This window comes from Pedobacter gandavensis (assembly GCF_032677645.1).
In the GTDB taxonomy this organism is placed as follows: Bacteria; Bacteroidota; Bacteroidia; order Sphingobacteriales; family Sphingobacteriaceae; genus Pedobacter; species Pedobacter gandavensis_A.
In genome coordinates this window covers 346028-403308 of record NZ_JAVTSB010000001.1, presented here as the reverse complement: position 1 = coordinate 403308, position 57281 = coordinate 346028, and the positions used below count along the sequence as shown (strand labels likewise).

Here is a 57281-nt window from a genome sequence, read left to right as displayed (position 1 = left end):
CAAAATGCTCCTGGAAATCCATATAATTGTTTTGGCCATACACCATATACCAGGCGATAGCCGCACCAATCAAGGCATAAACTCCCGCCATAATTCCAGATAACCCACTCAGGGAGATGAATTTTGCAGAACGTTCCATCAGATTTCTGATAGAATGGAGTTCAGAATAGATTTCTTGCTTTTCCATAAAAGTACTTTGTACTACAAAGTAAAGTATTAATTATGGGATCTGCAATAGGGCTTAAGAATTTTTACAACAGGGCTTAAGAAAATTTACAGCAGGGCTTAAGAATTTTTTACCAGGATGCTTTCCAGTACGTTAGCTACATCATCGCATTTATCGGCCGCCATTTCTAAAATTTGCAGGATTTCTTTTTGTTTGATCAGTTCGATAGGATTCATTTCCGATTGAAATAAAAAGGCCAGGGCCTGGTTACATACGGCATCCGCCTGGCCTTCGCCTTTATAGATCCGCAGACAAACATCACTGATCAGGCCGGTATTTTTGAAAGTACGAAGTTCTTTGAGGGCAATCTCCAGGTCGCGGCACATTTCAATCAGCAGTTGCGCCATCCGGATCATCGGTTTATTGAGTTCGGTAACCTGATATAGGTCTACATTGATGGCTGCAGTGTGCATATAATCCGCAATGGCGTATAATGCGCTGATGAGGGAATGGATGTCTTCCCTGCTGAATGGGGTAATGAGGCTCTTGCTCAGGCTCAGAAATACTTTGGTGCGGATTTGTTCGCCGGTATGTTCCATGCGTTCGATTTCCTTGATATGTGTTTTGCGTTCTTCGATATCTGTGGTGCTTAAGGTAAGCAGCAGGGTTTCGGAGAGGCGTACCAGATTTCCCCCGCATTGTTCAAACAAGGGCTGGAATTTTTTATCCTTAGGGCTAAAGACTTTGAAGAAGTTGTTCATAGAGCAGATGATATAATTCAAAAATATCGATCGCAATATTAACAGGGGATGAAATTTCTGCTATGTTAAACGACAGATACTTCGATACCTAAACTTTCCAGCTGTTGTAAAGTTTGTGGGGAGATCCCGCTATCGGTAATCACATGGTCTATTTCTTCTATGCCACAAATCTTGCCGAATCCTCTTTTTCCGAACTTGGTAGAATCTGCGAGAACCACCACTTTCTGGGAGGCATCTATCATTTGTTTGTTCAGCTGTGCTTCGAAAGCATTGGTGGTGGTGAGGCCAAACTCCAGGTCGATCCCGTCTACACCCAGAAATAGTTTACTACAAAACACATTGCTCAGGATATTGTCTGAATAGGGGCCGGTTACGGAAGCCGAGCTTTTTCTAAGCAATCCACCCAACTGGATCACGTCGATGTTGTCATGACGGATGAGTTCTAAGGCCACGTTTAGTGCGGAAGTGATCACGGTAAGCTTGCCTTCTGGTTTGATGGCTCTGGCCAGCGCCAGTACGGTAGTACCGGAAGCAATAATGATCGAATCATTGTCTTTCACCAATACCGCTGCCGCAGCAGCAATCCGCAGCTTCTCCGAAGATTGCAATTGCTCTTTTTCATTCACGGGCCGGTCTACCGTATAAGGGTTGTTTAAGGTAGCCCCGCCATGGGTTCTGAACAGTAGTTTCTTGTCTTCGAGTAGCTTCAGGTCCTTACGAATGGTTACTGAAGAAACGTCAAGTTCTTTACATAGAATCTGAACATCGACAGATCCCTCTGCCTGGATTCTATGGAGAATATAATGGTGTCTTTCTGCTATGTTGATCATTGTAGGCCTTTTTATACTGTTGTTACCGGGTTTGGAATTAAAGATGCAACAAAATTAAATGAAAAATAAATGCGCTTTCATAAACATCAGGTAATTCGTAGTTTAGCTTAGATATGAAAAAAATATTTACTCAACTTTTCTGCGGTATCTGGCTGATTGTTCTTTTTTCGCCAATGGCGCTAAAAGCACAGTCGAAAGCAATCGACTCGGGCTATAGGTCTGATGGTTATGTGGCACGCCTGGAAAAATTTAAAACAGATCCGATTTCCAAAAATGATGTGGTATTCTTAGGAAACAGCATTACGGCGGGTACGAACTGGGCGAAATTACTGGATATGCCTAGGGCGATAAACAGAGGGATTTCCGGCGACATTACTTTTGGGATATTGAACCGCCTCCAGGAGATTATTGACGCAAACCCACGTAAGATATTTATCCTGATCGGTACCAATGACATTGCCAGAGAAATTCCTGATGCTGTAATTGTGGAGAATTACAAACGGATGCTGGAGCGTATTAAAGCCGGTTCTTCTTCCAAAGTGTACTTCTTTACCATTTTACCAGTGAACAAGAACACCAACTTTCAGAAGCACAAAGGAAAGGCAGAACACATCAACCGGATCAATTCAGAAATGAAAAAGCTGGCTTCTAAACGCGTGAAAGTAATTGATCTGTACAGCTATTTTGTAGATGGAGAAGGGCAGCTGAAAGAAAACCTGAGTTACGACGGCTTACACCTCAATGAGGCCGGTTATCAGGAATGGGCAAAAATACTAAGGGATGGAGATTACCTGAAATAGGAAGCAGGTGGCCTGGAAACAGGACTGATGATATGGGGGAATAAGGATGCTTTGCGCTGGAAAGCGACATCCTTATTCCCTTTTTTTAGGAACAAATGGGTTTAACTGCGAACAGGAACCGTTTCAACAGTTAGAAATGCCGGCTCCGGGAAAGGAAGAATCTCCCTGTTCACGTAGCGGTTTTCTTTATAGGTTTCTTTCCCTAGTTTCTTTAACATCTTGTAATGAGATTTTAAAGCGTCCATGAAAGTAATACATTCATTGTATGGCAGGTTGTATTCTGCTGCGGTTTGTTTGATGATCTTGCTGATCGCAGGGTAGTGAATGTGACAGATCTTAGGAAACAAATGGTGTTCTACCTGTCTGTTTAATCCACCACATAAGAAAGCGGCTACGGAACTGTTTACCGCAAAGTTAGCGGTAGTCTGCAATTGATGTGCAGCCCAGGCTTCTTCGATATTACCGGCTTCATTAGGCATTGGAAATTCGGTAGACTCCACCACGTGTGCCAGCTGAAATACCAGGCCTAAAACCAGTCCCTGTGCAAATTGCATCGCCAGAAAACCAATGATAAACTGCCACCAGGTGATGTTCATCACCAGTAATGGAAGCACAATAAACAGGAAGTAATAGATTGCTTTATAAAAAAACAGGTTGAAGTATTCGATTTTAGGATGACTCAATACATGTTCACCCACTTTTTTCTGGAAGAATTTCTTGTAATCTTTTCTGAACACCCAGGAAAGCATCGCCAGACTATACAAGGCAAAGGCATAAAAATGCTGGTATTGCTGTACGCGGTTAACGGTTTCTGAAGTAGAGAAGCGGATCAATCCCGGCGCCACATCGATGTCTTCATCATGGCCCGCAATATTGGTATAGGTATGGTGTACGATGTTGTGGGTAATGTTCCACACATACGGACTCGCGCCAAGCAGGTTAAAGATAAAGCTGAATATTTTATTGACAGCAGGGTAGGGTGATAAGGCTTTATGAATGGCATCGTGACAAACGTTAAAACCTACAAAGGCGCCAAATACCCCCAAAAGGATCGCCAGGAGCAACATTACAGGCGTACTGAAATTACCCAGTAACAGCAGTAGATAGATGCTGGTAAAACCGCTAAGAAAGAAAAATACTTTAAACCACATGGCCGGATTGGCATAAGTAGTGGTATTATTTTCGATGAAATACGCATCGACTCTTTTTCGGACTGTAGTGTAAAATGTTGATTTGCTTGTGTTTGTGAACTTAACCTTTCTCGCCATAAATTATTTTTCCCGTACTGAATGTATGGCCTTTTCCCCTTGTAATTTTAGCTAATGTAGCACAATTAATACGGACATGTGACATTCCCATATTATTATTTAGTTACGAAAATACCAGCAGATTAGTTTTTCATCTATATTTACCCTTAATTAATGGTTATATATCAATCATTATTGGCACATAGATGGAGCGCATCAATATCAAGCAATTAGCTAAAGCCCTGAATTTATCTACTTCAACGGTTTCCAGAGCTTTCAGAGATAATAGTGACATTAGCAAGGAAACGAAGGAAAAGATCCTGGCAAAGGCACAGGAGTTAAACTATCAGCCCAATCACTATGCGAGTAACCTGAGGGAGCAAAAAAGTAAAACCATCGCCGTGATTGTTCCGGAACTGGCGAATAACTTTTTCTCACAGGCCATCAAGGGAATTGAAAAAATTGCCCGGGGAAAGGGCTACCATATTTTGATTTATTCTACGGATGATGATTATGAGAAAGAAGTTTCTTTCATCAGACACCTGCACAATGGCAGGGCAGATGGGATCATCATGTCCGTGTCCGGAGAAGCAAATGACCATACTTACCTGAATGAACTGAGTCATAAAAGACTGCCTTTGGTGTTTTTTGACAGGGTATATGAAGATATCATTACGCCAAGGGTGATCAGCAATGATTACGACAGTAGTTTTTCTGCGACCGAACACCTGATTAAACAAGGTTGCCGCAAGATTGCTTATCTGGTGATCAACAAAAACCTGTCTATCGGTAAGTTCAGGATGCAGGGATATATTGATGCCTTAGCGAAATATGAGATTCCTTTTCAAGATCACCTGGTGGTAGATTGTACCAATAGCTATGCGAAGAACTCCTCGATTTTAAAGCGTTTACTGCTGGATGTAAAACCAGATGGGATCTTTACTTCCGTAGAAAGGTTGGCTTTTGCCACTTATTATGCCTGTTATGACCTCAATATTTCTATTCCTGAGGAGTTGATGGTGATCGGTTTTTCCAGTCTGGAAATTGCGCCTTTACTGAATCCTTCTTTAACCACCGTTACGCAGCCTGCCACAAAGATTGGGATCGAGGCCGCTAATCTTTTATTCAGAATGCTGGAAGATCCGGAAGAGGTGAATCCAAATCAGCAGATCGTGCTTAATTCTAAGTTGATCAAAAGACGTTCGACAGAGAAAAATTAAGCACGGGCCAGGGGGGAACCTGCCTGGCCTGCCGCAAAATCTTAAAGCGCAAAACAGGAGTGGTAAACTCCGGTAGCCAGGGCATAAAACTGCCGCTGTCTCTCAGTATTATGACCGGTAAAACGGTCTTTTTTATGTCCAGAATTTAGGGGGCTTTTCTGAGGTATTTTACCGCCTGTAAATGGCCCTTTTTCCCCCTCCAAAAACACCCGTTTTTTTCAAAAACTTTTCAAGGTTTTGTGATTTTACGCAGAATTCCGCCTCCGGCTTTCCACAAGTTTTCAGAAAGCTGTGGAAAACGTCGGGAACGTTCCCGAGAACGTTCCCGAAAAACTCGTCAAAAACAGCTAAGTGTAAAAAATACACCTTGTAAGCTTATTTTTGTTTGTAACTGATTGATAATTAATAGTTAATGATTTTTGTTCTGAGATTTTGAAAAACACAAAAACAAATTTAGCTTCCTGTTTTTTAATTTTTAACGTATAAAATATGGTGTTAAAAAAAAATAACATATAATATTTTGATTTATCAGGTACGCTTCGCTTATTTACCATGAGCATTATTAGCACCATACACTAACCAAATATTTACCCTAAAAACGAGCTATAAATATGAAAGTATTTTACCTGCTGAAGCCCTTTTTATTGTTGTTCATTGTTCTTGCAACATTGACTGCACAGGCACAAACCAGTTCATTAACTGGAACAGTTTTAGATGAGACCGGATTACCACTTCCCGGAGCGTCTATCCAGATCAAAAGTATCAATAAGAGTACCACTACAGATGCGAGCGGAAAATACCGTTTGAGCGGATTGTCGAATGGTGCTGTTACGGTGGTTGCAAGTTATATCGGCTACACTGCCGTATCACAAAATGTAACGATCTCCGGTAATACCGTGTTAAACTTATCACTAAAGCCAGATGCGCAAAACCTGAATGAGGTAGTGGTCATTGGTTATGGTACGCAGCAAAAGAAAGACCTGACTGGCTCCATCGCTACGGTGAGCGCTAAAGATTTTCAAAAAGGGGCCATTACTTCTCCGGATCAGTTGATCCAGGGTAAAGTAGCCGGGGTAAATGTAATCTCCAATGGCGGTCAGCCGGGCGGAGGAAGTACCATCCGTATTCGTGGTGGCGCTTCGCTGAATGCCAGCAATGATCCATTAGTGGTAATTGATGGGGTTCCTTTCAGCGGAAACAGCGTAAACAACGCACCAAGTCCGCTTTCCCTGATCAATCCAAATGATATTGAAACTTTCACCATCCTGAAAGATGCGAATGCAACAGCGATTTATGGTTCAAGAGCTTCTAACGGGGTAATCTTAATCACCACCAAAAAAGGAAGCTCTGCAGATCCGGTGATTAATTTCAATACCAACAATTCTTATGAAACCATCGCTAAAAAAGTAGATGTCCTTTCTGCTGATCAGATTCGTGCTTATGTAAATCAGTATGGAAATAAGAGCTATGATGATAATCCAGACCATACTTACAAATCCTTATTGGGAAATGCCAATACAGACTGGCAGGATGAGATCTATAAAAATGCCTTTTCTACTGACAATACCCTGAGTATTGGTGGTATTTTCAAAAATGTACCTTACCGTGTTTCTGCGGGTTATCTGGACAAACAAGGTTTGTTAATCACGGATAAGTTTGAGCGTGCAACCGGTACTTTCAGTATTTCCCCAAGATTGTTTACCGATCATTTGAAAATTGACCTGAGCTTAAAAGGGTCTCTATCAGAAGCTAGATTTGCCAATGAGGCGGCCAGAGCTTCGGCCATTCAGTTTGACCCTACGCAGCCGGTATTTGCCAATAATCAATATGGTAATTATTTCGAATGGATTAAAGGTGGTGTACCTAATCCGAATGCCCCACGTAACCCGGTTGCTTTAGCAGAATTGCGCAACAATACTGGTAAAACGGAAAGAAGTTTCGGTAATGCCAGATTCGACTATTCCTTCCACTTCCTTCCGGAATTACATGCCAACTTAAACCTTGGATATGATGTGTCTAAAGGATACGGTAGAATCTTTGTTCCTGCTTATGCCGCACAAAATGCATCGACCCAGGGTTTTCAAGGTCGTTCACAAGATACTCAGAACAATAAAATCGCAGAGTTTTACCTGAACTATGCCAAAAACATCGCCAGCCTGAAAAGTAGAATCGATGTAACGGCAGGTTATGGTTATTACGACAATAAAAGCACGAGCTACAGTTTTGAAGAGTATAAAGCGGATGGCACCTCGGTGACCAGAACACCGGTCTTTCCTTTTAATGTAGAGCAAGAAAAAATGGAATCTTTTTATGGTCGTTTGATCTATACTTATGCAGATAATTATATTCTTTCTGCCACCATGCGTTCTGATGGTTCTTCGAGATTCGGAGAAGATCACCGTTGGGGATATTTCCCTTCTGTAGGTTTTACCTGGAGAGTAATCGGGGAAGATTTCATGAAAGACAGTAAAGTGTTTTCTGATATGAAACTGAGATTGAGCTATGGCCAGACCGGAAATAAAGATGGTATCGGTAACTATAACTACATGGCCAAGTATTTCAGAAATGGAAATCAAGGGCAATACCAGGTTGGCGGTACGTTCTACGATTACTATACACCGGCAGCTTATGAGCCTGATTTGAAATGGGAAACTACTTCTTCGTATAACGCAGGTATCGACTATGGCTTCTTTAAAAACAGAGTTTATGGTAGCGTAGATGTGTATTACAAAAAAACAAAAGACCTTTTGTCTACGGTAGATATTCCTTCGGGAACAAATTACAACAACCGTTTACTAACCAATGTGGGTAATATGGATGTTCGTGGTTTAGAAGCGAGTATCAATGTAGCGCTGATCCAAACCGAAAATACCACCTGGGATATCGGATTAAATATGGCTTACAATAAAAGGGAAGTAACCAATCTTACGCTGGATTCTGATCCTAATTTCAAGATCGATGCGGGTGGAATTACTGGTGGTACCGGAAACAATATCAAATACAATGCAATTGGCCAGGCGCCGGGATCTTTCTTAGTGAAAAAACAGATTTATGATGCCAGCGGAATGCCTTTACAGGGCGTATATGCCGACCTTGATGGGAATGGTGTAGTGAATGCGGATGATAAATACTTCTACCATTCTCCGGATCCGAAGTTCACTTTTGGCTTTAACTCTTCGTTCAGCTATAAGAAATGGACTTTGAGCACCACGATGAGAGCCAATATCGGTAATTATGTGTATGATAACGTGTCTTCCAACTTTGGAGTGAGAAGCAATATCTTAAGTCCGAGTGGATTGATCAATAACGCCAATGTGGATGTGTATAAGACCAATTTCACCAATAATGAATACCTGAGTGATTACTACATGAAAAATGCTTCTTTCCTGAAAATGGATAATGCAGGCTTGTCTTACGATTTCGGAAAGATCTCCAGAAGTGGAAATACGACCCTTCGTCTGGCGGCAAATGTGCAGAATGTGTTTGTATGGACCAAGTATGACGGACTGGATCCGGAAATCACGTCGGGTATCGATTATAACTTATACCCAAGACCAAGGACTTATACATTGGGCTTAAATGTTGGCTTTTAATATTTATCAGGATGAGAAACTTATTTAGAATATTCACCATATCAAGCGTTTTACTGGTTTTTATCAGCTCATGTAAAAAAGAAGACTTGAACTTACGACCTACTAATGATTTAGTAGCGGATCAGGCTTATGCCACACCAGCGGGTTATAAAAACCAACTGGTAAAATTATACTCCAGTTATGCCTTAACGCATCCTAGTGGTGCTACAGGGGAGAGTGACATTGGCGGATTAAACCCCGGCTTTACAGATTTCCTGAGGTTATTCTGGATGTCGCAGGAATTGCCAACAGACGAAGCCATCTGCGGATGGAATGATGATGGAATCCCTGAAATGAACAAGATGACCTGGACTTCAGAAAACATCTTTATCAGAGGTTTGTACTCCAGAAGTATTTATCAGATCACGGTGTGTAATGATTTCCTTAGAGAGAGTACGCCAGAAAAATTAGCAAGTCGTGGAATTAGCGGTCAGGATGCTACAAATGTACAGCAATACCGTGCAGAAGCCCGCTTCCTGCGTGCCTTCCAGTATTGGGTATTGATGGATGGTTATGCCAATCCTCCTTTCGTGACGGAAAATGACCTGATCGGAAAAGTTGCACCGAAACAAATTCAAAGAGCAGAGTTGTTCAAATATGTGGAGTCTGAGCTGAAAGCAATTGAAAGCGAATTAGCAGAGCCATTAGCCAACGAATATGGACGTGCCGATAAAGGTGCAGACTGGTCGTTATTAGCCAGATTATACCTGAATGCAGAAGTGTATACCGGTACAGCCAGGTATACGGATGCCATTACCTATTCCAGTAAAGTGATCAACGGTGGTTATGACCTTGCGAAGGTTTATAAAAACCTGTTCCTGACAGATAACAATACGACGAGTAAAGAAAACATTCTGACCATCAATTACGATGGTTTACACACCCAGAATGATGGTGGAACAACTTACCTGATCAATGCCGCAATTAACGGTGATATGAACCCTGCGGCATTTGGTGTACCAACCGGTGGTTGGGGTGGTAATCGCAGCCGTATTAACCTGCCTAAATTATTTACAGATTATAGTGGTGCGACCGATAAAAGAGCCTTGTTTTTTGGTGCTAAACTGGAAAATGATGACATGGGTACTTTTACCGATGGTTTAAGGGTAGTAAAGTTTAGAAATGTGGATTCCAAAGGTGTTCCCGGAGCTTCTATCGAAGGAAAATTCAGTTCCTTAGATTTCGCACTATTCCGTCTTGGCGAGCAATACCTGATCTATGGAGAAGCCGTAGCCCGTGGTGGAGCTGGTGGTTCTGTTGGACAGGCAGTTACTTATGTCAACAAATTACGTGAGCGCGCTTATGGCAATATCTCAGGAAATGTAACGACTGTAAATGTTGATTTCTTCCTGGACGAACGTGGCAGAGAATTGTATTGGGAAGGTTTCCGCCGTACAGATTTAGTACGCTATAAAAAGTTTACTGATGCCGGATATCTATGGCCTTATAAAGGTGGTGTGAAATCTGGTGCTGGTGTAGCGGCAACGCGTAACATCTATCCTTTGCCTTTAGCCGATATGATCGCCAACAGGAATCTGACTCAAAATGATGGTTATTAACCCTAAGAAAGAAATTAAGATGAAATCAAATATCATAAAATATATTTCCTTGGTTTTAGTGACCATAGGTTTATGGTCCTGTAAAAAGGATGGAACAGAACTCGTGTCTGATGTGAGCCCCGCAGGTACGCTAACGACAAGTACCAGCACGCTGAACTTATCTTTAGCCAATGCAACGGCTACGGCAGTAACCCTTACTTTTCCTGCTCCGGTAATTACCGGGGTAGTTATTCCGGTGACCACCACCATTCAGATCGATGTGAAAGGTAGAAACTTCTCCAATCCTACAGAAGTAGTGGTGACTAATACCAGCTATGCACCAAAAGTTAGCGATATCAATGCCATTTTACTTGGTTTTGGATTAAAAGCAGAGGTTCCTGCGGAGATTGAAGTCCGCTTAAAATCTGCTCCGGCGCCAAATGCAATTACTTATTCTAATGTACTGAGCTTGAAAGCTACACCTTACTTTGCCGCTTCCTGGGTTTATGCCCCTGGCGCTTATCAGGGATGGGCACCTTTAACTGCCGATAGTCTGGTTTCTCCGGATAGTGACGGTAAATATTCAGGGATTATTAACTTTCCTGCTGGTCAGCTGGATTTTAAAGTAACGCCTAAAAAGAGCTGGGATCTTGCCTATGGAGTACTTAATAATTTGCTAAGTACAGATGGAAGTGCGGCTAATCTTGCCGCTCCAAAAGCTGGTCCTAATTTGGTTAGTGTAGATCTGAATGCAAAAACATTTTCTATCGTAGAAGCAGAATTGTGGTCTGTCACAGGTAGCGCGACGCCACTAGGATGGGGTAGTGACATCGATATGAAATATATCAATGACGGGAAAAAGACCTGGAAAGCAACTGCGACCCTGTCAGCCGGAGACATAAAATTCAGAAAGAATCATGACTACGGTTCTAATTATGGCGGTGCCGCGGGTAGCCTTGTCTTTAATGGTGGCAATATTGCTGTCGCGGAAGGAGGGACTTATACCATTACCTTCGATATTCCCAATTTAAAATACTCACTCGTTAAAAATTAATACCCGAACAGGTTTCTCGTAGGTTTTCCTAACCCGCCAGAAACCTGTTTTTTTTTAAAACCCGTATCCTCAATTTTTGCTTATGAAAAAGATCATCCTCTTACTCCTCCTGAGTATTTCTGCCACTGCTTTTGCCCAAAAGCTTGAGCGCATAGAACCCATGTACTGGTGGGTAGGTATGAAAAACCCTAAGCTTCAATTGTTGGTTCATGGGGAGCATATCGCTGATCTGGGTGTCGAACTGAAATACCCCGGCGTAAAACTGCTGGCCGTTAATAAAGTGGAAAACCCGAATTACCTGTTCCTGGATCTGGAGATTTCTGAATCCGCCGCTGCGGGGAAATTCCCGATCGTATTTACCAAAGACGGGAAGAAGAAGCTGCAATATACGTATGAGTTGAAAAACAAATCCACGCAGGCAAACCGGATACAAGGAGTGAGTAGTAAGGATTTCATTTACCTGTTGATGCCGGATCGCTTTGCTAACGGAGACCCGAAAAATGATGTGGTCAAAGGGATGCAGGAAACAAAATTGAACAGAGATTCTATGTATTTCCGCCACGGTGGTGATCTACAGGGATTGATTAATAAACTGGATTACCTGAAAGATTTAGGCGTAACCGCCATCTGGATGACTCCGGAGATTGAAAATGATATGGCTAACGCTTCTTATCATGGCTATGCCGCAACGGATCATTATAAAATAGATCCACGCTACGGAAACCTCGCCTTGTATAAATCTTTTGTAGATCAGACGCATGCGAAAGGAATGAAAGTAGTGAAAGATATTGTACACAACCACATTGGTACCGGACATTGGTTCTATAAAGATATGCCAATGAAAGACTGGGTTAACCAATGGCCGGTTTATACACAAACAAGTTACCGCGATGAGCCGGTCATGGACCCTCATGCTTCAAAAGCAGATCAAAAGAAAATGTTGGACGGCTGGTTTGTACCAAGTATGCCTGACCTCAACCAAAGAAATCCTTATGTACAGAATTACCTGACGCAAAACCACATCTGGTGGATTGAAGATGCAGGAATCGACGGACTAAGGTTAGACACTTACCCTTATAACGACCCGGACTATATGAGAGACTGGGCGATCAAGATAAAAGCAGAGTTTCCAACATTGTCAGTTTTTGGAGAAACGTTAGTCAACTCAGCAGCCGCACAAGCCTTTTTTACCGGTGGAAATACCGTAAGCAGAGGTTTTGATACGGAATTGCCAGGCGTAACTGATGCCGTGCTTAAAAATGCAATTTATGAAGCTTTGAACGGGAAATCAGGCTGGACAGATGGGATTTTCAGGTTGTACACCACCATCGCACAGGATTTCCTATACCAGAATGCCGACCGCAATGTGATTTTCATGGACAACCATGATATGAGCAGGTTCTATTCTATGGTAAAAGAAGATTTCGACAAGTATAAATCAGGGATGGTGTTATTACTGACCCTAAGAGGGATTCCTCAAATGTATTATGGTACAGAGATTCTGATGAAGAATTATTCTGATCCGGATGGTTTGGTCCGTTCAGACTTTCCTGGCGGATGGCCTGGAGATCAAACAGATAAGTTTATCGCTGCCGGACGTACTAAACAGGAAAATGAAGCCTGGAACTTTGTCCGCACACTAGCCAATTATAGAAAAAACAGTCCGGCTTTGCAAAGCGGGAAAATGATGCAGTATGTGCCGGAAAATGGCATCTATACTTATTTCAGATACCTGCCGGAAGGTGGAAAAACCGTGATGGTCATCGTCAATGGTGATGATCAGGCCAAAAACCTGGAGACTTCAAGGTTTGAAGAACGGATCGGCAAGTCGGCTTCTGCCATAAACGTGATCACTAAAGAAAAAATAAACTCCTTAAAAACCATCGCTGTGCCTGCAAAGACCACTTTGGTGTTAGAATTAAATTAGATATAAATGCAACATACTACAGCACCTATCGCTTGTATTTTCGACCTGGACGGCGTATTGGTAGATACCGCTGTTTACCATTATCAGGCCTGGAAACAGCTGGCAAATTCTTTAGGCTTTGACTTTACAGAAGCACAAAACGAACAACTGAAAGGCGTAAACAGAATGCGCTCCTTAGATATGATCCTGCAATGGGGCGGGATTGAGAAATCTGCCTCAGAAAAGGACAGGCTTGCCGCTGCAAAGAATGAACAATATGTAGCCATGATCCAGAAAATGACGGTAGCCGAGGTGTTACCTGGCGCACTGGAATTGCTAACGGCTTTAAAGGCTCAGGGAATTAAGATTGCCCTCGGCTCTGCCAGTAAAAACTCTTCCCTCATTTTAGAACGCACGGAATTAGCCCATTTCTTCGATGCCATCGTAGATGGAAATTCGGTGAGCAGCTCTAAACCAGATCCGGAAGTGTTTTTAAAAGCCGCGGAATTGCTGGGAGCCGAAAAAGAAAACTGTGTGGTATTTGAAGATGCTTTAGCAGGGGTACAAGCGGCAATAGCGGCTGATATGATGATCGTCGGGATCGGGAAAGCGGAGAATTTACCAGGGGCACAGGTGGTGATTAATGATCTTTCGGAAATTACCATCAGCGAGATTGAAGCCTTGAGAACACGTTAAACAGCAAGCGCATTAATGACGTAATCAACATAAAGAGAATAACAGTATCTCCTGAAAAACGAGGCTGGATGAATAATAAAACATAACGTATTCCGGTTACATCAACCGCCGGAGTAATATCGCAGCATATACCATGAAAGATTATATAAAAGCAGACGAATGGAATATCATTGAGGAAGGTTTTGATCCTCATTTAAATAAAGTATCGGAGAGTTTATTCAGTATCGGTAACGGCAGAATGGGGCAACGCGCCAATTTTGAAGAGGATTATACCGGAGAAACTTTACAAGGAAATTATGTAGCCGGCGTATACTACCCGGATAAAACCCGTGTAGGCTGGTGGAAGAATGGGTATCCTGAATATTTTGCCAAAGTATTGAATGCAACAAACTGGATCGGTATTAATATTCAGATTGATGGAGAAACCTTAGACCTGAATACGGCAGTAGTAACCGATTTTAAACGGGTGCTGAATATGAAAGAGGGGACTTTGAGTCGCCAGTTTACAGCGGAATTGAAAAGTGGTAAAAGGGTTAAAGTGGAGTCTATCCGTTTTTGCAGTATCGTAGATGATGAGGTAGCCGCTTTACATTACCGCCTGGAAGCGCTGAATTTCTCCGGACAGCTCAGCCTGACTTCCTTTATGGACGGAGACGTAAAAAACCAGGATGCCAATTATGACGAGAAATTCTGGGAAGAAGTTGCACAACTACAGGAGGGAAATACCGATTACCTGGTGTTGCGTACCAAGAAAACAGAATTTGAGGTTTGCACGCTGAGTCAGACCAGTATTTTCAAAAATGAACTGCCTCAGGAATTAAATCCGATAGCAAAAGAAAAATACCTTGGGCAACAGGCTACTTTTAGTCTGGCACAAAATGAGGTGATCGATCTATATAAGATCGTTGCCAATTTATCTTCCTTGAATTACGAAAAACAAGACTTACTAAGCGCTGCAAAAGAAACAATTTTGAAGGCTGCGGAAAAGGGTTTTGAGCAATTGAAACAAGAACATTTACTTGGATGGGCTAAGAAATGGGAAGAGGGAGATATTGTGATTGAAGGTGATGTTGCTGCGCAACAGGCCATCCGTTTTAATATTTTCCAGCTTAACCAGACTTATACCGGTAAAGATGCCCGTTTAAATATCGGACCTAAAGGTTTCACCGGGGAAAAATACGGAGGTTCTACCTATTGGGATACCGAAGCGTATTGCATTCCTTTTTACCTGTCGGTAGCCCCACCGGAAGTGGCGAAAAACTTATTGGTTTACCGTTACAAACACCTGGATAAAGCGATTGAAAATGCCGTTAAATTAGGCTTTAATGAGGGGGCAGCCTTATATCCAATGGTCACCATGAATGGCGAAGAATGTCATAATGAATGGGAGATTACTTTCGAGGAAATCCATAGAAACGGCGCCATTGCCTTTGCGATTTTCAACTATATCCGCTATACAGGAGATGAGAATCACCTGGCAGAATATGGGCTGGAAGTGTTAATCGGCATTGCCAGATTCTGGAAACAAAGGGTAAACTGGAGCGCAGAGAAAAACAAGTTTGTAATGCTTGGCGTAACCGGCCCTAACGAATATGAAAACAACATCAATAACAATTGGTACACGAATAAATTAGCGGCCTGGTGTTTAACCTATACCATCGAAGCTGCGGAGCGAGTGAAAGCACTTGATCCGGAACAATATTTGAAAATTGTTGAAAAGACAAATCTTCAGGAATTAACAGAGTTTAAGGACTGGAATTCGGTAGCTGGTCAGATGTATTATCCTTACCATGAAGGCGAAGACGTGTTCCTGCAACAGGATGGGTATATGGATAAAGCGCAGATTCTGGTGAAAGATTTACCTGCGGATCAGCGTCCACTGAACCAAAAATGGAGCTGGGACCGGATTTTACGTTCTTGTTATATCAAACAAGCCGATGTATTACAGGGCATGTATTTCTTTGAAGAGGAATATGACCTGGAGACCTTAAGAAGGAATTTCAACTTCTATGAAAGCAGAACTGTTCATGAAAGTTCGCTATCACCATGTGTCCACAGCATCCTTGCGGCAAAGCTGAATGACGAGGAAAAGGCCTATGAATTTTACCTGCGCACTGCCCGTCTGGATCTGGACGATTATAACAATGATACAGAAGATGGCTTACACATCACTTCGATGGCTGGTACCTGGATGAGTGTGGTTGAAGGTTTCGCCGGAATGCGCGTACGTGAGGGGAAACTATCTTTCCAGCCTTTCTTACCGAAAAACTGGTCTGCTTTCTCTTTTACCATTGGCTTTAGAGGCATGCAGTTGAAGGTTCAGATCAATGAATCTGAACTGATCATCAGGAACAATGCTGCGGAGACTTTAGAACTGAAAGTTTTTGAACAGTTGCATGCTATCCCTCCGGGAGAAAAGACAATCGCTTACAAGACCACGCTGGTATGAAGCAAAAGTCGAGCGGTTCAAGCCGCATTTTCTTCAGCATCCTGTTAACAGGAACAACATTTGTCGGATTTTCAAGTCAGACTATGGCCCAGGATAAACCTGTCATTTATCAATTATTGCCGAGGTTGTTTGGGAATAAACAAAGTCAGCAAATCACTTATGGCACCATTCAAGAGAATGGTGTCGGTAAGTTTGCTGATATCAATAATAAAGCCCTGGATGGCATTAAAGAATTAGGGGTCAGTCATGTTTGGTATACCGGCGTTATTGCCCATGCCAGCCTGACGGATTACAGCGCTTTTGGCATTCCTGCGGATGATGCAGATGTGGTAAAAGGCCGTGCCGGATCTCCGTATGCGATCAGGGATTACTATGATGTAGATCCTGATCTGGCGGTAAACGTAAAAAACCGGATGGCCGAGTTTGAAGCTTTAATTAAAAGAACGCATGAGAAAGGAATGAAAGTCATCATTGATTTTGTACCCAACCATGTGGCGCGTCATTACCAGTCTCTGGCAAAGCCGGAAGGCGTCAGGGATTTCGGTGCAGATGACGTCCGTACTAAAAGCTTTAGTCCGGCCAATGATTACTATTATATTCCTGGTAAGGACTTCGTTGTTCCGCTGGAAAACGTCAACGCTCCGGTGCAGCATAAAGGAGTAAATTCCTTAACGGCTTTAGAAGACCAGAAGTTTAAAGAAAGTCCGGCCAAAGCAACAGGGAACAACGTGTTTTCTGCGAGTCCTTCCAAAGACGATTGGTATGAAACGGTAAAACTGAACTATGGCCTGGATTATGCCAATGGCGAGCAACAACATTTTACGCCAACACCAGGGGTATGGCTCAAGATGAGGGATATCCTGAATTAATGGGCGGCAAAAGGAGTAGATGGATTTCGTTGTGATATGGCAGAAATGGTGCCTGTAGCATTTTGGGAATGGGTAATTCCAGAACTGAAAAAAGCACACCCGGGACTGATTTTTATCGGCGAAGCCTACAATCCAGCGGTCTACCAGACTTACCTGACGAAAGGTCATTTCGATTATTTATATGATAAAGTAGGTTTATATGACGGCTTAAAAAAGCTAATCAGGAATGAACCAGGAGCAAATGTGTCGGATATATCTAAAGTATGGCAGGAGCAAACTGCCGGATTTGGAGACCGGATGCTGAGTTTTCTGGAGAACCATGATGAAGAACGGATTGCATCGGCAGGTTTTGCCGGCGATGCTTTACACGCGCTCCCAGCAATGGTGATTTCTGCTACCTTATCTAGGGGGCCGGTGATGTTATACTTCGGACAGGAAGTAGGGGAGCCGGGCAAAGGAATAGAAGGTTTCGGCAAAGAAGACAACCGGACTACCATTTTTGACTACTGGGGTGTCCCTGAACATCAGAAATGGATGAACAACGGTGCTTTTGACGGTGCTTTATTAGATGCAAAGCAACAAGAACTCAGAACATTTTATAAGCAGCTGATGCAGCTGGCAGCTAATTCTGAGGCGGTAAACAAAGGGGATATCCTCGAAATCCCCCTGGGAGAACAACGGATGTATGCTTTTATCAGGTATACTAAAGGACAGCGTTTGCTGATTGTAGCTAACTTCGACCGGAGTAAATCCCTGGAAAGAAAGCTGGAAATACCGGCAGGTATTTTAAAAGACCAGGAAATAAAAGAAAGCATAGATTTATTATCTAAGCTTAAAGTAGAAAGCAACCCGCAATCACTATATTTAAACGTGCTACCCGGGACTGCTCAAATCATTGAATTTTAACTATTAATACCTGATGGAAAAGAAAATCGCGCTTAGTAAACCAAGATTGTCATCCCTGGAGATCTTTAACATGAGTGCCGGATTTTTCGGTATCCAGTTTGGATTTGCATTACAAAATGGAAATGCTTCTAGAATCCTGCAAACCTATGGTGCAGATGTGGAGCATTTATCGCTTTTTTGGTTAGCAGCCCCTTTAACAGGGATGATTGTACAGCCCATCATCGGTTATTATAGTGATAAGACCTGGAATAGATTTGGCAGAAGAAGGCCTTTCTTCCTGGTTGGTGCCATATTAACGGCTATTGCCCTGGTTTTAATGCCCAACTCTGCCGCTATGGCCAGCCTTTTACCGCCCATCATTATTGGTGCAGGGATGCTGATGATCATGGATGCTTCGATTAATGTAGCGATGGAGCCTTTTCGTGCGCTGGTGGGGGATAAACTCCCTGAAAGCCAAAGGAGTTCTGGCTTTTCCATGCAGACTTTCCTGATTGGCGCAGGAGCGCTTACCGGTTCCTGGATCCCTTATATCCTTTCCGAATACCTGGGCGTATCCAAAGTGGCAGCGCCCGGATTTGTACCACTCAACGTGATTTATTCCTTTTATGTAGGTGCTGCGGTATTGCTGGGTACTATTTTATGGACGGTGATCACCACCAAAGAATATCCGCCGGAAGAAATGGAACGTTACCATGACGGTGCTGCGGAAGAAGAAACCAAGGGCATCATGTCTATTTTTAGCGATTTCTCTAAAATGCCTTTAACGATGAGGCAGCTGGGCCTGGTACAGTTTTTCTCTTGGTTTGCACTGTTTTCGATGTGGGTATTTACCACGCCGGCCATTGCACAACATATATATAAGGTAGCTCCGGGAGATACTTCGTCGGTACAGTTTGCCGATGCCGGTAACTGGGTAGGGATTCTTTTCGGGGTTTATAATGGAGTTTCCGCAATTTATGCGCTGTTGCTACCGGCTATTGCCAGGGCTACCAGCAGGAAGATCGCCCATGCGTTCTCCTTAACAGCGGGCGGACTGGGCTTATTATCCATTTATTTTATCACAGATCCGCAACACCTGATTTATTCGATGATCGGGGTTGGCCTGGCCTGGGGAAGTATCCTTTCTATGCCTTATGCGATTTTATCGAGCTCGATTCCAGCGCGTAAAATGGGGGTGTATATGGGGATTTTCAACTTCTTCATTACCATGCCTCAAATCATAAACGGCTTCTTTGGCGGTATGATTGTCGACAAGTTTTACGATGGGAAAGCGATTTATGCGATTGTACTGGCAGGGATTTTCATGATCCTGGGGGCGATTTCCGTGCTTTACATTCAGAGCAATCAAGAAAAAGAGGTCTGATTATCTGGGGCAGAATCCGCTTAAACGCAAGAAAGACCTCGATATTATGGAATTTATATTAAAATTTTTACCTAAAACCAGGTGGTCTGCAAATTTTTAAATAAAATGCCTATTTTTACGGCCCGCTTATGGAACAGATAAAAACATCATTTGATTTCGAAAAACCTTTAGTTGAATTAGCTCAGCAGATTGAAAAGGTTAAACAGGTTGCCGATAAAACGAAAGTAGATATGTCTGCTACCTTGACTGAACTGGAAGAGAAGTTAGCTGAGACTCAGCGAACGCTTTACACCCATCTTACAGGATGGCAGAAAGTTCAGATGTCCCGTCATCCGGAAAGGCCACAAACCCTGGATTACATCAGTATGATCTGTGATGATTTCATAGAAATGCACGGCGACAGAACAGTAGGAGACGATAAAGCCATTATTGGTGGTTTCGCTACTATTGCCGGTGAAACGGTAATGGTTATCGGACATCAGAAAGGTAAAAATACTAAAGAGCGTCAGTACCGTAATTTTGGTATGGCGAATCCTGAAGGATATAGAAAAGCATTGCGTTTAATGCGTCTTGCCGAAAAATTCAATAAACCAGTGATTTCTTTTATTGACACGATGGGAGCTTATCCCGGACTGGAAGCAGAAGAACGCGGACAAGGGGAGGCGATTGCGCGTAACCTGTTAGAAATGTCTGTTCTAAAAGTACCAATCCTTTGTTTTGTGATCGGTGAAGGTGCATCAGGTGGTGCATTGGGTATCGGTATCGGAGACCGCGTATACATGTTAGAACATACCTGGTATTCTGTAATTTCTCCTGAATCCTGCTCTTCTATTTTATGGCGCAGCTGGGACTTCAAAGAAAAGGCTGCAGAATGTCTTAAACTGACTTCTGATGATATGTACAGCAATAAATTGATTGATGGCATCATTACAGAACCACTGGGAGGTGCACACCAGAATCCTGAGGTTATGAGCGAAACAATCAAAGAACGCATCGTAAGCGACATCAAAGCGTTAAAGAAATTGAAAACGGAAGACATGATCACGAAGAGAATTGATAAATTCTGTGCAATGGGTGTAGTAAACGAATAGAATAACTTATAAAATATAAAGGAAAGGGCTGCAATTTAGATTGCAGCCCTTTTTTGTTGAGCCAGCTAAAATCTTAGGCATAAAAAAAGAGCACCCAACCTGGATGCTCTTTTTTTATGATGGAGGAACTTATTGTGCCGGGAAGAAAGGAGAGAATCTCGCCTCTAACAGGTTAAATTTCTCCGTTAGGTCCTTGCTTAGTTTTGTTTGCTTGTTCTCGGCAGTAGTTCTGGCCATAGAGTTCAGGAAGGATAAACCTAACTGTACATTTTGTCCGCCTACAAACCTTCCTTTGCTTTCAGAAACATCAGCCAGGTAAGTCAGTTCTTTCATGATATAATCTGCTGATTTTTCGATCAGAGCATTTGCTCTTTTCACATCATCCAGTTGGTACAGATTTTCTGCCATGAAGTAAGCACCCATCATCGAACGCATACCGTAGAATTTCTCCGGCATAACTTCAAAATAACGTGCGACTACTTTCTGTGCATCTTCTTTTTTACCTTCTTTCAATAAGCCGCTGATGGTATTGTTGAATACATTGGTAAAGATAGAAATGTCATCCGCAGATTGTGGATCAAGGTATTTCGCATTCTTTACGTTACCCCATACAAATTTGTTCATCACATTATTGTATAATACCGGCGTATTGATCAGCTCGTTTCTTGAAACCGTAGTATCGACTTTTAAAGGCATTAAATGTAAAGCTAAACCTTCATTGTAAAGGTATTTATCCAGGCCGTTATACTGCTCAGAAGGTACTGTACTTGCGAAATAGATTGGTCTTTTCCAGTTGTTATGAACCAGGATGTCGAACATCGCTAAAGTACCTTTCGTTACATAGCCTTTGTTGAATGTCCATTCGATTGCAGGAGCGATTTTAGCAGAATCAGCTGCGCTAACGATGCCATTCTTAATTACTGCTTCTTTATCTACTGTAATTTTAAAGTTCTTGGTAGGAATGAAGTTTACTTTTCTACCATCATTTAAAGGTACTTTATCTTCACTGTTTTCAGAAAGCAACAAGTCAACAATGTTCTTCAGTTCGATATGTCCGGCGATATCTGCATTTTGGTAATACATCACATCTCTAACACCCTGAACATACTGAGATTCCTTCATAGAGATCGGAAGCGGCTCAGATTCGTTCATTTTACGTTTCATACCATTGATATACCAATCCGTATCAAACAAACTCAGATTCACTAACCTAATGTCAGGTCTGATGTTTTCCACTTCTTGAGCATACCATAATGGGTAGGTATCATTATCACCATAGGTAAAGAGGATGGCATTTGGCGCACAGGATTGCAGGTAATCTACTGCGATATCATGGGCAACCATTTTGGTCGAACGATCATGATCATCCCAACCCTGAGCCGCCATAATTACCGGTGCAGCAAATAAGCCCACAACAGTTGCTAAAACAGCGCCGGTAGCCGGGTTAATCTTTTTAAATACCCATTCACGCAGGGCGAGGACACCGAATCCGACCCAGATGGCAAAGGCATAGAACGATCCTGCATAAGCGTAATCACGCTCCCTTGGCTCCATTGGTTTCTGATTCAGGTACAACACAATGGCCATACCGGTAAAGAAGAACAATAAGGCTACAATTCCTGCATCTTTCTGGTTTCTTTTGAAATGCCAGATTGCACCAGCCATACCCAATAAGAAAGGAAGGAAGAAGAAACGGTTGTAAGCATTGCTGTCTACAATAGAAGGAGGGAGGTTCTTCTGGCTACCCAGACGTAAAGCATCAATGAATTTGATACCACTTAACCACTGACCTTCGTAGATACTACCTTGTCCCTGGTCGTCATTTTGTCTACCAACAAAGTTCCAGAAGAAATACCTCATGTACATTTGTCCGGTTTGGTATGATAACAGGAATCCGATATTGTCAATTAAGCTTGGGAAGTGATCATCACTAAAGCCCATCATGTCTTTATAGTAAGCCACGTGACCAGCGTCATCGCTGTACATACGTGGGAAAGGCGTGATTCTATCGTATTCGTAATCCGATTTTTTACCGGCTACTTCATACTTGTCAGCACCTTTTCTGTATAATGTTTTTCCTTCAACCGTGCTAACTGGTTGTGAATTATAGTTAGGACCGAATAATAAAGGTCTGTCGCCATATTGCTCTCTATTCAGGTAACCTAAGAAAGAGAATACGTTATCAGGCGCACTATTATTTAAATTAGGGTTTGCTTTTGCACGGATGATGATCATCGAGAAAGAGCTATAACCAAAAAGAATCAGCACTGCCGAAAGTAAGGCCAGGTTAAGGACCTTCTTCTCATGTTTGATGGAATATCTGATGCCCCATACGAAACCGCCAACCAATAGGATTGCGAAGACCAGTACACCAGTTCCAAAGCCCATACCTAAAGTATTCACGAAGAATAAATCGAAGTAAGCACCAAAAGATACTACATATTGAATAATTCCATATTGAATTACGGCAAGAATCAGGATCCCTACAATACCGGCTTTAATGGTTCCGGCGGTAGTTGGGTTTTTAGTTTTCTTGAAATAATAAACAAAGGCGATAGCCGGAATGGTTAGTAAGTTTAAGAGGTGAATCCCGATGGATAGCCCCATGATATAAGCGATAAACAACAACCAACGGTCTGCGCGGGGCTCATCAGCAACGGCTTCCCATTTTAAGATGGCCCAGAATACGATGGCGGTGAACAGCGAAGAAAGTGCATATACTTCAGATTCTACAGCGGAGAACCAGAAACTATCTGAGAAAGTATAAGCTAAAGCACCTACAACACCTGCACCCATAATCGAGATCAGGTTATATTGACTTACTGCTTCTTTTTCCTTAACCAGTACTTTTTTCGCTAATGCGGTGATGGTCCAGAATAAGAAAAGGATAGTTGCAGCACTGGCGATTGCCGAGCCTACATTCATAAAGTAAGCGACTTTAGTAAGATCACCCATGGCAAAAAGGGAGAAGAACCGCTGTATCATTAAGAACAAGGGGGCTCCCGGTTGGTGTACTACCTGCATTTTTAAGGCGGAGGCGATAAATTCACCGCAATCCCAAAAGCTTACTGAGGGTTCTAATGTTAGAATATACGTCACTGCTGCGATCAGAAAACAAAGCCAGCCGGTAAGGTTGTTGATTTTTGTATAGTTCATTTCTTAATTAAATAGTTATTAAAGTCGCGCTAATTAAATGCAGCCGAAAATAAAGAATAAGATTGATAAACTAACAAAGTAAGGGGGAGTTTAACAAATTTAACACACCTATATATAGGTTCTTTTCCGTTTATCTGATTGGGACCTCTTATATATGTCCATTTTCCCTTAGTCCATATCACCGGATTTTGCCCTGTTTTCAATTATTTTAAAATATTTTAATCCTGCCTGAGGTATAAATGCAGGTGCTTTTTCCTAAAATCCAGCAGGGGCAGATTTTTTTTCAAAAAAAGTTTATTTTTTTTACCCTAAGCAACTTCCTCATTTTAAATAGTTTATTTCTTTTCTGAATCAAAGGGCTAATCTTTTTTAAACTTTTTTTGCGACAGGACTTGCAGGTATCAAAAATCTGCGTACATTTGCATCAGAATTCAGAGCAACATTATCCGCTTCGAAATTTAAATTGAAAGATTGCCCGATAGTATAAAGGTAGTACAACGGTTTTTGGTACCGTTTGTCTAGGTTCGAATCCTGGTCGGGCAACAAAACATATTCGGATTGTGGTTCATTTCACAATCCGATTTTTTTTAACCTAGCATTGATACACCTCTAATCATGCCATTGCAGTTTAATCCAGTTAAACTTTTTGCCGGAACAGGTACAAAAGAATTAGCAATCAAAATTGCCGACAGCTACGGCAAACCTTTAGGTGATGTCACCTTGAACAGGTTTAGCGACGGCGAATTTCAACCTTCTTACGATGAAACAGTACGCGGTTGCGATGTCTTCATCATCAATTCTACTTACCAGCCAAATGATAACTTAATGGAGTTGTTGTTAATGATTGATGCCGCTAAACGTGCATCTGCTCATTACATCACTGCGGTAGTTCCTTATTACGGTTTGGCAAGACAGGATAGAAAAGATAAGCCACGTGTTGCGATTGGTGCCAAATTGGTTGCCAACTTGTTGAAATCGGCAGGTATCCACAGAATCATGACGATGGACCTTCATGCTGCTCAGATTCAAGGTTTCTTCGATATCCCTGTAGACCATTTAGATGGATCAGTGATTTTCGTACCTTATATCAAAAGCTTAGGCCTGGAGAATCTAACGATTGCTTCACCGGATATGGGCGGTTCTTACAGAGCGCGTACTTTTGCAAAGTTCTTCAATGCAGAGGTAGTGATCTGTGATAAACGACGTAAACGTGCCAATGAAATTGAGTCAATGTCGATCATTGGTGATGTAGTTGGTTTAGATGTGGTTTTAATTGACGACATTTGCGACACGGCAGGTACTTTATCCAAAGCAGCAGCGCTGATCATGGAAAAAGGAGCGAAAAGTGTGCGTGCCGTTTGTACACACCCGGTGTTATCAGGTAAGGCTTATGAAACGGTAGAAAACTCAATGTTAGCTGAGTTGATCGTGACAGATACCATTCCTTTGAAACGTCAGAGTGATAAAATCAGGGTATTGAGTACTGCTGAATTATTTGCAAAAGCAATTGCCAATGTAAATGAGCACGGTTCTATCAGTGACCTTTTTAGAGTTTAATAATAACAATTAATATATATAAAATGAAAACAATCGCAATTAGCGGTTCTCCAAGAGAGAACGTAGGGAAACGCGATGCTAAAGAGCTTCGCTATGAAGGTAAAGTTCCTGCGGTATTGTATGGTGGTACTGAGCAAAAACACTTTGCTGTAATTACAACCGAATTAAAGGATGCTATTTACACTCCAGAAGCAAACTTTATTGAAATTGACATTAATGGTACTAAAACTAAAGCTATCATTAAAGAATTACAATTTCACCCACTTACTGACTTATTATTACACGTAGATTTTCTTCAGTTATTTGATGACAAAGAAATCTTAATGGAAATCCCTGTTAAAATCGCAGGTACTTCTCCAGGTGTTAAAATGGGTGGTAAATTAGTACAGAAATTACGTAAACTTCGTGTTAGAGCTTTCCCTAAAGATATGCCTCAAACAATTGAAGTGAGCATCTCAAAATTAGAAGTTGGTAACTTGTTCCGTGTACGTGATCTTGCAACTGCAGCATACACAATCACTAACACTCCAGAAGATACTATCGTATCTGTTGGTATGTCAAGAGCTTTAAAACAAGCTGAGAACGAAGCTAACAAGAAATAATTTCTTTTTAGTCCAATCTAAAAAAGCAGTATCGGTAACGGTACTGCTTTTTTTTGCTTAAAAAAATGATTCAATAGCTGTTCTCAGCTAAACTATTATATTTGCAGGAGATGAAATACTTAATCGTTGGTTTAGGGAATATAGGTCCGGAATACGCACATACGCGTCATAATATTGGTTTTGATATTGCTGATGAGCTGGTAAAAGAGCTTGGAGGTACTTTCTCTAATATCCGACTGGCCTATTATACCGAAGTTTCTTTCAAAGGGAGAAAGCTCCATGTGATCAAGCCAACCACTTATATGAACCTGAGTGGAAAAGCGGTAAATTATTACATGAGGGAATATAACATCCCCCTGGAAAACGTATTGGTGATCGTGGATGACCTGGCTTTGCCATTGGGGAAGCTTCGCCTGAAAATGCAGGGCAGTAGTGCCGGGCATAACGGCTTAAAGAGCATTGAAGAACTTTGCGGCGGACAAGCCTACCCAAGATTGCGTTTTGGGATCAGTGATAACTTTGCTAAAGGCAGACAAGCGGATTATGTATTGGGCCATTTTGATAAGGACGAGCAATTGGAACTTCCGGCATTGATTGGCAAAAGCGTGGACCTGATTAAAAGTTTTGTAACCGTTGGTCCAGCTTTAACTATGACTGCCTTTAACAAATAAAGGCAGCTTATTTTATCGCGTATTTCCTGATTTTCTCATGAAGTACATCCAGTTCAAATGGTTTACTCACCACATCATTTGCCCCTGCATCAATAGCGGTTTGCTTGTCGGTTTCTAAAACTGCTGCGGAGAAGGTGATGATCGGAATGTTTTCTTTCCCTTTCACAAAGCCTTCACGAATGAGTTTTATGGCATCCAGACCGTTCATTACCGGCATAAAAGTATCCATCAGGATCAGGTCGTAATCTGCTGCGGCTAATTGTGCTAAAGCATCCTTTCCATTCTCTACAACGTCTGGAATCACCTGCCAGTCTTTCAGTATTTTGATGATCAGAAACTTGTTGATCGGATTGTCTTCCGCCACAAGGATTCTCAATCCGGCAAAATGATCCAGCGCAGGCTTAATCACCGGTTTAATCACCACCGTATCTTTTACCGTTTCATACCAGTTGCTGAAAGAGAAAGTACTGCCGGTTCCTTCTTCACTGGAAACTTCCAGCACACCGCCTTTTAGTTTCGCCAGGTTCCTGACAATCGAAAGTCCCAGTCCGGTGCCACCAAATTTGACGGTTGTTTGTTCATCCGCCTGCTCAAAAGTTTCAAAGATCTTCTCAATATTGTTTTTAGCAATGCCGATACCGGTATCCCTCACCGAAAACTTAATGTGTAAGTTGTTTCCTTTCCGATCAATGATTTCTGTTTTTAAATGCACAGATCCCTGATTAGTGAACTTAATGGCATTGCCAATCAGGTTCATCAGGATCTGATTCAAACGGAGCGAGTCTGCCAATACAGCATTTGGCAGTTCCGGATCTAAATCCATACTAAGCTCCAGTTCTTTTTCCATGGCACGAATGCGTAAAAGGTTGACCACCGAGTTACATATTTTAGCCAGATCAGTTTCAGAACGGTTGATCTTGAACTTTCCGGATTCTATTTTTGATAAGTCCAGAATATCATTGATCACCCCTAAAAGAGAATCGGAAGAGATCTCCAGGAGGCTCACCATTTCCTTTTGTTCCGGACTCAGGTCTGTTTTGCCCAGCAGGTTCGCCAATCCGATGATCCCGTTAATCGGGGTGCGGATTTCATGACTCATATTGGCCAGGAAATTTTCCTTGATGCGCTTGCCTTGTTCTGCTTCTTCTTTAGCCTTGATCAATTCCTTCTGGTAGGCGATCAGTTCCTGATTTTTTCTTTTGATCTCACGTTCCGTTCTCACCAGGCGGATAAAGGAATCTACTTTGGCAGAAGTTACGTAAGGATCCAGCGGTTTGTAGAGGTAGTCTATGGCACCGGAATTCAATCCTTTTACGGCATACTTGGTTTCCTTGGAAATGGCAGTTACAAATATGATCAGGATTTCTTTGGTCCGGGGGTTGCTTTTTAAGATTTCTACCAGTTCAAATCCATCCATCTCCGGCATTTGAACGTCCACCATTGCAATTGCTATATCCTTCTCCCAGGATATCCTCAATGCCTCATTTGGGTTGGTGGTGGTAATGATGTTGATGTCTTTCCTTTGCAGCAATGCCTCCAGGGCAACGATGTTTTCCGGTCGGTCATCAACAATTAATATATTAATCTTTTCCATGTTAGGTCTTACTGAGGGATGATAATAAAGGCCCTTAAGCTATTTTTTGGTAAATGTTATTTTTCTTATCTATAATTTTGAAGCGACCGGTTTCGGTACTTCTTAAGGTTTCTTTGGCACCCAGACAGAGGAAGCCAAAATTCGCCAGGCTGTTGTAAAACAGTTCAATCACCTTCTTCTGTAAATCTGTATTAAAATAGATGAGCACATTTCGACAGGAGATCAGTTGAAACTCATTAAATACCCCATCCGAAGCCAGGTTATGTGCCGAAAACAACAAGTTCTTTTTTAAAGAATGGTTGATCGAAGCAGCCTCATACCTTGCGGTATAATAATCAGAAAGGGTATGAATGGCGCCCGTCTTTTGATAGTTTTCTGAAAACTGTTTCATCTTTTGTAAATCATAAATACCGTTTTTGGCGAAATCAAGGACATCATTATTGATGTCTGTTCCGTAAAAAAAGCTTCGGTCATACAGTTCCTCATCGGCAAACAGGATGGCAAATGAATAGACTTCTTCTCCGCTAGAGCAACCTGCATTCCATACTTTAATGCGCTGATAAGAGCGGAGGTAAGGGATGATCTGCTCCTTCACCGAACGGTAAAAGGAAGGATCTCTAAACATTTCAGTCACGTTTACCGTAATTTCAATGAGGAAAGACTCAAAATAATCATGGTCGTTGGTCAGTAAAGTACGTAAGTCAAAAAGACTTAGTTTTTGCAACTGCATAATTCTGGTCACCCTTCTTTTTAAAGAGGCCGGGGAATAATCGCTGAAATCAAAACCATGTATGTTTTTTATAAAATCAATGAGTTCGGTTAGCTGCTCATAACTGAGGTAATCTTCTTCTTCTTTCTCCATATTAACTTAACCAGACTCTTAACATAGACAACAACTTATCCATATCAACAGGTTTAGAAATGTAATCGTTTGCTCCGGCCTCAATACAACGCTCACGATCGTTTTTCATTGCCTTGGCAGTCAATGCAATAATCGGGAGTTTAGCAAAGCGTTTTTCTTTTCTGATGGCCTTCATGGCTTCATAACCATCCATTTCAGGCATCATGATATCCATCAATACCAGGTCGATCTGTTCAGATTCTTCCAGTTTTTCCAGGGCTTCCCTGCCGTTATTGGCAATCACGATTTTAAGGTCGTACACCTGTAAGGCACTGGAAAGTGCGAAAATATTCCGCATATCATCATCGGTGATCAGGATGGTTTTATCTTTCAATACCTTCTCCATAGTGGAAACACTTTTTCCTTTTCCTGGATTGGCTTTTGCAGGGCCATCCTGTTTCAGCTTGTTGATAAACAAGCTTACTTCATCTATCAGGCGGTCGTTAGACTTGTTCGATTTTAATACCATCGCATCTGTGTACCTCATGATCTGCGCCATTTTCTCCTGATCCAATTCCATTGCGGTATTGATGATCACCGGGATATGGGCATGTAATGGCTGCGATTTAATCTGATCCAATAAGTCGAATCCGGAGATGTCAGGCAGTTTTAAATCGAGGATGATGCAATCAAAAACCTGATCATTTAACAGATCTAGGGCTTCTTTGCCGGTAAATGCCTGTTTCACATCTACTCCTTTTTCTGTCAGCTGCTCGGTCAGTTCCCTGCTTTGTAACTCCTGATCTTCGATCACGAGCACACTTTTGAAATTGTATTTCAGGTAGGCAGCACTTAATAAATTAAAGGCCTCATCCAGTTGCTCTTTTTCTACGGGTTTTTTAAGGAAACCAATGGCTCCTTCTTTTTTCGCTTTACTGGCCTTTTCATTTCCTGCCGACATCATGTGAACGGGAATGTGTTTGGTTCTCGGATCCGCTTTCAGCTTTTTAAGGATCGTCCAGCCATCCATAACCGGTAGCATCACATCCAGTACAATCGCATCCGGTAGGTGTTCAAAGGCCATGGCTAAACCGGTATCTCCGCTATGCGCCAGAATTGGCTGGAAACCTTTTTCCAGGGCATAATCGTTCAATACATCGGCAAATACCTCATCATCTTCGATAATCAGGATTCTTTGCGACAGGTCGCCTTGTTTTTCCGCTGAAGGGAAGGATTCAAAAACTGCAGGAGCAGGGGTGTAAACTTCGGAAGGAGTGCTAACTCCCTGTTCTATATGTAGAAATTTATTGTTTTTTGGGAGGTACAGGGTGAAAATACTACCTTCATTAGGTTTACTACTCACCTGGATTTCTCCACCCAGCAGGTAAGCGAGTTCCTTGCTGATGGATAAACCAAGGCCCGTGCCGCCAAACTTTCTGCTGGTAGAACCATCCGCTTGCTGGAAAGCTTCAAAAATGAGCTTCTGCTTGTCTTCCGGAATACCAATGCCAGAATCTTTAACGGTAATGCCAATGATTTCTTCTTTGGTATTTTTGAGGCGATCTGCATAAAACACGGTGTTCTGATCCGCTTTGCTGATCGTTAAACTAATGTGACCGTATTCCGGTGTAAATTTAAAGGCGTTAGAAAGCAGGTTTTTCACAATTTGCTCTACCCTGGACTGGTCGGTTACGATAGTTTCCGGAAGATCCGGGGCCAGGTCCGTCTGGAAGTCAATCTTCTTACTTCTGGCCAGTTCATTAAACAAGGATTCCATACTCTGACTGATCACAGCAGGTTTTACCTTTTCAATATTCAGGTCTACTTTTCCGGATTCAATTTTAGATAAATCCAGAATGTCATTAATCAGGGCCAATAAATCGTTACCTGCATTATGAATCACACCGGCATATTTTATCTGGTCTTCATTCAGATTCTCCGGTCTGTTTTCTTTTAATATTCTAGCCAGAATCAGGATACTATTTAAAGGAGTCCGGAGTTCATGACTCATATTGGCCAGAAACTCCGATTTATATTTACTGGAAATCTCCAGTTCTTCGGCTTTTAAGCTGATGGCTTCTCTGGCCTGATTGATCGAGATATTACGTTCTTCGAGCTGCTGTGCTTTTTCTTCCAGCTCGGCATTGGTTTGACGCAATTCTTCCTGTTGCACCCGCAGTTCCTCTTCCGAAGATTGCAGCTGATCGGTTTTATAGATCAGCTCCTCATTTGTGGTTCTCAATTCTTCCTGCTGACTCGCCAGTTCTTCTGCCTGCTGTTGTGTTTGCTCAAATAAGTCTCTTAATTTAACACGGGCAACGGCACTATTTACCGCCAATCCGATGCTCTCACTGATCGTGTTTAAGAATAAAATCGTTTTTTCGTCAGGATCCTGTTGTAAACCGAGTTCAATCACGGCAAGGGTTTCCTCCTCAAATACGATAGGCACCAGATAAATGCTTTGCGGAATTGTGCTACCTAAACCGGAACGGATTTTCAGGTAGTTGAGTGGCACATTCTTAAATAATTTAGCTTGTTTTTCTGAGGCTGTTTGTCCAACCAGACCCTCTCCATAATGATATTGGCTGGTTTCTCCTTTTTTAGGCTGATACGCGTAGCCACCGGTAAAGCGGAATAGATTTCTCGATTTACTGAGCAGGAAAAATGCCCCTACCGGAGCGTCGATATAATTACTGATCCGGGTGACAATATTTGCCGAAAGCTCTTCCACTTCCTGTTCTCCGCGCATGGCATTATTAACCTCAGATGCGCCGGAAAGTAACCAGTTCTTCTGCTCATTCTCTGCGGATATCTTTTCTAATTTTAAGTTGGACTCCCTGATCTGGCCTTCTGTTTCTTTCTGCTGATCAAAGGTCCTTCTGATGTAAGTAAACAAGAATAAGATCAAGCCGAAGATGATGAATGCACTTAAAGAAATGATCAGGGTACTTCGCTGACTGCTTGCGATGGTATTCGCTTTGCGCGATGCCAGGAGCTTAAATTCTACTTCAATCATTTTCCTGCTGAAGGCAAGAATTTTGTCCTTATAAAGTTGGCCACCACCATCCAACACACGTGTAGTAGCTCCTGCAGCACCTTCCTTATCGTAAATCCGGATCACTTCCTGCATCTCCGCCACCTTTTTATGGGCATAAAAATCCAGGGAATCTGCACGTTCCTGTTGATCCTCATTGTCGGAAAGCAGCCTTTTTAAATCCTGAACGGTCTCCAGGATCATGGGCGCATTCTTATTATATGGCCTTAAGTAGTCGGTTTTTTTAGACAGGATAAAACCTCTTAGCGCACTTTCTGAATTCAGTACCTGAACCTCGGTGTTTTTAATCAGATTAATAACCTCATAAGTGTGACTTTGCCATTGGGTATCCTCTTTTAGTTTCTCTACGCTGAGATAGGAGGTGATGGCAGATACCAGTACAAACAATAAGGAAACAGTAAATCCTGTTAATACTTGTTGTTTAAAAGTTAGTTTAAACATAGAATAGAACAATTAAGTATGGGGGAAATTACCAGGAATCGTGGAGGATATCGAAACCGAAAAAAGGGCATAAAATCCCCTTAGTGCCTATATTACAAATAAATAAGGCAGTTTTTGTTCTTTTTATTGCCGTTTTTTACAATTTCATTAAGCACCCCCACAGTGCAAGATAAAATCAACACAATAATAACGATAATAAATTTTATTTTTGTGCTTATGATCATATACGGAATACCAAATTGTAACACAGTAAAAAAGGCAAGAACCTGGCTGGCAGATCAAGGATTCAGCCCCTTATTTCATGACTTCAAAAAGCAGGGAATTACGGCAGAAAAGCTGGAAGAATGGTGTACTGCTTTTGGCTGGGAAAAGGTTTTGAATAAAAAAGGAACGACCTGGAAAAAGCTGAGTCCGGAGCAACAAAATAGTGTTGTGGATACCCAAACTGCGGTTCAGATCCTGTTGAATCATACCAGTGCGATAAAAAGACCAGTAGTAGAAATTGAAGGCAAAGCGGTGCTGATTGGTTTTGATGAAGCAGCCTACGAAACAATCTTAAAATAGTTAAATCTTTTGCTGTTAATTTTTGTTAAACAGTTTCATATAGATAGAAACAGTGTTACATTTGGTTATGACTAAATATTTATTTTTGTTCTTCGTTAGTATTGCTCCTCTAGGTCTGTGGGCACAAACAACAATTACCGGTGCGGTTTATGACTTCGATAACAAGTCTTTCCCGATGCAGGATGTGCTCGTAAGAAACCTGGACAATAAGAAGTCCATCAAAACAAAAGCTGCCGGACAGTTTAGTCTGCCTGCAAAAGTGGGTGATTTAATCGAATTCTCACATCCTGGGTTCCATACGGATACTTTATACCTGATTGACCTGAAACCGAAAATGGTTTATCTTCCGGTAAAATCTACTGAATTAAAAGGCGTAGAGATCAAAAGTGCCAAGGTAAATCCTGAGGTATTGGTGAATGGACAAGGCAAACCGATTAAAAGAATCATGACCGATGGCCTGGAAGGCAAAAAGAATAATGACAGAGCAGGGGGCGTAATTGTGAACCTCGGCTATGGCAGAATGAAAAGAGAAAGAGAAAAAGTCCGCTTCCTGGAAGAAAGAGACGCTTATGAGACCGAGATCAGAGAACATTTCAATGAGAAAACCGTTAGTGATTTAGTGAAATTACAAGGTCAGGAATTGAAAGACTTCATCGTGATGTACCGTCCAAATGTGGCTTTAGTGATGAGCGAACGTCCTTTTAACTATAATTACTATATCGCAAAAGCATACAATGCCTGGAAAAAACTTCCGGTAGATCAGCGCAAATTACCGCCGATGCCGAAGTTAAAGTAGCCTTAATAAAACCGTTACAATGGTTGGGAATAAATATTCATTTTATACCTTTAGTTCGAATCTAAACCCAACACATTATGATGATGAATAAGTTTACCCTCCTGGGGGTATTGTTATGCGCATTTGGTTTTAGTTCCATGGCGCAACAAGCCGGTGGCAACTACGATCCTCATGCGGCTTTTAACCCGTTATTTTATACCCAGAATGGCAATGAATTCCGTTCTGCGAGTGGCTATCCAGGCCCTAAATACTGGCAAAACCGTGCCGATTACCAAATTACAGCGAACCTTGATGATGCTAAAAATCTGGTCACAGGCACGGTTACCATTACTTATAAAAACAATAGTCCGGATAAATTGCCATACTTATGGCTGCAAATGGACCAAAACCTTTTTGCGGAAAACTCAAGAGGAAACTCTTTGATTGCTGCTGGTAGCCGTTACGGTGCCAGAGGGGAGAAAGTAAACGGAGGTTATAAAATTGAAGGACTTAGCGTTGCTCAAAAAGCTAAACCGGTTAAGTTTACTTCGATCACTGAAGATACCAGGATGCAGATTCGTCTGGATCAGCCTTTGGCGGCAAATGGAGAGGTGATCACCATCAAAATGAATTTTTCTTTTATCATCCCGATTAATGGTTCCGACCGTATGGGGCACCTGACTACTAAAAACGGGGAGATTTTCTCTATCGCACAGTGGTTCCCAAGGATGGCTGTTTATGATGACATCATCGGCTGGAACACACTTCCTTATTGGGGTGCCGGAGAATTTTACTGTGAATACGGAGACGTTGATTTCGCAGTTACCGCTCCTGCAAACCATATCGTAATGGGTTCTGGTGAACTGGTAAATCCTCAGGAGGTATTTACTGCGGAGCAACTGGCGCGCTGGAATAAAGCAAAACAAAGTGATAAAGTAGTCACTATTCGTTCTGAAGAAGAGGTGACCGATCCTAAATCGCGCCCTGGAAGCGGAAAATTAACCTGGAAATTTAAGATCAAAAACACCCGTGATGTGGCTTGGGCTTCTTCCAAAGCATTCGTAGTAGATGCGGCAAGAATCAACCTCCCAAGTGGTAAAAAGTCTTTAGCAATTTCTGCACATCCGGTAGAAAGTAATGGTAAAGATGGTTATGGTCGTGGTGCGGAATATGTAAAAGCTTCTATCGAATATTATTCTAAAAAATGGTTCGAATATCCTTACCCAATGGCGATTAATGTGGCCAGTAATGTAGGTGGTATGGAATATCCAGGTATTGTTTTTTGTGGCTGGAAAGCTAAAAATGGCAGTGCATGGGGCGTAATTGACCATGAATTTGGACATACCTGGTTCCCGATGATTGTGGGTAGCAATGAGCGTAAATATGGCTGGATGGATGAAGGTTTTAATACGTTCATCAATGGCTTGTCGGCCGCTGAATTTAACAATGGTGAATATAAACGTAAGCCTTCCGATGTACAGGCGATTGGTAAGTCGCTGGCTAATGATCAGCAGGAATATGTGATGCTAACGCCGGATGCGATGAAAGAAGTCAATATCGGAACGAACTTATATTATAAACCAGGTGTTGGTTTAAACATATTAAGAGATCAGGTATTGGGTGCAGATCGTTTCGATTACGCCTTTAAAAAATATATAGAAGCATGGGCTTTCAAACACCCTACGCCATTCGACTTTTTCCGTTCGATGGAAAACGGAGCCGGAGAAGACCTTTCCTGGTTCTGGAGAGGCTGGTTCCTGGAAAACTGGAAAACAGATCAGGGCATTGCTGGTGTTAAAGAAGTAAATAAAGACGGCGCAATTGTTGGTTATAATATTCAGGTTGCCAATCTGGAAAAAATGCCAATGCCGATCATTATAGAAGTGAAAACGAAAAGTGGAAAGACAGATATCATCAGGTTACCGGTAGATATCTGGATGAGAAATACCAGCTGGACGATCAATTACCCAACTACAGAAGAAGTGGTTTCGGTAACACTGGATCCGGAAAAGGTACTTCCTGATTCGAATTCTTCCAATAACACCTGGAATAAATAACATAAAGAAAGGCTTCCGGATTTAAACTCCGGAAGCCTTTCTTTATTCTTTATCAGGGTTTAAGACTTCCATTTCATAGATCTGTAAGTCGAAAAATCTCGCCGAGGCCAGGAGGTGGTCAAATATATCGGCCATGATATACTCATAATCAATCCATTTGGTAGTTCCGGTAAAGGCATAGATTTCTATGGGTAATCCGGTTGCAGTAGGGGCGAGTTGCCTCACCATCATGGTCATCTTTTTATGGATGCCACTATGGTTGGCGATATAATTATCTATATACTTCCGGTATAGTCCCGCATTGGTCAGGTTTCTGCCGTTGATCAGTAAAGTTTTATCAGCACCTACGCGCTCATTGTTTTTATTGATGTCTTTCTGGCGGTGGTCTATATAGGCCGTCAGTGATTGTATTTTTCTGAATTCTTCCAGTTCTTCCGGGGTAATGAAACGGATGGTAGATTGGCGGATAAAAATAGCACGTTTGATTCTTCGCCCACCGGATTCGCTCATTCCTCTCCAGTTTTGAAAAGAATCTGAGACTAAAGAATACGTAGGGATGGTGGTAATGGTCTTGTCAAAGTTCTGCACTTTCACGGTGGTCAGGTTGATTTCCATCACATCACCATCAGCACCGTATTTTGGCATCGTGATCCAGTCGCCAATACGGACCGTATCATTGGTACTCACTTGTATACTCGCAACAAAACCCATAATCGTATCCTTAAACATCAGTAATAATACTGCGGAAGCTGCACCCATTGCCGTAAAAGCAACGGCAGGATTTTGCCCGGTGAGGATAGAGAATATGATGACAAATGCAATCAGGTAAAATATAATCCGGATTACCTGCAGGTAACTTTCTATCGGTTTGGAGCGAAAAGTTGCTTTTTTCCTTAAAGATTCTGCACCGGATTTGACCAGTGTCATGATCACCCAGATGATCAGGATCACCAGGTATGCATCAGTCAGTTTGATCAGTGCCTTTGTTAAGGTAGGAAAGGAATGGAAAATCATCTCCACCGTGTTCCTGATCAGGGAAACTGCGGCCAGTAAGGCAATATAATGGGCGAGTTTATTTTCCAGCAGATGCAGAAAAAAATCAATTCGGGTGGTTTTTACGATGCGGATTAAAGCAATCCGGAGTAAGCGTCTGAGCAAGTCATGTAATAAATATACGGCAATGACCAGGACTACCAAAAGGGCCAGCAGGTTTACAAAAGTGGCTATGCTTTCAGGAACCCCCCATTTTAAAAGGATATTATAGGTACTGCGGCCGATGTCATCAAAGTCAAATTCGTAATCTTTTAAGCTCATTTCTACTGTTTTTACTGATGATGGCAGGTTACAAAAAAATAACCGGAAAGACAATTATCCATCTTGAAATTTACTTGTCATAGTAAATTCTATAGACAAGATTAGCGAAATCATCAGAAACCAACAGGGAGCCGTCTTTTAACTGGAGCACATCTACCGGTCTGCCCCAGGCTTTTCCATCTTTCAGCCAGCCGGTAGCAAAAGGTTCATAGCTGAGTACTTTATTGCCATCCAGTTTAACCAGGGAAATCCGGTACCCCGTAGGTACTTTCCTATTCCATGAGCCATGTTCTGCGATGAAGATCTGGTTTTTATAAGATTTAGGAAATTGATCACCGGTATAGAATTTCATACCCAGTGCAGCGGTATGGGCGTTGAGTTTTGCCTGAGGAGGAGTATAGTCTTTCGGGTTTTTTCCCTTACCGAATTCCGGATCTAGGATGTCTCCGGCATGCACAAATGGGTATCCGAAGTTCATACCCGCTTTTTCTGCGCGATTGAGCTCATCCGCAGGAATGTCTTCTCCTAACATATCCCTGCCGTTATCCGTAAACCAAAGTTCTTTAGTTCGGGGATTCCAGTCGAAACCAACAGAATTACGAACGCCATTGGCAAAGATTTCAAATCCGGTTCCATCGGGATTCATGCGGGTGATGGAGGCATACCTTTTATCTTTATCGGAATTGTCGCAAATATTGCAGGGGGCACCCACGGGTACATAGAGTTTTCCATCCGGGCCGAAAGCGATGTATTTCCAGCCATGGTGGGTATCTGTTGGCAGTTTATCATAAACGAGAACGGGTGTAGGAGGCTTGGCCAGCTGCGCTTCAATATTGTCGTAGCGCCAGATTTTGCTGATTTCGGCTACATATAAGCTACCATCTTTAAAGGCGACTCCATTGGGCATGTCTTTTAGACCTTGCGCGATGATATAGGTTTTTTCGGCGATGCCATCTTTATTTTCATCTACCAGGGCGTAGACTTTATCGCCATCGCGGTTGCCGACAAATACGGTTCCATTGGCACCCAGGGCCATAGACCTGGGATTGTCTACCTTGGCAAAAACTTCGATTTTAAAGCCTTCCGGTAGTTTGATATCTTTAAGTCTGGGTTCTGCTATTTTTTCCATTGGACGGTTACAGGTAACCGCCATCAAGGGGATGCATAGGATCAGGCTGAAAACAGGGGTTAAGTACTTCATCAGATTAAGGAAATGGTGTTAAAGGATAACGCCTGAATTCCTGTAATTGTTTGGTACTTAACCCGGTTAATACCTGAATAGGGATGTTATCTTGCTTTAAAAAAGCTTTCTTTCAATTTTTCAGCATCAATCATCGCTTCCGGAGCATCCAGGCGGATCAACCAACCTTTTTGTTTCAGCAGGGTGATATCTACTTTGGCCACTGAAAGATCTTTTCCTTTGATACGCTCATGGTAAACGATTGGGGCTTTAGGCTCCACATTTGCCGGGGTATGGAATAAGATTTCCAGTTTAAATTTAGGCCAGATCTGAATGTCAGCCAATTGCGCTGAATAAATCTTTTTGGTCGAATGAGCAGGGATAATAGCTGCAAACTCCCCTTTATAGTGATCTCCTTTTTCTGTGGTTAAGCTGGCTAACAATTGGAAAGAGCTTTCATTAACGAGGTGGAAATGGGCAACAGAAGTACTGTGCTGATCGGTGATCAAACCCAGGTATATGCCATCTTTAATAAATTCTGCTTCCGGAATGACTACCGCCGGGCGGTTAGAAACGATATCACTAACCGGGATTTCATCGTGTACTAAAGTCACTTTGGAAGCCAGTACAGGAATTTCAAAATCATTGGAATCGGTTACGCCAACGGTATCTTTATCGATGATTCTGGTGATATAACCTTCTATATTTTCGTCTACGAAACGAACAAACTCTCCTAATTTAAATTGCATGAGGTAGGAATTAAGTAAAACTGAATAGTACAAATTTAGTCATTAGGAATTAGAGTCTTTTTATGCGGAAGGTATTTAAGAGCCGGAAATTCTTATTATTTTTGTAGCATGACAGAAACAGGACAGCCAAATAATCCTTTACATGGTAAAACACTGGAGTTTATTGTGAAACAATTGGTCTGGCATTATGACTGGCCGGAAATGGGCAGATTGATTCGGGTAGAATGTTTTTTGAATAACCCGAGTTTAAAATCCAGCTTAAAATTTTTACGCAAGACCGATTGGGCAAGGAAGAAAGTAGAGAAGCTTTACTTAGACACCTTCCACTAATATATAAGACCGGCTACACCATTACTATACTGCTGGTATAGTAGTGCTGGTTGATGAGGAGTTGTCGGAGGGCTGACGAGGGCTTGCTTAGGTATAAGCCTTAACCAACCGTCAGGAACTCCTCTCCAACCCCTCGTCAGCCCTCCGGCAACCAGCAGCACTATACGGACGCTATACGATCAGTATTGCATTTCTATCTCAATTTCACAGCAGTTCTGTTGTTCCTAACCCTTCTGATACTATTGATATTAGGTAATTCTACCTCAGAATTATTTTTGCGTTAAGCCCTTGATTTATAAATTGTATTATCCTACCTTTGCAGTCCCTTATTATAGGGGTAAAGTTTTTAAATATTAATAGAAAACAAAAAGAACAATGCCAACCATTCAACAATTAGTTAGAAAAGGTAGAGTAGCACTGGAGTTCAAGAGTAAGTCTCCTGCGTTGGACAGCTGTCCACAGCGAAGAGGTGTATGTACACGTGTATATACCACTACCCCTAAAAAACCAAACTCAGCAATGCGTAAAGTTGCCCGTGTACGTTTAACCAATGGTAAAGAGGTGAATGCCTATATTCCAGGTGAAGGTCACAATTTACAGGAGCACTCCATTGTATTGATCCGTGGTGGTCGTGTTAAAGATTTACCAGGAGTACGTTATCACATTATCCGTGGAGCTTTAGATACTTCAGGAGTTGCTGGTCGTAACCAACGTCGTTCAAAATATGGTACTAAACGTCCTAAGCCAGGACAAGTAGCAGCAGCTGCAGCACCAAAAAAAGGTAAAAAGAAATAATTAGGAGGAACAACAAATGAGAAAGTCAAAACCAAAAAAGAGAATTATCCTTCCTGATCCAAAATTTAACGATGTTCAGGTGACCAGATTTGTAAACAATATGATGTACGATGGAAAAAAATCTATCGCATATAGTATTTTTTACGATGCTGTTGAGCTTGCTGAGAAAAAAGCTGGCGAGAACGGTCTAGAAGTGTGGAAACGTGCTTTAACAAATGTAATGCCTGCAGTAGAGGTTAAATCTCGTCGTGTAGGTGGTGCAAATTTCCAGGTACCTACAGAGGTAAGACCTGACCGTAAGATTGCTTTAGGCATGAAATGGTTAATTTCTTACGCTCGTAAACGTGGTGAAAAAACCATGAAAGAAAAATTAGCAGGTGAAATCGTTTCAGCAGCTAAAGGTGAAGGTGCAGCAGTTAAGAAAAAAGAAGATACGCATAAAATGGCTGAGGCTAACAAAGCGTTCTCTCATTTCCGTTTCTAATCATACAGAATCATAAAATGTCAAGAGACTTAAGATTTACAAGAAATATTGGTATTGCCGCGCACATTGATGCAGGTAAGACCACTACTACAGAGCGTATTCTTTACTATGCAGGTGTTAGTCATAAAATTGGTGAAGTGCACGAAGGTGCAGCAACAATGGACTGGATGGCACAGGAGCAGGAACGTGGTATTACCATTACTTCTGCTGCTACAACTGTTGGTTGGAAATACAGAAATCAAGATTATCATATCAACATTATTGATACACCGGGTCACGTAGATTTTACCGTAGAGGTAAACCGTTCCCTACGTGTATTAGATGGATTGGTATTCTTGTTCTCAGCAGTTGATGGTGTTGAGCCTCAATCTGAAACTAACTGGCGTTTGGCTAACAACTATAACGTTGCCCGTATCGGCTTCGTAAACAAGATGGACCGTTCAGGTGCAGATTTCTTGAAAGTTGTTGGACAAGTTAAAAGCATGTTAGGCTCTAATGCAGTTCCATTACAGTTACCTATCGGTGCTGAAGATACTTTCAAAGGTGTGGTTGATTTAATCAACAACCGTGGTATCGTTTGGAATGAGCATGATAAAGGAATGACCTTTACTGAAGTACCAATTCCAGAAGATATGTTGGATGAGGTTGCTGAATGGAGAGAGAAATTGTTAGAATCAGTTGCTGATTACGATGAGTCATTGATGGAGAAATTCTTCGATGCTCCTGAAACGATCACTGAACGTGAAGTTTTAGACGCTTTACGTAAAGCAGTATTGGATGCTAAAATTGTACCTATGGTTTGTGGTTCATCTTTCAAAAACAAAGGTGTTCAGACAATGCTTGATTACGTGATGGAATTATTGCCTTCACCAATGGATCAGGAAGCTATCGTTGGTATCAATCCTAACACTGGAGAAGAAACTTTACGTCACCCTGATGAAAAAGAGCCTTTTGCAGCTTTAGCATTTAAAATTGCAACAGATCCTTTCGTAGGTCGTTTATGTTTTATCCGTGTGTATTCAGGTAATTTAGAAGCTGGTTCATACGTTTATAACGCACGTTCTGAGAACAAAGAGCGTATCTCCCGTATCTTCCAAATGCATGCAAACAAGCAAAACCCAATTCCTAATGTAGGTGCTGGTGATATTGCTGCTGTTGTAGGCTTTAAAGATATCAAAACAGGTGATACACTTTGTGATGAGAAAAATCCAATCATTCTGGAATCAATGAACTTCCCTGAGCCGGTTATCGGATTAGCTATTGAGCCTAAAACTCAAGCTGATATTGATAAATTAGGTATGGGATTAGCGAAATTGGCAGAAGAAGATCCTACATTTAGAGTTCAAACTGATCAGGAAACTGGCCAGACTGTAATCTCTGGTATGGGTGAGCTTCACTTAGACATTCTGATTGACCGTCTTAAACGTGAGTTTAAGGTTGAGGTTAACCAAGGTGCACCACAAGTAGCTTACAAAGAGGCAATTAACGGAACAGTACAACACCGTGAGACTTACAAAAAACAATCTGGTGGACGTGGTAAATTCGCGGACATTCAAGTTATCATTTCTCCAATCGATGCCGATTACGAAAAAGGGGGCTTACAGTTTGTAAATGAAATCTCTGGTGGATCTATTCCACGTGAATTTATCCCTTCAGTAGAAAAAGGATTTGCAGCATCTATGTCTAACGGCGTATTGGCTGGATACCCGCTACCTGATATGAAAGTTCGCTTAATTGATGGTTCATTCCACGCAGTCGATTCAGATGCTTTATCTTTCGAACTTGCAGCTAAAATGGCTTACCGTGAAGCATTACCTAAATGTAACCCTGTATTGATGGAGCCAATCATGAAAATCGAAATCTTAACCCCTGAAGAAAACATGGGTGATGTTATCGGTGACATGAACCGTCGTCGTGGTCAACTATTAGGAATGGATACACGTGCTGGTGCTCAGGTAATTAAAGCAACTGTACCACTTTCTGAAATGTTCGGTTATGTAACTCAGTTACGTACGATCACTTCTGGACGTGCAACTTCAACAATGGAATTTGATCATTACGCACCTGCTCCGAAAAACGTTCAGGATGAAGTAATCGCAAAATCTAAAGGAAGAGTTAAATCCGCAGAATAATATAATATTAAATCGGCAGCCGGTTATTAATAGCTCTAACCGGCAGCCTTAATACATACATAAGATGAGCCAAAGAATCAGAATTAAATTAAAATCTTACGATTACAACTTAGTAGACAAATCTGCTGAGAAAATCGTTAAGACTGTTAAACCTACGGGTGCAGTAGTTAGTGGTCCAATTCCATTGCCTACAGAAAAGAAAATCTTCACTGTTTTGCGTTCTCCACACGTTAACAAAAAAGCACGTGAGCAGTTTCAATTATGCGCATACAAACGTTTGTTAGACATTTATAGCTCTAACTCTAAAACTGTTGATGCTTTAATGAAACTTGAACTACCTAGCGGTGTTGAAGTTGAAATCAAAGTTTAACTTTTTAGTCGAATAACAAAAAAGCCTTCCGGATTTATTTCGGAAGGCTTTTTTGTTGTAGGCGCTTTTTTTTGAATTACTTCTTTCTCAATTCGTCGAGTTTGTTGCGCTCATCCTGCAATTCTCTCGCTAGTTTCTTCTCTTTATCATTCGCTTTCGTCTTGTAGTTTTGATATTCCTGTGCAATTTCTTCATATAAGGAACTTCTGTATTTGGCTTCATGCATGAACTTCGCAGAACGAAGAATCACAATGGCCAATGCAGCTGCCAATACCAGAATCAGGCTCCATACCATCATATTGTATTTGCCTTTGGTAAAGGAGATACCCAAAAAACTGATCTCGTCTAATTTCGCGGTAGAGCTGGCCAAAGCGTTCTCTGAACCTGAAATCTGTGTTTTTAATGTCGCAATAGCTTTTTCCTGTTCTGCAAGTTTTACCTTAACCGCGCTGAGTTGTTTGCGGTTAACATTGATCGAGTCTGATACACTTTTCCAGAATCCGGCAAGTCTGGCTGGATTGATCAGCTTATAACCGTTAATGGTTTTGGATTTAGTCAGCATGAGCTGATATTGGCCCCTCAAAGTCGGGTCTACTTTCGTACTGTCAGGGGTTAATTGGGCCTGTGTGTTTAAATTCAGAAAGAGCAGCGCTATAATCGGGAATATCAGTTTTTTCATAGATGATGTGTTTTAAGGAGTACTGTTTTTTTTAAGATACGACGTGTTTAGTTTTATCTAACAATCATTTGGGAATTTTATTGTGTTCGAAGTATAGATAGTATATTTGCAGCAATGTCGGTATTACTATTTACAATTATAGTTTTAGCAGGTGCTTTTTTAGCTGGATTGGTTGGTTCGCTGACTGGTTTAGGGGGTGGAGTGATCATTATTCCGCTACTCACGCTGGCTTTAGGTGTCGATATTCATTATGCAATCGGTGCTTCAATTGTATCCGTTATTGCCACTTCTTCCGGCTCTGCCGCGGCTTACGTGAAAGAGGGGATTACCAATATCCGGATCGGGATGTTCCTGGAAGTAGCCACTACGGTGAGTGCTGTAATTGGTGCGGTGATCACGGTTTACCTGAACCCGGGCTTTATTGCGGTGATTTTTGGCCTCATTCTTTTGTTTTCTGCTGCCATGATGGTGATCAAAAAAGTGGATCGTTCAGACAATGATACCTCAGGGAAACTGGCGGTATTCTTTAAGCTGAACGGGACTTATCCGACAGAAAACGGGCCGAAAAACTATGCGGTTCACAGGGTAGCAGGAGGTTTTGTGATGATGTTTTTTGCGGGAATCATCTCCGGTTTACTGGGGATTGGCTCCGGAGCTTTAAAAGTGATTGCGATGGATAACATCATGAGGATCCCTTTTAAGGTGTCTACAACGACCAGTAATTTCATGATGGGGGTAACGGCCGCTGCGAGTGCCATTGTGTACTTACACCGCGGTCAGATAGACCCTGGGATAGCGATGCCGGTAACGATAGGGGTGCTGACTGGTGCTACTATGGGTTCAAAAATACTGGTTCGGACCAAAACGGATAAATTAAAGGTAGTATTTGCAGTGGTGGTAACCTTCCTCGCCCTGCAAATGATTTATAACGGATTATCTGGAAAGCTATGAGTTCGACACGAAAAAACTTCTTTGCGGATCGCGACATTCAGGTGATTTTAGGGACTTTGCTCCGCGTTGGTGTGATTGCCTCCATGTCTGTAGTCCTGGTGGGTGGCTTTCTTTACCTGTTATCAAACCATGCCGCCCCGATAGATTACGGAACTTTTAACCCAAACAAGTCCGGATTGTCGTCTATTGCTGCTATTTTTCTCGGATTGCGAGAATTAGATCCTAAGGCGATTATCCAATTCGGGACTTTATTATTGATTTTTACCCCTGTTGCCAGGGTTGTTTTCTCGATCTTCAGCTTTCTGATTGAGCGGGATTACTTATATGTTTTGATCGGATCATTTGTTTTGCTGGTGATCTTGTATAGCTTGAGTGATAAGTTGGTTGGTTAAAAACTTACTTAGCTCAATCTATTCCCCTTCCTAAAAATAAATAGGGCTTTTTTGAAAAAATAATTAGCTAACTATTTGAAAATTAAGATTTCTTTCGTATTTTTGCCCTCCCTTAAAGGGAATTGTATCCACCTTGAACGAAGCCCTACTGCTTCGATGGGTGTTAAATTAAAAAAAGAAAATGTCAGGTATTATTGGAAAAAAAGTAGGAATGACCAGCATATTCGACGCCGATGGAAAGAACATTCCATGTACGGTGATTGAAGCTGGACCTTGTGTTGTTACACAGGTAAAGACCGAAGAGAAAGACGGTTATGTTTCCGTTCAGTTAGGTTTCGACGAAGCCAAAGAAAAGAACACTACCAAGCCTCTTAAAGGCCACTTTGCGAAAGCAAGCACAACCCCAAAACGTAAATTGGTTGAATTCGAACCATTCGCAGAAACTCTTACATTAGGAGACACTGTGACTGTAAATATTTTCAGCGAAGGTGATTTTGTGGATGTAGTTGGTACTTCTAAAGGTAAAGGTTTCCAGGGTGTTGTAAAACGTCATGGTTTCGCTGGTGTTGGTGGACAAACTCACGGACAGCATAACAGAATGCGTGCACCAGGTTCACTGGGTGCTGCTTCATATCCAGCTCGTGTATTTAAAGGTATGCGTATGGCGGGTAGAATGGGTGGTGACAGAGTAAAAGTTCAAAACTTACAAGTTTTGAAAGTTTATGCTGATCAAAACCTTGTTGTAGTTAGTGGTTCCATTCCAGGAGCTAAGGGTTCTTACGTAATCTTAGATAAGTAAGCAGATGGAAGTTAAAGTATTAAACATTTCAGGAAAAGAGACAGGTGCCAAGGTGCAACTTCCTGAGTCAGTATTTGGCATTACGCCTGTTGACCACGCGATCTATTTAGATGTAAAACAGTATTTGGCTAATCAACGTCAAGGTACTCACAAGTCTAAGCAACGTAACGAAATTGCAGGTTCGACCCGCAAACTTTACAAACAAAAAGGTACTGGTGGTGCTCGTGCCGGAAGTATTAAATCTCCATTGTTTAATGGTGGTGGTCGTGTGTTTGGTCCTCAACCACGTGATTATAGTTTCAAATTGAACAAAAAGTTAAAGCAACTTGCACGTAGATCAGCATTGAGCTACAAAGCAACTGATAACAACGTTGTTGTTTTAGAAGACTTTACTTTTGATTCAATCAAAACTAAAAACTACCTGGATTTAGTTAGCGCATTAAACATCGCTGGCGAAAAGACATTGTTGGTTTTACCTTCGCAAAATAACAATATCTATTTATCAAGCAGAAACATCAAAAAAGCTAAAGTTATCACTGCAGATCAGTTAAATACATATGATGTATTAAACTGTGGCAAACTTTTGTTTACAGCTGATTCTCTTAAAACAATCGAGGAGGCATTTGCCAAGTAATATGGAATTTTTAAAGAAACCAATATTAACCGAAAAAGCTTCTGCATTAACAGAAAAGTCTAATCGCTTTACTTTTAAAGTAGAACACAAAGCAAATAAATTGCAGATTAAGCAAGCCATAGAGAAAATGTACAACGTTAACATTTTAGCCATTAATACAATGGTTGTAAATGGTAAAGTAAAGTCCAGAAACACTAAAGGTGGATTAGTAACGGGTCGTAGCCCAAAATACAAAAAGGCGATTGTAACCCTGGCAGCAGGCGAAACAATTGATTATTACGCGAATATTTAATAAAGTGAATAATTTATAACTATGGGCTTAAGAAAATTTAAACCAGTCACTCCGGGAACCCGCTTTAGAGTAGGTGCCAGCTTTTCGGAGATTACAGCAACCAAGCCCGAAAAATCATTGGTTGTATCTTCTAAGAAATCAGGAGGACGTAACAATACAGGAAAGATGACTATGCGCTACATGGGTGGTGGTCACAAGAAATCTTACCGTTTAATTGACTTTAAACGTGATAAGTTTAACATTCCTGCAACAGTAGCTACTGTTGAATACGATCCAAACCGTACCGCTCGTATTGCATTATTGCACTACGTAGACGGAGAGAAGCGTTACATTATTGCACCGGAAGGATTGCAAGTAGGACAAACAGTAGTTTCGGGTGATACAGCAACTCCAGAAGTTGGAAATGCATTAACACTGTCAAGAATCCCATTGGGATCGATTGTACATAACATTGAAATTCAACCAGGTCGTGGTGCTCAAATGGCACGTAGCGCAGGTGCTTATGCTCAATTAGCAGCACGTGATGGTAAATATGCAACTGTTAAAATGCCATCAGGTGAAGTAAGAGCAATCTTAGTTACTTGTTTAGCTACAATCGGAGCTGTTTCGAACTCGGATCATGCAAATGAAGTATTAGGTAAAGCAGGTCGTAAACGTTGGTTAGGACGTCGTCCTAGAACTCGTCCGGTAGCGATGAATCCTGTCGATCACCCAATGGGTGGTGGTGAGGGTCGCTCATCAGGAGGTCAACCTCGCTCAAGAAACGGATTGTACTCGAAAGGTTACAAAACTCGTTCACTTAAAAAATACTCAAATCGTTTCATCATAGAGAAAAGGAAGAAATAATGGCTCGTTCGATAAAAAAAGGACCTTATATTGACCATAACGTAGAGAAGAAAGTAGTATCTATGAATGATTCAGGCAAAAGGTCTGTAATTAAAACTTGGTCTCGCAGATCAATGATTTCACCAGATTTCGTGAATCATACATTTGCAGTGCATAACGGAAATAAATTTATTCCGGTATACGTAACAGAAAACATGGTTGGTCACAAGCTGGGAGAGTTTGCTCCAACCAGAACATTTAGGGGTCACTCTGAAAAGAAAAAATAATTAAGAGATGGAAGCAGTAGCGAAATTAAACAATTGTCCAACCTCACCACGTAAAATGCGTTTGGTTGTAGATCTTATCAGAGGTGAGCGTGTAGAGAAAGCTTTAAGTATTTTGAAGTTTACCAATAAAGAAGCAGCAATCAGAGTTGAAAAACTTTTATTATCAGCTATCAAAAACTGGGAAACTAAAAATGAAGGTTCTCGCCCTGAAGAAAACCAGTTATACGTGAAAACGATAATGGTAGGCGGTGGTCGTCAGTTAAAAAGACTTAGACCAGCACCTCAAGGACGTGGTTACAGAATCCGTAAGCGTTCTAACCATGTAACTTTGGTAGTAGATAGTAAAAACGTTGAAACTCAAACTAATTAACAGAAATGGGACAAAAAGCACATCCAATAGGAAACAGGTTAGGAATCATCAAAGGTTGGGATTCTAACTGGTTCGGTGGCAACAACTATGCTGATAAATTAGTTGAGGACGAAAAAATAAGAAAATACCTTTCTGTACGTATCGCCAAAGGCGGTGTAGCGAAAGTAGTAATCGAACGTACGTTAAAGCGTATCACGGTAACTATCCACACTGCACGTCCGGGTATTGTGATCGGAAAAGCAGGAGCTGAGGTTGACAAGATCAAAGAAGAGTTGAAGAAATTGACTAAAAAGGAAATTCAAATCAACATTTTTGAGATCAAACGTCCTGAGCTTGATGCACAATTAGTTGCAGAAGGTGTTGCAAAACAATTAGAAGCAAGGATCTCATTCCGTAGAGCAATGAAATCTACTATTGCATCAACGATGCGTATGGGTGCTGAAGGTATCAAAATTATGACCTCTGGTCGTTTAGGTGGTGCTGAAATGGCTCGTAGCGAACAGTATAAAGAAGGAAGAATTCCTTTGCATACTTTCCGTGCTGACATTGACTATGCATTAGCAGAAGCTTTAACTACTTATGGTAAAATAGGTGTTAAAGTATGGATCTGTAAAGGTGAAGTTTACGGTAAACGTGATCTTTCTCCAAATCTAGGTTCTGTGAGCAATGCTCCAGGCAAAGGTGGCAGACCAGAAGGTGCTTTCGGTGGTGGAAGAGACAGAGATAACCGTGGCGGTGGCGACAGAAGAAACGACAATAAAGGTCGTGGCGGAAGAGGTCCAGGTCAAGGTGCTCCAGGTGCAGGAAGAGATAATAGAGGCGGAAATACTCCTAACAGAGGTCCTCGTAAATAATTAGTTAACAGATCGTTTAACGATAATATTAGATAAAGATGTTACAGCCAAAAAGAACGAAGTTCAGAAAGATGCAAAAAGGCAGAATGAAAGGTTTAGCAACACGTGGTGCTGAATTATCATTCGGGTCTTTCGGGATCAAATCTTTAGAGTCGACTTGGATTACAAGTCGCCAGATAGAGGCAGCCCGTATTGCGGTAACTCGTTTCATGAAACGTGAAGGCCAGGTGTGGATTAGAATTTTCCCGGACAAACCGGTAACTAAGAAACCAGCTGAAGTTCGTATGGGTAAAGGTAAGGGTGCTCCAGAATACTGGGTTGCCGTTGTTAGACCTGGACGTATTATTTTTGAAGCCGAAGGTGTTCCTTTAGCAGTAGCTAAAGAAGCAATGAGATTAGCGGCTCAGAAATTGCCGATTCAAACAAAATTTGTAGTGCGTAGAGATTACGTAGAAGCATAAAAAAAGTTCTTGGGTTCAATGTTGTAAGTAACTTGTTATTACAACCGCTAGACCCAAGGCATTAAAATTAATAAAATGAAGAACTCAGAAATCACAGGGCTTTCAAAAGAAGAACTAGTAGCCAGGATTGCAGAAGAAACTGAAAATTTAGTAAAGTTGAAATTTGCACATACAATTTCGGCTATCGAAAATCCTACCCGTATCACTAAGGTAAGAAAAGACATCGCCCGATTAAACACTGAAGTGACGAAGCGCAAATTAGCCGAGTCTGCTACTGAAACAAAATAACTTTAGAGTCGAAATGGAAAGACAATTAAGAAAAACAAGAACCGGGTTGGTAGTAAGCAACAAAATGGATAAGTCTGTTGTTGTAGCGGTTGAACGTAAAGTGAAACACCCGATCTATGGTAAGTTTGTTAAAAAAACTACCAAATTTATGGCTCATGACGAGAAAAACGATTGCGGTATTGGTGATACAGTACTGATCATGGAGACTCGTCCGCTGAGTAAGAATAAGAACTGGAGATTAGTGGAAATTTTAGAAAGAGCTAAATAACATGGTACAACAGGAATCAAGATTAAACGTAGCCGACAATAGCGGCGCTAAAGAAGTATTGGTTATCCGTGTGCTTGGTGGTACTGGAAAGAGATACGCTTCTATTGGTGACAAAATCGTTGTAACCGTTAAAAGCGCGTTGCCTTCTGGTAACATCAAGAAAGGAACAGTTTCTAAAGCAGTAGTTGTAAGAACGAGAAAAGAGATCAGACGTAAAGATGGTTCTTACATCCGTTTCGACGACAATGCAGCAGTATTATTAAATGCACAAGATGAGCCGCGTGGTACACGTATTTTCGGCCCGGTAGCAAGAGAACTGCGTGAAAAACAATTCATGAAAATTGTGTCATTAGCACCGGAGGTATTATAAAATGAAAAATAAAGTAACTACACCAAAGATTAAAATCCGTAAAGGAGATTTAGTAAAGGTAATCGCTGGCGATTCAAGAGGCCAACAAGGCACAGTGCTTTCTGTATTAATTACTAAAAGCAGAATTCTTGTAGAAGGTGTTAACCTTGTATCAAAACATACAAAACCAAATGCTGCTAATCCAAACGGAGGTATCATTAAAAAAGAGGCTGCTCTTCATATTTCTAACGTAGCATTAGTTGATCCTAAAACAGGTTTAACTACTCGCGTTGGCAGAAAGCTTAATGCTGATGGGAAATTAGTTAGGGTTAGTAAAAAATCAGGAGAGGAGATCAAATAATGACTTACGTACCAAGATTAAAAAGTAAATATAAAGAGGAAATCGTAGCTGCACTTAAAGATAAGTTCAACTATAAAAGCGTTATGCAAGTTCCTAAGTTAGAGAAAATCGCGATCAACCAGGGTGTTGGACGTTTCTCTGTAACTGACAAGAAGATCATGGACTCCTCTATCTTAGAGATGAGCACAATCGCTGGTCAGCAAGCAGTAGGCGCTAAGTCTAAAAAAGATATCTCAAACTTTAAATTACGTAAAGGTATGCCAGTTGGTGTACGTGTTACTTTGCGTGACAACAACATGTATGAGTTCTTAGATCGTTTAATTTCTGTAGCTTTACCTCGTATCCGTGATTTCAAAGGTATCAATGATAAAGGTTTTGATGGAAAAGGTAACTACACATTAGGTGTTACTGAACAAATCATCTTCCCAGAGATCAACATCGACAAAATCAGCAAGATTTTAGGTATGGATATTACATTTGTTACTAGTGCATCTACTGATGTTGAAGCATTAGAACTTTTAAAGCAATTCGGATTACCATTTAAAAACCAAATTAATACAAATTCATAATGGCAAAAGAAGGTGTAAAAGCTCGCGAAATTAAGCGCCAAAAATTGGTAGCTAAGTATGCTGACAAACGTGCAGAACTTAAAGCTGCCGGTGATTATGAAGGATTAGATAAGTTACCAAAAAACTCATCTGCAGTACGTTTACACAATCGTTGTAAAATCACTGGACGTCCTCGTGGTTACATGCGTACTTTCGGTATATCAAGGGTATTGTTCCGTGATATGGCATTAGCAGGTAAAATCCCTGGAGTAAGAAAAGCAAGCTGGTAAAACAGCTTTCTTTATGCTAAGGGCTCAGTCCCAAGGCTAGAAACAAAAAAATTAACCGATGGAAGGTCGTCCCGAATGAAATAGGAAGGAAACCACCGTCACAATAAAATAAAAATGAATACAGATCCAATAGCAGATTATCTTACAAGAGTAAGAAATGCCATCAAGGCAAATCACAGAATTGTAGAAATTCCTGCATCAAATCTTAAAAAAGAAATCACTAAAGTTCTTTTTGACAAAGGTTACATTGCTAACTACAAGTTTGAAGATACTACGGTTCAAGGAACAATCAAAATCGCTTTGAAATACAATGCGATCACTAAAATCCCTGCAATCCGTACATTAACCCGTATCAGCAAACCAGGTTTAAGGCAATATGCCGGCGTAGAAAATATGCCAAGAGTATTAAACGGTTTAGGTATTGCAATCTTGTCTACATCGAAAGGTGTAATGACTGATAAAGAAGCAGCCAGACTGAACATTGGTGGCGAAGTTTTGTGTCACGTTTATTAATTAAAGGAGGATAACAAAATGTCAAGAATAGGAAAAGCCCCAATTAATGTACCTTCAGGTGTAACAATTACTGTATCTAAAGATAACGTAGTAACTGTTAAAGGACCAAAAGGAGAGTTGACTCAAGCAGTTGATACTGATATCACTGTTAGTCAGGAAGATGGCATAGTTAATGTAACTCGTGCCTCAGAGCAGAAAAGACACAAAGCTTTACACGGTTTATACCGTTCATTGCTAAACAATATGGTTATTGGTGTTACAGAAGGTTACAAAATTTCTCAGGAATTAGTAGGTGTTGGTTACCGTGCTACAAACACAGGAAACACATTAGACTTAGTTCTGGGTTATTCTCACCACTATGTATTCCAATTGCCGGAAGAAATTAAAGTAACAACAACCTCTGAAAAAGGTCAGACTCCTAAAATCATTTTAGAAAGTATTGACAAACAATTGATCGGACAAGTAGCAGCAAAAATCCGCTCGTTACGTACTCCTGAGCCTTACAAAGGTAAAGGTATCAAGTTTGTAGGTGAAGTGTTAAGAAGAAAAGCAGGTAAATCAGCTTCTAAAAAATAATCAAAATGGCAGGAAAAAAATTATCTCGTAGAGATCGTATAAAAAAGGGAATCAGAAAAAGATTAACAGGTTCTGAAAGCCGTCCACGTCTATCGGTATATAGAAGCAATAAAGGAATTTATGCTCAAATCATTAACGACGTAACCGGTAATACAATTGTATCAGCTTCGTCTTTGTCAAAAGACTTTTCTGGAACTGGAAACAAATCTGAACAATCTGTAGCTGTAGGTAAATTAGTAGCTGAAAAAGCTATTGCAGCAGGGATTAAAGAAGTAGTTTTCGACAGAAATGGTTATTTGTACCATGGACGTGTTAAATCGTTGGCAGAAGGTGCCCGCGAAGCTGGTTTAGTATTTTAATCTGAAAATAGGATAAGAATGTCAACTATCAATATAAAAAGAGTTAAGACTAGCGAGATCGAATTAAAAGATCGTTTAGTTAGCATACAACGTGTTGCCAAAGTAACCAAAGGTGGACGTACTTTCAGCTTCTCAGCCATCGTGGTTGTTGGAGATGAAAACGGAATCGTAGGTTACGGATTAGGTAAAGCAAAAGAGGTAACTGAAGCAATTGCTAAAGGTATCGATGATGCTAAAAAGAACTTGGTAAAAGTTCCTCTGTTAAACGGTACTGTTCCTCATGAGCAAATCGGTAAATTCTCTGGTGGTTTTGTATTAATCAAACCAGCTGCAGTAGGTACAGGTGTTATTGCTGGTGGTGCAATGCGTGCTGTTTTGGAGAGTGCTGGTGTACACAATGTATTAGCAAAGTCTAAAGGTTCATCAAATCCTCACAACGTGGTAAAAGCAACAGTAGATGCTTTAACTAAGATGCGTGATGCTTATACCATCGCTCAACAACGTGGTATTGATTTAAATAAAGTTTTTAACGGATAATATTATGGCTAAGATCAAAATAACCCAGATAAAAAGCATTATCGATAGAAGCGAACGCCAAAAAAGAACGATGCAGGCATTAGGTTTAACTAAAATGAACCAAAGTGTTGAAGTGGAAGCTAACGCTGCCATCATCGGAATGGTGAGAAAAGTGAATCACTTAGTTGCTATAGAGAGTATATAAATTATTAAAGGTTGTAAATGTGGTTTATATAATTACATTTGCAACCTTTAAATATGTTTAACCGTTGTCCCTGATTAGTGAAAGCGAAGGGCAACATAAGTTTCAAAAAATGAACTTAAGTAATCTGAAACCTGCAAAAGGTTCTACAAAGAATGTTAAGAGAATTGGTCGTGGTACCGGTTCTGGACGTGGCGGAACGTCAACACGTGGTCACAAAGGTGCTGGATCTCGTTCTGGTCACAAAACCAAAATCGGTTTTGAAGGTGGTCAGATGCCATTACAACGTCGCGTACCTAAGGTTGGTTTCAAACCTATCAACCGTGTAGAATACGTAAGTGTAAACTTAGACGTAATTCAAGCATTAGCTGAGAAATTTAACTATACTACGATTGATTTTGCTACATTGCAAAACCATGGTTTAGCTCACAAGAATGACCTGGTAAAAGTACTTGGCCGTGGTGAAGTTAAATCTAAGTTAGAAATCAAAGCTCATGGCTTTTCTGCTACTGCACAACAAGCTATTGAGGCTGTTGGAGGCTCAATCGAAAAATTGTAATTAATTGTAATTAATGAAGAAGCTGTTTACTACTTTAAGTAATATTTGGAAAATTCAAGAATTGAAAGAGCGTATTGTATTTACGCTCATGATTCTTTTGGTTTATAGATTTGTATCTCATGTGGTGCTACCAGGTGTTGACGCAACTCTTTTAGGCAATAATGAAAAGTCTGGTCTTTTAGGTCTCTTGGATATGTTTGCCGGAGGTTCGTTTTCACGGGTATCTATCCTTGCCTTGGGTGTTATGCCTTATATTTCTGCCTCAATTGTAGTTCAGCTATTAGGTATTGCTGTTCCTTCATTCCAGAAAATGCAAAAGGAGGGTGAAAGTGGCAGGAAGAAACTAAATCAGATTACGCGTTATCTAACCGTAGCCATCACTGCCCTTCAGGCGGCTGGTTATGTTAAAACACAAGTTCCTACCGAAGCAATCGTAATTGATCACGGCTTATTTTATGTGATGGCAACATTCGTGTTGGCAGCAGGTACTTTATTCGTGATGTGGTTGGGTGAGAAAATCACCGATAAAGGTATTGGAAATGGTATTTCACTAATCATTATGGTTGGTATTATTGCCAGATTACCAATCGCTTTATACCAGGAGGTTACTTCGAGGTTCGTCGGAGAAGGAGGCTTAATTGCCCTTGTTCTTGAGATTGTGGCTTTATTTGCGGTAGTGATGTTTACCATCATGATTGTTCAGGGTGTACGTAAAGTGCCGGTTCAATACGCAAAAAGGATTGTTGGTAACAGACAGTTTGGTGGGGTAAGACAGTACATTCCTTTAAAAGTGAATGCTGCCGGTGTAATGCCGATCATCTTTGCTCAGGCCTTGATGTTTATCCCTGGATTCATTCCTCAGTTCTTTCCTTCTTTACAGAACACCTGGTTGATTCAGTTCAGTGACTATACTTCATTAGCGTATAGCTTAACTTTTGGATTTTTAATTATTGCATTTACATTCTTTTATACTGCAATTACCGTTAACCCTACTCAAATGTCGGACGACATGAAGAAGAACGGTGGATTTATTCCTGGTATCAAACCAGGTCTGGCTACCTCAAGCTTCATAGATGATGTAATTTCGAAGATCACCTTCCCTGGTGCAGTTTTCCTTGCCATCATTGCAGTACTTCCTTCAGTAGCCGTTAAATTCGGTATCAAGTCAGAATTTGCCCATTTCTATGGCGGAACTTCTTTGTTGATCCTGGTAGGTGTAGTATTAGATACTTTGCAACAAATTGAAAGTTATTTGTTAATGCGTCATTATGATGGTTTAATGAAAACAGGTAGAGTTACCGGTCGCACAGGAATTCCTGCTGCAACAACTGGTAGCAACGCAGTGATCTAAAATATAGTATGTCTAAGATCTATTACAAATCTCCTGAGGAGATCGAGTTAATAAGAGAGAGTTCTTTACTTGTATCTAAAACTTTGGCTGAAGTAGCTAAAGTGATTGGTCCGGGCATCACTACAAAAAAATTGAATGACCTGGCTGAAACGTTTATCAAAGACCACGGAGCAATCCCTGCTTTTTTAAACTATAACGGCTTCCCGTATTCACTATGTATATCGCCAAATGAGCAGGTTGTTCATGGCTTTCCGGGTGAATATGTGATACAGGAGGGGGACTTGATCTCTGTCGACTGTGGGGTCATTCTAAATAAATACTTTGGCGATTCGGCCTATACTTTTTCCATTGGAGAAGTAGACGCAGAAAAGCAGAAGTTAGTAGAGGTGACAAAAGAATGCTTAAGACTAGCCATAGAGAAGGCTGTCGTAGGATCAAGGATCGGAGACGTAGGCTATGCTGTACAGGCGCATGCGGAGGCGAATGGATTTGGTGTAGTGAAGGAATTAGTAGGTCACGGAGTCGGAGTTCAATTGCATGAAAAACCTGAAGTACCAAATTATGGTAAACGCGGGATTGGAATTAAATTGGAAGAAGGAATGGTGATCGCTATAGAGCCTATGATCAATGCAGGTACAGCGGGTGTTAAGTTCTGGTCAGACGGCTGGACAGTAACCAGTAAAGACAATAGGCCATCAGCTCATTTTGAGCATACGGTGGCAGTTAAAAAGGGTAAGGCAGACGTTTTATCGACTTTTTCAAGTATTGAAGAAGTTTTAAATAAAAAAAAGTAATTTATTAACTTTTTTTATTTAATTTTGCAACCCTGTTTAGTAGCAGCTAATTAAGTAAATATCAATATTATATGGCTAAACAAGCCTCAATTGAACAAGACGGTGTAATAAGAGAAGCACTATCCAATGCCATGTTCCGTGTGGAACTAGAGAATGGTCATGAGATAATAGCTCATATTTCGGGTAAAATGAGGATGCACTACATCAAGATTTTACCTGGAGACAAAGTTAAATTAGAGATGTCGCCTTACGATTTATCAAAAGGCAGGATTACTTATAGATATAAATAAAATGAAAGTTAGGTCATCAATTAAAAAACGTAGCGCTGATTGCAAGATTATTCGTCGTAAAGGTAAACTTTTCGTGATTAACAAGAAAAATCCAAAATATAAGCAGCGTCAAGGTTAAGAAATTATTGATTGTGATGAAGATTGAATGTACAGGATACTCAATCTCGTTCATTCAGTTAATCAAACATTTAGTACAAATATGGCAAGGATATCAGGTATTGATTTACCAAGAAACAAAAGAGGCGAAATTGGTCTAACGTACATCTTCGGAGTAGGTA

General features: G+C 41.2%; 61 protein-coding genes, 1 tRNA gene and 1 pseudogene (2 of these 63 running past the window's edge). 51 read left to right on the top strand and 12 right to left on the bottom strand.

The window, feature by feature from the left end; translation table 11 throughout:
• The 3 genes from R2Q66_RS01725 to R2Q66_RS01715 all read right to left on the bottom strand — a co-directional run.
• Positions 1-187 carry the 5' portion of a hypothetical protein gene (locus tag R2Q66_RS01725; RefSeq protein ID WP_316746230.1) on the bottom strand. It extends 434 nt beyond the left edge of the window, so only the first 187 of its 621 coding nucleotides appear in the window; the start codon lies at positions 185-187; its stop codon lies off the left edge, out of view.
• A gap of 98 nt (positions 188-285) precedes the next feature.
• Positions 286-927 (bottom strand): DUF47 domain-containing protein, encoded by a 642-nt coding sequence (locus R2Q66_RS01720; RefSeq protein WP_316746228.1) that lies wholly within the window; start codon positions 925-927, stop codon positions 286-288.
• A 65-nt stretch (positions 928-992) separates the two neighbouring features.
• Positions 993-1757, bottom strand: a complete 765-nt coding sequence (locus R2Q66_RS01715; protein ID WP_316746226.1) for a DeoR/GlpR family DNA-binding transcription regulator — start codon at positions 1755-1757, stop codon at positions 993-995.
• 113 nt (positions 1758-1870) lie between these two features.
• Here R2Q66_RS01715 and R2Q66_RS01710 point away from each other — a divergent pair, with 113 nt between their 5' ends.
• Positions 1871-2557, top strand: coding sequence for a GDSL-type esterase/lipase family protein (locus R2Q66_RS01710; RefSeq protein WP_316746224.1), 687 nt, complete (start codon positions 1871-1873; stop codon positions 2555-2557).
• 101 nt (positions 2558-2658) lie between these two features.
• Here R2Q66_RS01710 and R2Q66_RS01705 read toward each other — a convergent pair whose 3' ends face one another.
• Positions 2659-3825 carry an acyl-CoA desaturase gene (locus R2Q66_RS01705; RefSeq protein WP_316746222.1) on the bottom strand — a complete coding sequence of 389 codons (1167 nt, stop codon included), beginning with the start codon at positions 3823-3825 and terminating at the stop codon, positions 2659-2661.
• 185 nt (positions 3826-4010) lie between these two features.
• Here R2Q66_RS01705 and R2Q66_RS01700 point away from each other — a divergent pair, with 185 nt between their 5' ends.
• The 11 genes and pseudogenes from R2Q66_RS01700 to R2Q66_RS01650 all read left to right on the top strand — a co-directional run bounded on the left by R2Q66_RS01700 (position 4011) and on the right by R2Q66_RS01650 (position 20528).
• Positions 4011-5024, top strand: coding sequence for a LacI family DNA-binding transcriptional regulator (locus tag R2Q66_RS01700; protein WP_316746220.1), 1014 nt, complete (start codon positions 4011-4013; stop codon positions 5022-5024).
• A gap of 611 nt (positions 5025-5635) precedes the next feature.
• Positions 5636-8617, top strand: a complete 2982-nt coding sequence (locus R2Q66_RS01695) for a TonB-dependent receptor (protein ID WP_316746219.1) — start codon at positions 5636-5638, stop codon at positions 8615-8617.
• A gap of 11 nt (positions 8618-8628) precedes the next feature.
• Positions 8629-10215, top strand: coding sequence for a RagB/SusD family nutrient uptake outer membrane protein (locus tag R2Q66_RS01690; protein ID WP_316746217.1), 1587 nt, complete (start codon positions 8629-8631; stop codon positions 10213-10215).
• A gap of 19 nt (positions 10216-10234) precedes the next feature.
• Positions 10235-11248, top strand: a complete 1014-nt coding sequence (locus R2Q66_RS01685; RefSeq protein WP_316746215.1) for a SusE domain-containing protein — start codon at positions 10235-10237, stop codon at positions 11246-11248.
• Between the two features lie 82 nt (positions 11249-11330).
• Positions 11331-13175, top strand: a complete 1845-nt coding sequence (locus R2Q66_RS01680) for a glycoside hydrolase family 13 protein (protein WP_316746213.1) — start codon at positions 11331-11333, stop codon at positions 13173-13175.
• 6 nt (positions 13176-13181) lie between these two features.
• The gene (gene pgmB, locus R2Q66_RS01675; RefSeq protein WP_316746211.1) at positions 13182-13850 is read left to right on the top strand and encodes a beta-phosphoglucomutase; all 669 of its coding nucleotides are present in this window, start codon (positions 13182-13184) and stop codon (positions 13848-13850) included.
• A 133-nt stretch (positions 13851-13983) separates the two neighbouring features.
• Positions 13984-16299 carry a glycoside hydrolase family 65 protein gene (locus tag R2Q66_RS01670; protein WP_316746210.1) on the top strand — a complete coding sequence of 772 codons (2316 nt, stop codon included), beginning with the start codon at positions 13984-13986 and terminating at the stop codon, positions 16297-16299.
• Positions 16296-17168 (top strand): alpha-amylase family glycosyl hydrolase, encoded by an 873-nt coding sequence (locus R2Q66_RS01665; RefSeq protein ID WP_316746208.1) that lies wholly within the window; start codon positions 16296-16298, stop codon positions 17166-17168. The genes R2Q66_RS01670 and R2Q66_RS01665 overlap by 4 nt, the downstream gene beginning before the upstream one ends.
• Positions 17169-17180: 12 nt before the next feature.
• Positions 17181-18074 (top strand): annotated as a pseudogene (locus tag R2Q66_RS01660) (alpha-amylase family glycosyl hydrolase); the annotation flags it as partial.
• A 13-nt stretch (positions 18075-18087) separates the two neighbouring features.
• Positions 18088-19437 (top strand): MFS transporter, encoded by a 1350-nt coding sequence (locus tag R2Q66_RS01655; RefSeq protein WP_316746205.1) that lies wholly within the window; start codon positions 18088-18090, stop codon positions 19435-19437.
• Positions 19438-19565: 128 nt separating this feature from the next.
• On the top strand, positions 19566-20528 hold the full coding sequence (locus tag R2Q66_RS01650; protein WP_316746203.1) for an acetyl-CoA carboxylase carboxyltransferase subunit alpha: 963 nt from the start codon (positions 19566-19568) through the stop codon (positions 20526-20528).
• Positions 20529-20657: 129 nt separating this feature from the next.
• Here the strand turns inward: R2Q66_RS01650 and R2Q66_RS01645 are convergent, their stop codons facing one another.
• The gene (locus tag R2Q66_RS01645) at positions 20658-23684 is read right to left on the bottom strand and encodes a DUF2723 domain-containing protein (protein WP_316746201.1); all 3027 of its coding nucleotides are present in this window, start codon (positions 23682-23684) and stop codon (positions 20658-20660) included.
• A 472-nt stretch (positions 23685-24156) separates the two neighbouring features.
• Here R2Q66_RS01645 and R2Q66_RS01640 point away from each other — a divergent pair.
• The 4 genes from R2Q66_RS01640 (at position 24157) to pth (ending at position 26514) form a co-directional block, all read left to right on the top strand.
• Positions 24157-24227: transfer RNA gene (locus R2Q66_RS01640), tRNA-Gln, on the top strand.
• 72 nt (positions 24228-24299) lie between these two features.
• Positions 24300-25241, top strand: coding sequence for a ribose-phosphate pyrophosphokinase (locus tag R2Q66_RS01635; protein WP_182957385.1), 942 nt, complete (start codon positions 24300-24302; stop codon positions 25239-25241).
• 23 nt (positions 25242-25264) lie between these two features.
• Positions 25265-25843, top strand: coding sequence for a 50S ribosomal protein L25/general stress protein Ctc (locus R2Q66_RS01630; protein ID WP_316746196.1), 579 nt, complete (start codon positions 25265-25267; stop codon positions 25841-25843).
• 110 nt (positions 25844-25953) lie between these two features.
• Entirely contained in the window at positions 25954-26514 is a 561-nt protein-coding gene (pth, locus tag R2Q66_RS01625) for an aminoacyl-tRNA hydrolase (RefSeq protein ID WP_316746195.1), read from the top strand.
• Positions 26515-26521: 7 nt separating this feature from the next.
• On the opposite strand, the gene R2Q66_RS01620 is transcribed toward pth, so the two are convergent.
• Genes R2Q66_RS01620 through R2Q66_RS01610 form a run of 3 tightly spaced genes read right to left on the bottom strand, consistent with a single transcriptional unit; the run spans position 26522 to position 32445 of the window.
• Positions 26522-28108 carry a response regulator gene (locus R2Q66_RS01620; RefSeq protein WP_316746192.1) on the bottom strand — a complete coding sequence of 529 codons (1587 nt, stop codon included), beginning with the start codon at positions 28106-28108 and terminating at the stop codon, positions 26522-26524.
• A 34-nt stretch (positions 28109-28142) separates the two neighbouring features.
• Positions 28143-28970 carry a protein-glutamate O-methyltransferase CheR gene (locus tag R2Q66_RS01615; protein WP_316746190.1) on the bottom strand — a complete coding sequence of 276 codons (828 nt, stop codon included), beginning with the start codon at positions 28968-28970 and terminating at the stop codon, positions 28143-28145.
• Position 28971: 1 nt separating this feature from the next.
• Entirely contained in the window at positions 28972-32445 is a 3474-nt protein-coding gene (locus R2Q66_RS01610; RefSeq protein ID WP_316746189.1) for a response regulator, read from the bottom strand.
• 216 nt (positions 32446-32661) lie between these two features.
• On the opposite strand from R2Q66_RS01610, the gene R2Q66_RS01605 reads away from it, so the two are divergent.
• The 3 genes from R2Q66_RS01605 to R2Q66_RS01595 all read left to right on the top strand — a co-directional run bounded on the left by R2Q66_RS01605 (position 32662) and on the right by R2Q66_RS01595 (position 35841).
• Positions 32662-33009, top strand: coding sequence for an arsenate reductase (locus R2Q66_RS01605; protein WP_316746187.1), 348 nt, complete (start codon positions 32662-32664; stop codon positions 33007-33009).
• A gap of 67 nt (positions 33010-33076) precedes the next feature.
• Positions 33077-33805, top strand: a complete 729-nt coding sequence (locus R2Q66_RS01600; protein ID WP_316746185.1) for a hypothetical protein — start codon at positions 33077-33079, stop codon at positions 33803-33805.
• 77 nt (positions 33806-33882) lie between these two features.
• A complete protein-coding gene (locus R2Q66_RS01595; RefSeq protein WP_316746184.1) occupies positions 33883-35841 on the top strand; it encodes a M1 family metallopeptidase in 1959 nt (652 codons plus the stop codon).
• Positions 35842-35883: 42 nt separating this feature from the next.
• Here the strand turns inward: R2Q66_RS01595 and R2Q66_RS01590 are convergent, their stop codons facing one another.
• The 3 genes from R2Q66_RS01590 to R2Q66_RS01580 form a co-directional block, all read right to left on the bottom strand.
• Positions 35884-37155, bottom strand: coding sequence for a mechanosensitive ion channel family protein (locus R2Q66_RS01590; protein ID WP_316746183.1), 1272 nt, complete (start codon positions 37153-37155; stop codon positions 35884-35886).
• 70 nt (positions 37156-37225) lie between these two features.
• Complete coding sequence (locus tag R2Q66_RS01585; protein ID WP_316746182.1) at positions 37226-38356, bottom strand: sorbosone dehydrogenase family protein; 1131 nt, start codon at positions 38354-38356, stop codon at positions 37226-37228.
• 86 nt (positions 38357-38442) lie between these two features.
• Positions 38443-39084 carry a hypothetical protein gene (locus R2Q66_RS01580; protein ID WP_316746181.1) on the bottom strand — a complete coding sequence of 214 codons (642 nt, stop codon included), beginning with the start codon at positions 39082-39084 and terminating at the stop codon, positions 38443-38445.
• A 108-nt stretch (positions 39085-39192) separates the two neighbouring features.
• On the opposite strand from R2Q66_RS01580, the gene R2Q66_RS01575 reads away from it, so the two are divergent.
• The 5 genes from R2Q66_RS01575 to rpsJ all read left to right on the top strand — a co-directional run bounded on the left by R2Q66_RS01575 (position 39193) and on the right by rpsJ (position 43195).
• On the top strand, positions 39193-39414 hold the full coding sequence (locus tag R2Q66_RS01575) for a VF530 family protein (protein WP_316746179.1): 222 nt from the start codon (positions 39193-39195) through the stop codon (positions 39412-39414).
• A 375-nt stretch (positions 39415-39789) separates the two neighbouring features.
• The gene (gene rpsL, locus R2Q66_RS01570) at positions 39790-40209 is read left to right on the top strand and encodes a 30S ribosomal protein S12 (protein ID WP_062550445.1); all 420 of its coding nucleotides are present in this window, start codon (positions 39790-39792) and stop codon (positions 40207-40209) included.
• Positions 40210-40225: 16 nt separating this feature from the next.
• Positions 40226-40693 carry a 30S ribosomal protein S7 gene (gene rpsG / locus R2Q66_RS01565; protein WP_062550444.1) on the top strand — a complete coding sequence of 156 codons (468 nt, stop codon included), beginning with the start codon at positions 40226-40228 and terminating at the stop codon, positions 40691-40693.
• Positions 40694-40710: 17 nt separating this feature from the next.
• A complete protein-coding gene (gene fusA, locus R2Q66_RS01560) occupies positions 40711-42825 on the top strand; it encodes an elongation factor G (RefSeq protein WP_316746175.1) in 2115 nt (704 codons plus the stop codon).
• Positions 42826-42889: 64 nt separating this feature from the next.
• Positions 42890-43195, top strand: coding sequence for a 30S ribosomal protein S10 (gene rpsJ, locus R2Q66_RS01555; RefSeq protein WP_008244591.1), 306 nt, complete (start codon positions 42890-42892; stop codon positions 43193-43195).
• 76 nt (positions 43196-43271) lie between these two features.
• On the opposite strand, the gene R2Q66_RS01550 is transcribed toward rpsJ, so the two are convergent.
• Entirely contained in the window at positions 43272-43874 is a 603-nt protein-coding gene (locus tag R2Q66_RS01550; protein WP_316746173.1) for a hypothetical protein, read from the bottom strand.
• A gap of 114 nt (positions 43875-43988) precedes the next feature.
• On the opposite strand from R2Q66_RS01550, the gene R2Q66_RS01545 reads away from it, so the two are divergent.
• From R2Q66_RS01545 to rpsM, 27 genes are all read left to right on the top strand, one after another.
• Entirely contained in the window at positions 43989-44825 is an 837-nt protein-coding gene (locus tag R2Q66_RS01545) for a sulfite exporter TauE/SafE family protein (RefSeq protein WP_316746171.1), read from the top strand.
• Entirely contained in the window at positions 44822-45217 is a 396-nt protein-coding gene (locus R2Q66_RS01540) for a DUF1634 domain-containing protein (RefSeq protein ID WP_316746169.1), read from the top strand. Before R2Q66_RS01545 ends, R2Q66_RS01540 begins: the two co-directional genes overlap by 4 nt.
• Positions 45218-45398: 181 nt before the next feature.
• On the top strand, positions 45399-46016 hold the full coding sequence (gene rplC, locus R2Q66_RS01535; RefSeq protein ID WP_316746167.1) for a 50S ribosomal protein L3: 618 nt from the start codon (positions 45399-45401) through the stop codon (positions 46014-46016).
• Positions 46017-46020: 4 nt separating this feature from the next.
• The gene (gene rplD / locus R2Q66_RS01530) at positions 46021-46650 is read left to right on the top strand and encodes a 50S ribosomal protein L4 (protein ID WP_316746165.1); all 630 of its coding nucleotides are present in this window, start codon (positions 46021-46023) and stop codon (positions 46648-46650) included.
• Between the two features lies 1 nt (position 46651).
• Positions 46652-46942, top strand: coding sequence for a 50S ribosomal protein L23 (rplW, locus tag R2Q66_RS01525; RefSeq protein ID WP_062550438.1), 291 nt, complete (start codon positions 46652-46654; stop codon positions 46940-46942).
• Between the two features lie 21 nt (positions 46943-46963).
• Positions 46964-47788 (top strand): 50S ribosomal protein L2, encoded by an 825-nt coding sequence (gene rplB, locus R2Q66_RS01520; protein WP_316746160.1) that lies wholly within the window; start codon positions 46964-46966, stop codon positions 47786-47788.
• Positions 47788-48054, top strand: a complete 267-nt coding sequence (gene rpsS, locus R2Q66_RS01515) for a 30S ribosomal protein S19 (protein WP_062550436.1) — start codon at positions 47788-47790, stop codon at positions 48052-48054. The genes rplB and rpsS overlap by 1 nt, the downstream gene beginning before the upstream one ends.
• Positions 48055-48061: 7 nt before the next feature.
• On the top strand, positions 48062-48424 hold the full coding sequence (gene rplV, locus R2Q66_RS01510; protein ID WP_062550435.1) for a 50S ribosomal protein L22: 363 nt from the start codon (positions 48062-48064) through the stop codon (positions 48422-48424).
• 5 nt (positions 48425-48429) lie between these two features.
• Positions 48430-49278 carry a 30S ribosomal protein S3 gene (gene rpsC / locus R2Q66_RS01505; protein WP_265840680.1) on the top strand — a complete coding sequence of 283 codons (849 nt, stop codon included), beginning with the start codon at positions 48430-48432 and terminating at the stop codon, positions 49276-49278.
• Positions 49279-49316: 38 nt separating this feature from the next.
• Positions 49317-49739 (top strand): 50S ribosomal protein L16, encoded by a 423-nt coding sequence (gene rplP / locus R2Q66_RS01500; RefSeq protein WP_265840681.1) that lies wholly within the window; start codon positions 49317-49319, stop codon positions 49737-49739.
• Between the two features lie 75 nt (positions 49740-49814).
• Positions 49815-50027 carry a 50S ribosomal protein L29 gene (gene rpmC / locus R2Q66_RS01495; protein WP_265840682.1) on the top strand — a complete coding sequence of 71 codons (213 nt, stop codon included), beginning with the start codon at positions 49815-49817 and terminating at the stop codon, positions 50025-50027.
• Positions 50028-50040: 13 nt separating this feature from the next.
• Positions 50041-50295, top strand: a complete 255-nt coding sequence (gene rpsQ, locus R2Q66_RS01490) for a 30S ribosomal protein S17 (RefSeq protein ID WP_037442595.1) — start codon at positions 50041-50043, stop codon at positions 50293-50295.
• Position 50296: 1 nt separating this feature from the next.
• On the top strand, positions 50297-50665 hold the full coding sequence (gene rplN, locus R2Q66_RS01485) for a 50S ribosomal protein L14 (protein ID WP_062550431.1): 369 nt from the start codon (positions 50297-50299) through the stop codon (positions 50663-50665).
• Position 50666: 1 nt separating this feature from the next.
• Positions 50667-51005 (top strand): 50S ribosomal protein L24, encoded by a 339-nt coding sequence (gene rplX / locus R2Q66_RS01480; protein WP_316746155.1) that lies wholly within the window; start codon positions 50667-50669, stop codon positions 51003-51005.
• Positions 51005-51574 (top strand): 50S ribosomal protein L5, encoded by a 570-nt coding sequence (gene rplE / locus R2Q66_RS01475; RefSeq protein ID WP_316746153.1) that lies wholly within the window; start codon positions 51005-51007, stop codon positions 51572-51574. Before rplX ends, rplE begins: the two co-directional genes overlap by 1 nt.
• The gene (gene rpsN, locus R2Q66_RS01470; RefSeq protein WP_316746151.1) at positions 51574-51843 is read left to right on the top strand and encodes a 30S ribosomal protein S14; all 270 of its coding nucleotides are present in this window, start codon (positions 51574-51576) and stop codon (positions 51841-51843) included. The genes rplE and rpsN overlap by 1 nt, the downstream gene beginning before the upstream one ends.
• 114 nt (positions 51844-51957) lie before the next feature.
• A complete protein-coding gene (gene rpsH / locus R2Q66_RS01465; protein WP_265840684.1) occupies positions 51958-52356 on the top strand; it encodes a 30S ribosomal protein S8 in 399 nt (132 codons plus the stop codon).
• An 18-nt stretch (positions 52357-52374) separates the two neighbouring features.
• Positions 52375-52932 (top strand): 50S ribosomal protein L6, encoded by a 558-nt coding sequence (rplF, locus tag R2Q66_RS01460; RefSeq protein WP_316746149.1) that lies wholly within the window; start codon positions 52375-52377, stop codon positions 52930-52932.
• Positions 52933-52937: 5 nt separating this feature from the next.
• Positions 52938-53291: a 50S ribosomal protein L18 gene (gene rplR / locus R2Q66_RS01455; RefSeq protein ID WP_062550426.1), complete on the top strand. Its 354-nt coding sequence runs from the start codon at positions 52938-52940 to the stop codon at positions 53289-53291.
• Positions 53292-53309: 18 nt separating this feature from the next.
• Positions 53310-53828, top strand: a complete 519-nt coding sequence (gene rpsE / locus R2Q66_RS01450) for a 30S ribosomal protein S5 (RefSeq protein WP_062550425.1) — start codon at positions 53310-53312, stop codon at positions 53826-53828.
• A 4-nt stretch (positions 53829-53832) separates the two neighbouring features.
• Entirely contained in the window at positions 53833-54012 is a 180-nt protein-coding gene (gene rpmD / locus R2Q66_RS01445) for a 50S ribosomal protein L30 (RefSeq protein WP_194126549.1), read from the top strand.
• Positions 54013-54121: 109 nt separating this feature from the next.
• A complete protein-coding gene (gene rplO, locus R2Q66_RS01440; RefSeq protein ID WP_265840686.1) occupies positions 54122-54568 on the top strand; it encodes a 50S ribosomal protein L15 in 447 nt (148 codons plus the stop codon).
• Positions 54569-54581: 13 nt separating this feature from the next.
• Positions 54582-55919, top strand: a complete 1338-nt coding sequence (gene secY / locus R2Q66_RS01435) for a preprotein translocase subunit SecY (RefSeq protein ID WP_316746142.1) — start codon at positions 54582-54584, stop codon at positions 55917-55919.
• 8 nt (positions 55920-55927) lie between these two features.
• Positions 55928-56713, top strand: coding sequence for a type I methionyl aminopeptidase (gene map / locus R2Q66_RS01430; RefSeq protein ID WP_316746140.1), 786 nt, complete (start codon positions 55928-55930; stop codon positions 56711-56713).
• A gap of 71 nt (positions 56714-56784) precedes the next feature.
• Positions 56785-57003: a translation initiation factor IF-1 gene (gene infA, locus R2Q66_RS01425; RefSeq protein WP_008244555.1), complete on the top strand. Its 219-nt coding sequence runs from the start codon at positions 56785-56787 to the stop codon at positions 57001-57003.
• 1 nt (position 57004) lies between these two features.
• The gene (gene rpmJ, locus R2Q66_RS01420; protein WP_073232286.1) at positions 57005-57121 is read left to right on the top strand and encodes a 50S ribosomal protein L36; all 117 of its coding nucleotides are present in this window, start codon (positions 57005-57007) and stop codon (positions 57119-57121) included.
• A gap of 81 nt (positions 57122-57202) precedes the next feature.
• Positions 57203-57281, top strand: the 5' end (the start) of a protein-coding gene (gene rpsM, locus R2Q66_RS01415; protein ID WP_062550421.1) for a 30S ribosomal protein S13. Its footprint extends 299 nt past the window's final position; the window shows 79 of its 378 coding nt (coding positions 1-79); the start codon lies at positions 57203-57205; the stop codon falls past the right edge of the window.

Bases quoted from the DNA above. Each gene is read 5' to 3' on its own strand.
- R2Q66_RS01590 (WP_316746183.1), bottom strand. From the start codon at position 37,155: ATGAGCTTAAAAGATTACGAATTTGACTTTGATGACATCGGCCGCAGT.
- R2Q66_RS01620 (WP_316746192.1), bottom strand. From the start codon at position 28,108: ATGGAAAAGATTAATATATTAATTGTTGATGACCGACCGGAAAACATC.
- rplO (WP_265840686.1), top strand. From the start codon at position 54,122: ATGAACTTAAGTAATCTGAAACCTGCAAAAGGTTCTACAAAGAATGTT.
- rpsH (WP_265840684.1), top strand. From the start codon at position 51,958: ATGAATACAGATCCAATAGCAGATTATCTTACAAGAGTAAGAAATGCC.
- rplX (WP_316746155.1), top strand. From the start codon at position 50,667: ATGAAAAATAAAGTAACTACACCAAAGATTAAAATCCGTAAAGGAGAT.
- rpmD (WP_194126549.1), top strand. From the start codon at position 53,833: ATGGCTAAGATCAAAATAACCCAGATAAAAAGCATTATCGATAGAAGC.
- R2Q66_RS01650 (WP_316746203.1), top strand. From the start codon at position 19,566: ATGGAACAGATAAAAACATCATTTGATTTCGAAAAACCTTTAGTTGAA.
- R2Q66_RS01545 (WP_316746171.1), top strand. From the start codon at position 43,989: ATGTCGGTATTACTATTTACAATTATAGTTTTAGCAGGTGCTTTTTTA.
- R2Q66_RS01700 (WP_316746220.1), top strand. From the start codon at position 4,011: ATGGAGCGCATCAATATCAAGCAATTAGCTAAAGCCCTGAATTTATCT.
- R2Q66_RS01575 (WP_316746179.1), top strand. From the start codon at position 39,193: ATGACAGAAACAGGACAGCCAAATAATCCTTTACATGGTAAAACACTG.
- pgmB (WP_316746211.1), top strand. From the start codon at position 13,182: ATGCAACATACTACAGCACCTATCGCTTGTATTTTCGACCTGGACGGC.
- rplC (WP_316746167.1), top strand. From the start codon at position 45,399: ATGTCAGGTATTATTGGAAAAAAAGTAGGAATGACCAGCATATTCGAC.
- rplN (WP_062550431.1), top strand. From the start codon at position 50,297: ATGGTACAACAGGAATCAAGATTAAACGTAGCCGACAATAGCGGCGCT.
- rpsC (WP_265840680.1), top strand. From the start codon at position 48,430: ATGGGACAAAAAGCACATCCAATAGGAAACAGGTTAGGAATCATCAAA.
- rpsS (WP_062550436.1), top strand. From the start codon at position 47,788: ATGGCTCGTTCGATAAAAAAAGGACCTTATATTGACCATAACGTAGAG.
- rplR (WP_062550426.1), top strand. From the start codon at position 52,938: ATGGCAGGAAAAAAATTATCTCGTAGAGATCGTATAAAAAAGGGAATC.
- map (WP_316746140.1), top strand. From the start codon at position 55,928: ATGTCTAAGATCTATTACAAATCTCCTGAGGAGATCGAGTTAATAAGA.
- rpsQ (WP_037442595.1), top strand. From the start codon at position 50,041: ATGGAAAGACAATTAAGAAAAACAAGAACCGGGTTGGTAGTAAGCAAC.
- R2Q66_RS01645 (WP_316746201.1), bottom strand. From the start codon at position 23,684: ATGAACTATACAAAAATCAACAACCTTACCGGCTGGCTTTGTTTTCTG.
- rplB (WP_316746160.1), top strand. From the start codon at position 46,964: ATGGGCTTAAGAAAATTTAAACCAGTCACTCCGGGAACCCGCTTTAGA.
- R2Q66_RS01720 (WP_316746228.1), bottom strand. From the start codon at position 927: ATGAACAACTTCTTCAAAGTCTTTAGCCCTAAGGATAAAAAATTCCAG.
- R2Q66_RS01610 (WP_316746189.1), bottom strand. From the start codon at position 32,445: ATGTTTAAACTAACTTTTAAACAACAAGTATTAACAGGATTTACTGTT.
- R2Q66_RS01605 (WP_316746187.1), top strand. From the start codon at position 32,662: ATGATCATATACGGAATACCAAATTGTAACACAGTAAAAAAGGCAAGA.
- R2Q66_RS01580 (WP_316746181.1), bottom strand. From the start codon at position 39,084: ATGCAATTTAAATTAGGAGAGTTTGTTCGTTTCGTAGACGAAAATATA.
- R2Q66_RS01705 (WP_316746222.1), bottom strand. From the start codon at position 3,825: ATGGCGAGAAAGGTTAAGTTCACAAACACAAGCAAATCAACATTTTAC.
- rplP (WP_265840681.1), top strand. From the start codon at position 49,317: ATGTTACAGCCAAAAAGAACGAAGTTCAGAAAGATGCAAAAAGGCAGA.
- rplV (WP_062550435.1), top strand. From the start codon at position 48,062: ATGGAAGCAGTAGCGAAATTAAACAATTGTCCAACCTCACCACGTAAA.
- infA (WP_008244555.1), top strand. From the start codon at position 56,785: ATGGCTAAACAAGCCTCAATTGAACAAGACGGTGTAATAAGAGAAGCA.
- R2Q66_RS01615 (WP_316746190.1), bottom strand. From the start codon at position 28,970: ATGGAGAAAGAAGAAGAAGATTACCTCAGTTATGAGCAGCTAACCGAA.
- fusA (WP_316746175.1), top strand. From the start codon at position 40,711: ATGTCAAGAGACTTAAGATTTACAAGAAATATTGGTATTGCCGCGCAC.
- R2Q66_RS01540 (WP_316746169.1), top strand. From the start codon at position 44,822: ATGAGTTCGACACGAAAAAACTTCTTTGCGGATCGCGACATTCAGGTG.
- R2Q66_RS01585 (WP_316746182.1), bottom strand. From the start codon at position 38,356: ATGAAGTACTTAACCCCTGTTTTCAGCCTGATCCTATGCATCCCCTTG.
- rpsL (WP_062550445.1), top strand. From the start codon at position 39,790: ATGCCAACCATTCAACAATTAGTTAGAAAAGGTAGAGTAGCACTGGAG.
- R2Q66_RS01695 (WP_316746219.1), top strand. From the start codon at position 5,636: ATGAAAGTATTTTACCTGCTGAAGCCCTTTTTATTGTTGTTCATTGTT.
- R2Q66_RS01715 (WP_316746226.1), bottom strand. From the start codon at position 1,757: ATGATCAACATAGCAGAAAGACACCATTATATTCTCCATAGAATCCAG.
- rpsG (WP_062550444.1), top strand. From the start codon at position 40,226: ATGAGAAAGTCAAAACCAAAAAAGAGAATTATCCTTCCTGATCCAAAA.
- rplD (WP_316746165.1), top strand. From the start codon at position 46,021: ATGGAAGTTAAAGTATTAAACATTTCAGGAAAAGAGACAGGTGCCAAG.
- R2Q66_RS01595 (WP_316746184.1), top strand. From the start codon at position 33,883: ATGATGATGAATAAGTTTACCCTCCTGGGGGTATTGTTATGCGCATTT.
- R2Q66_RS01630 (WP_316746196.1), top strand. From the start codon at position 25,265: ATGAAAACAATCGCAATTAGCGGTTCTCCAAGAGAGAACGTAGGGAAA.
- rpsJ (WP_008244591.1), top strand. From the start codon at position 42,890: ATGAGCCAAAGAATCAGAATTAAATTAAAATCTTACGATTACAACTTA.
- R2Q66_RS01680 (WP_316746213.1), top strand. From the start codon at position 11,331: ATGAAAAAGATCATCCTCTTACTCCTCCTGAGTATTTCTGCCACTGCT.
- rpmJ (WP_073232286.1), top strand. From the start codon at position 57,005: ATGAAAGTTAGGTCATCAATTAAAAAACGTAGCGCTGATTGCAAGATT.
- rpsN (WP_316746151.1), top strand. From the start codon at position 51,574: ATGGCAAAAGAAGGTGTAAAAGCTCGCGAAATTAAGCGCCAAAAATTG.
- rplW (WP_062550438.1), top strand. From the start codon at position 46,652: ATGGAATTTTTAAAGAAACCAATATTAACCGAAAAAGCTTCTGCATTA.
- R2Q66_RS01670 (WP_316746210.1), top strand. From the start codon at position 13,984: ATGAAAGATTATATAAAAGCAGACGAATGGAATATCATTGAGGAAGGT.
- secY (WP_316746142.1), top strand. From the start codon at position 54,582: ATGAAGAAGCTGTTTACTACTTTAAGTAATATTTGGAAAATTCAAGAA.
- pth (WP_316746195.1), top strand. From the start codon at position 25,954: ATGAAATACTTAATCGTTGGTTTAGGGAATATAGGTCCGGAATACGCA.
- R2Q66_RS01635 (WP_182957385.1), top strand. From the start codon at position 24,300: ATGCCATTGCAGTTTAATCCAGTTAAACTTTTTGCCGGAACAGGTACA.
- R2Q66_RS01710 (WP_316746224.1), top strand. From the start codon at position 1,871: ATGAAAAAAATATTTACTCAACTTTTCTGCGGTATCTGGCTGATTGTT.
- R2Q66_RS01665 (WP_316746208.1), top strand. From the start codon at position 16,296: ATGAAGCAAAAGTCGAGCGGTTCAAGCCGCATTTTCTTCAGCATCCTG.
- R2Q66_RS01690 (WP_316746217.1), top strand. From the start codon at position 8,629: ATGAGAAACTTATTTAGAATATTCACCATATCAAGCGTTTTACTGGTT.
- rpmC (WP_265840682.1), top strand. From the start codon at position 49,815: ATGAAGAACTCAGAAATCACAGGGCTTTCAAAAGAAGAACTAGTAGCC.
- rplE (WP_316746153.1), top strand. From the start codon at position 51,005: ATGACTTACGTACCAAGATTAAAAAGTAAATATAAAGAGGAAATCGTA.
- R2Q66_RS01550 (WP_316746173.1), bottom strand. From the start codon at position 43,874: ATGAAAAAACTGATATTCCCGATTATAGCGCTGCTCTTTCTGAATTTA.
- rplF (WP_316746149.1), top strand. From the start codon at position 52,375: ATGTCAAGAATAGGAAAAGCCCCAATTAATGTACCTTCAGGTGTAACA.
- R2Q66_RS01685 (WP_316746215.1), top strand. From the start codon at position 10,235: ATGAAATCAAATATCATAAAATATATTTCCTTGGTTTTAGTGACCATA.
- R2Q66_RS01600 (WP_316746185.1), top strand. From the start codon at position 33,077: ATGACTAAATATTTATTTTTGTTCTTCGTTAGTATTGCTCCTCTAGGT.
- rpsE (WP_062550425.1), top strand. From the start codon at position 53,310: ATGTCAACTATCAATATAAAAAGAGTTAAGACTAGCGAGATCGAATTA.
- R2Q66_RS01655 (WP_316746205.1), top strand. From the start codon at position 18,088: ATGGAAAAGAAAATCGCGCTTAGTAAACCAAGATTGTCATCCCTGGAG.